Here is a 57,230-nt window from a genome sequence, read left to right as displayed (position 1 = left end):
CCCCCGGCCGCGTTGTTGCCGTGCGCCGACAGCACGCCATCAGCCGTGACGGCCAGGTTGCCCGCCTGCGCGAGCGAGCCGTCGGCGTCGACACCTGCGCCGAGCGTGCCGGCCGATGCGATGCTGGCCGCGTGGGCCGTCAGGTCCTGCTGCGCGGCAAGCGTGCCGCTGTTCGTCAGGTTGCCCGCCGTATTGACCGTGACCGACTGCTGCGCGTAGGTCGTGCCGCTATTGTCGATGCCGTCGTGCGCCGACAGCGCCATGCTGCCGCTCGCGTTGGTCTGTCCCGCGAGTACGAGCTTGCCCTGCGTCGTCAGTGTCAGGTCACCCGACTGCGCGGCAAGTACGCCTCTGGTGGACACGCCGACGCCGTTCTCTGTCCCGACGAGGACGATGCGATTCGCGTACATGCCGCCCAGGTTGCTCACGTCGATCGACACACCCGGCGCGGGACCATTGCCCGCGATCGGCGTCGCGTTGAGCGTGTCGTGGTCGATGCTGTTCGCACCGGTCACGACGTTCAGGTTCTTCGCATGAATCGCGGCGTTCGCCTGGACCGCGCGCGCGAGCAGGTCGACCTGGTCGACATCCGATGCGTTCAGCCCCGCGCCCTGAATCGTGATGTTTCCGCCCGTCACGTTGAAGCCCGCGAGCGAGCCGTCCGGCGCGAAGTTCGGCGCACCCGTCGTCAGGATCGCGCGCGACATATTGATGAACCCTCCGCCGTTCACGCTGATGCCCGAACCGTTCGCGATGACGACCTCGGCCCGCTGGCCGGCGACTTCGAGATGGCCGTTGATCTGGCTGGCCGCGCTGCTGTTGACCTGGTTGACGATCACGCGTGCAGACTGGCCGGGGCCGAAGTTCGGATTGCCGTTAATCAGGCCCGCCTGCTGCGTCTGCACGATGGTCGGCGAATTGTTCAGAATCGCGCCGGGCTGCTGTACGTCGAACTGGCCGTATGTGTTCATCGAGACGCCGGCGCCGGACGGCCGGTTGATGTTCACCTGCGGCAAACCATTCTGCGTCGTGATAACGCCCGGCGCATGCGCGCCACCCGGAACGATCTGTGCGCCTGACCATGAGGGCCACACACCGAGTAACGCAAGCGCGGCGAACGCGATCTGCCGGAGCGTAAATAGTGCTGTGTGACCTGCTGTCTTGCCCCGACTGCAAACCGTGGTCTGTCCGGTTTCCTTTCCCGTTGCCGTGGCAGTTTCCTCGACGGCGACGAGCATGCTTCTCAGTCGGCTGAATACGAGCCGGTAGTTGTTCTTGTTCATCTGGTCTTATTCGGCATGCCAATTTATGGTGACCCGTAAACTAGCGCCAGATGAAACGGTTGGGCTCGAACTGACCGTTAACCTTGAGCTATATACAACGCTTCAGGTCAAATCAGACTCGTCCTATCGAGCATTGCCGGAATATGAAGTAGTCAATGTGGGCGGAAAAAAGCCCGCACGAGGCGGGCAAACACCCCAACCAGCCGCTATGCGCAAAAAACCCTCGCTTCTAGCCTACAATTACCGCTGCAGCGAGCCCAATCGCGGCTACCTAAAGTACCGAGAACCACCATGCCTGCCGAACCCGAAAAAGTCCCATCTGCCAGCACTGCGGACAACCTGTCAAAACGCAAGCCACTGCCCATAGCGATACGCAACCTTCTAATGGTCGCCGTCGGCTTAATCGTGTTCGCAATCGTCTCAGGCCTCGTGCTATACGAGCCGATCGCTTACGGCGACCCCGTTCCCAATTTCGGCATCATCCTGATGATGACTGTGCCGGTTATCGCCGGTGTGGCGTTCCGGGTCGGCCTGGATGCGTGGCTGGATAGAAGCTGATCGGGTTGGGACAGGCGGACTGACGAACCGGGAGCCGAACGACCGGTGAAATATTCCTAGGTGGGCAACGCAACTTCACCCGTCTCAAGCAATGACTTGAGGTTGGAAAGAATGCGCGGCCAACCGCCGGACACAGCATCGATGAACCTCGAATCCGCTCTGTCCATCGAGTGCATGATGGTGAGCTTGGCTGCGTTGCCCACCGGTTCTATGTCGATCACGCACTGCGAATAGCCCTCGGCCTTCAACTCCGGCATGAACTCGTTGCGCCATCTAAGAACCATACGCCTCGGCGGATCGATCTCCACGATCTCGCCGGTATCGGTAACCCGGCCGTCGGGGTAAACCAGTTTCCATGACGAACCGGCCTTCCAGTCAGTCTCGTGATGCACGCCGTACCAATATTGCTTCGTGAATTCGGGACTCGTCAGCGCCGACCAAAGCTGCTCGGGCGTCGTGCGGATGAAGGTGACATAGACAAACGTAGAAGCGGACTTGCTAGTCATGATCGTTTCCTTCAAGGGTCCTCTTGAGATCGGACAGCGCGCTTAACTGCGGTCGCTCGAACTTGCCGATCCAGCGCTCCGCGATCTCATTGATCGGAACAGGATTGATGAAATGCAGCTTCTCCCGGCCTTGACGCTTGCACGAGACAAGGTTCGCCTCTTCAAGGATCGAGAGATGCTTCGCAACGGCCTGACGCGTCATATCCAGGCCCTGGCACAGTTCGCCTAGCGTCTGGCCATTTTCTTCATGCAAGCTGTCCAGCAAGCGTCGGCGGCTTGCGTCCGCCAAAGCCCGAAACACCGCGTCGTCGTTCATTTTTTCATTATGCAACCAATTGGTTGCGTGTCAAGGAAAAATGCGGGTTTGGCCTTGGCGTCGGGTCATCGCGCCGTACTCGCACAATAACTGGGGCGAGCCGCCAGTCGAGACAAGGCACCTATAGAAGTGCAAGCAAGCCGGCTTCGTGCGGGGCTTGCGCGCCCTCTGCCCTACGCGCCTCACCCCGCAACCGGCAACACCACCCAAACCTCCAACCCGCCGCCCTCGCGCGCATGAAACTGCAAACCGCCGCCGTGCAGCCGCGCGATCCGTTCGACAATCGCCAGCCCGAGGCCCGTGCCGCCGCTGTGCGCGCGCGCATTGCGGCCACGCTGAAACGGCGCCTTCAACTGCGCCAACTCTTCTGACGAAAGACCCTTGCCGCGATCGCCGACGGCCACATACACCGCATCGCCTGTCGCCCAACTGCGCACCGCGAGCCCCGTGCCGCCGTACACGACCGCGTTCTGCATCAGGTTCATCAAAAGCCGCATCATGCTGATCGGCCGATACGCAACAGCAGGCAAGCTCGCTAGCGACAACGCAAAGGTATGGCCGAGTCCCGCGAAATCGCCCGCGAGCCGTTCGATCAACGCGTTCAGATCGCCGGGCTCGGCGGTTTCGCGCTCGCCGCTGCCGGCGTAGTCCATGAACTGCTGCAGGATCGTCTCGATCTGGTCCAGATACGATTCGGCGGCGACCACAAAGCTGCTGTCGCTGTCGTCCGGCATCGCCATTGCCATCGAGAGGCGCAGTTTGGTGAGCGGCGTGCGGATGTCGTGCGAGATGCCCGCGAGCATCAGCGCGCGAGTCACGTCGGCTTGCTGCAACGCCTGCGTCATCTGATTGAACGCGCTACTCACCGCGGCAATCTCGGTCGGGCCGTCGGTGGGCAGCGGCGCGGGCGTTTCGCCGGCACTCACGCGGCGCGCGGCCTGTGTCAGTTCCTGAAGCGGCCGGTTGAGATGGCGCTGGATCAGGTAGCCGGTCAGCGCCGCGAGCGCAGTCAAGCCGAGCGACAGCAGGATCGCCGCATCCAGTCCGTTGCCCTGCGCGTCCTCGGGAATCGGCAAGGCGATCCAGTACGGCGTGTGCGGCGCATCGGCGGGCGCATGCATGCGAATCCACAACCGTTGACCGCCTTCGGACTGCCAGCGCGCGGGCATGTCGGCGGGCAAGTGCTCGCGCAAGCTGTCGAGAAACACATTGCGCTGGTAGGTGCGATACGCGCGCAGCAGATTGGGTGGCGGTTCGTCAGCGGCCTCGCCAGGTAGCCGCGCGCGGGCGTCGAGGCGTGTGGTCAATGCGGAACGCGCGCCCGGCGGCGTGGCTTCGAGCAACTGGTCGAGCGTCGTCACATAGGTGGCGAACACGGCGGCCGCCCGTTCGACCCGAGGCCGTTGCACATAGTGCAGCAGCACGCCGAGCACACATACCTGGCTCACCATCACGAGCGCGATCAGCAATGCAATGTTGCGCGCCAACAGCGTTTTCGGAAGCACCTTTTGCAGTACCGAGGGTTTCACGAGTCGACGTCCGCGATCAGCATATAGCCGACGCCCCACACGGTCTTGATGAAGCGCGGCTTCGACGGATCGTCCTCGACGATCTGTCTGAGCCGCAGCACCTGCACGTCGATGCTGCGATCGAGCGCGTCATGCTCACGGCCGCGGGCGCGCGCGAGCAGATTGTCGCGGCTCACCGGCCGGTTCGGCGACGAAGCCAGCGCGATCAGCAGCAGCATCTGCGCGGAATGAATCTCCAGCAACTCGCCCGCGCGCGACAGTTGCTGCTTGCCGACATCGAGGCTGAACTCGCCGAAGCGCACGCTCTGCGCGGTCACGGTGACGTCGCCCGAGGCGATCTTCTGGCGGCGCAGCAACGCATTGATCCGCGCCACGAGCTCACGCGGCAGGAACGGTTTGGCGAGGTAGTCGTCAGCGCCGGTTTCGAGGCCGACTACTTTGTCGAGCGGATCGCCCTTCGCCGTCAGCATCAGGATGGGCAGCGTCTGCCCTTGCGCGCGCAAGCGGGCGCAAATGGCGAGGCCGTCCTCTTCGCCGATCATCAGATCGAGCACCAGCAAATCGAACGGTTCGCGCTCCAGATAGCGGTCGAGCCGCTTGTCGTCTTCCGCGACCCGCACGTCGAAACCGTGACCGCGCAAGAAACGCTGCAGCATGTTGCGTAGTTCGGCTTCGTCGTCGAGCACGATGATTTTCGCGGGACGATCCATGCGAAAGCTCCTGGGTAGTTATGCGTCGGGCGGCGCATGCCGCGCGGCGTGCCGTTCGGCGAGCCGCTGCAACAGCACGTAGAACGACGGAATGAACAGCACGGCGATGCTTATGCGGCTCAGTGCGCGGCCCCGCGTTCCTGCATGAATGCTTCGATCTGCGGCAGGATCACGTAGCCTGCTTTCTGTGTGTCGATCTCGTCGAAATGTTTGGCGACCATCGGCATCCCGGCGGCGGCCTGCTCTTTGGTGAGTTTGCCGTCGTGCGTGGTGTTCGCATTAGAAAAGCGCAATTGCAGTTGCTGCACGATGCGTTCCATGCGTTGCGGATTGGCGTTCTGAGCCGCGGCGGTTTGCGCGAACGTCACGGTGGAGGCGCAGCACAGCAGCGCGATGGCCAAGATCTTCTTCATCACTGACTCCTTCGATTGAGCCATCGTGCATCGCCGGCATGTTGCCGCGATCCGCTCGATGACAGGCCGCATTCTTATAGAAGCACCGCGAGAAGGCAATTTCTGAACTGCTACGAATCATGTCGCCCTATGTCATGGCTTTTCGCGTCACCGGCATAGGCAGACCCGCGTGCTGCCGACGCAATACAGCATGCGCTCCATACACCCGAACTCGGGTGTCATAGGCGCCTTTAGCGCGACATCGAATGAAATAAGTTTGCGCTGCCGTTTCGAGGCCGGCTTGCGTATCTTTCGTCTGCCGGCGCCACAAGCGCCCCAACGGTTCGGCAAGGCCCTCAAGCAATGCGAACCATCCGGCCCGCGTCTTTATCAGCGAAGACACCCCGCGCCGCTCATCGCCTCAGGAGTTTTCAAGTGAATATTCGTCTGGCCTGCGCCTCGACTTTCGTCGCCCTCGGTCTTGCCTGTTCGTCCACCGCGTTCGCGCGGGTCGTCGTTTATATGCCCGCCGCCGTGGTCTACGCACCGCCGCCGCGCCCTGTCTATTACTACGTGCCGGTCCAGCCGAGCTACGTGGTGGCGCCCCCACCGGTTCCTGTTCCGGTTGTTGCGGCGCCCGTGCCGATGCCGAAGCTCGCCACGACGTACACGACAGTAGTGGTTCCGGCACCGGGCAGCTACGCGGTAGTGCCCGCGCCGACTATGATCTACGCCCAGCCCGTGATAATGCCGCCGCATTAGGCACAGCGGCACAGCGGCATGCGGCCGTCGAGTCGACGGAGGAATTGCAGCCGACCAGCAGCAGCAAAGACGCCGACGCGAACACAGCGACGCTGCGCAGCCCCGCGACGAAGGGTTTCATGCGTGGCGCTCCGTTCTTTCTCGTTTGAAAGCGAGGCAGTTTGGTGTTGCATGGCGCCGATCGGTAGCTTGTGTTTTACGACATGATTCTTACAGGCATGGGCGTGGAACCGATTTTTCGTGCCTGATCAGCACGCCAGCTCCGCTGAGGCAGTGCATATTTTCAACGACGTCCAGGCAAAAAAGGCAATCGGCATCCGCTGGGGCAGTTTCGAATCCGGCGACGAACCGCTCGACAAACCATCGGATTTGCTCGAAGAAGCCGCCTGCGAGGTGGGGTTCGTGCCCGGCGCACTCACGATCCTGCGCGATGGGCACACGCCCGAACTGAACGGCAGCGATACATCGGACAAGTAACGACACACCGAAAGCAAACCGTTAGCTCGCCGCTAGCGGGGGCGCGGAACGCGCCTTGCTATGTGCTTATTGCACCGGGCGCGTCCGGCCGCTGGACGCATCGGCCGAACTGCCGGGCATCCCGCCCGCAGCACCCGCATCGGATCGGTCTGCGAAACACCCATCTGCCGAGCCGATACCCGAGGACGCGGGTTTACGAACGGGAATATAAGTGCGGCCCGCTGCGTTTAATTGCCGACAGCCGAATGACGCGGCGGCACCCGCATGGCGCACCGCCTTGTTGCCGATCCACTTACGGAACGTTAGATGAGCTATCAAGACATTGACAAAGAGATTGTCCACCTCGAACTCGTGTTCGGGCTGATTTCCACCAACGATCGCATTCCGCTTTCGTACTGGCGCAATCGCCTCAGCAAGTTTCCGAAGCCGTGGCTGATGCCGACGCAGCGCGAGCGTCTTGCGCGGCTCGAAGCGGCGCTGCATGCGCTCGAACAGTCTGCTGAAATGGAGGACACCGCACTACCGCTGCGTTCGACCGGCACGTGGCCATGACCGGCGCCTTAAAGTAGAAACACGACGACATGCCTGACGAAACCGCCGTCGACGACCCCGCCGCGCGCTTGCAAGATGCCGGCAGCGGCTGGCCGCATCTGGACGAGGGCGAGCAGGAGCCGGCTCCTGTCAACCGGTCAAAATCCGCGCGGCGAGCGCGAGTGCGAGGGCCGGCAGCATCACCACGACGCCGACTTTCAGGAACTTCATAAAGCTCACGTCTTCGCCCTCGCGGCGAATCGCGTTGAGCCAGAGGATTGTCGCGAGCGAGCCGGTAATCGACAGATTCGGGCCCAGATCGACGCCGATCAGCAACGCATCGATCACACGTTCGGGACTGTGCGCCTGCATCGCGGTCGAGCTTGCGATCAAACCGGCCGGCAAGTTGTTCATCAGATTGCTGGCGATCGCGATGATGCCGCCGGCCAATGCCGCCGTCGCCAGTTCGCTGTGTTGGGTCGCGCGTTGCACGACGCCTGCCAGCGCCGTGACGACGCCTGTGTGATCGAGCATCTCGACCAGCACGAACAATGCCGCCACCAGCGGCAGCACGCTCCACGAGATTTCCTTGACCATTGGCAGCGGCGACTTGCGCTCCTGAATCAGCACGACCGTGGCGGTCAGCGCGCCGAGTATCGCGGTGGGCAGGCCGAGCGGGATATCGTACGCGGAGACCGTCAGCAAGACGACGGCGGTGACCGCGATGCCCGCGAGCGCGACGCGTCCGCTCGACGACAACTCGAGCGGTTCGAGATCCACCTCGCAAACGCCCGCGAGTGCCTCGCGCTGGGTCCAGCGCAATAGGACGTAGGTGGCGGCGATCGACAGCAGCGAAGGCAGCGTGAAGCGCATCAGCCAGGGGCCGAGTGCGGGCGTGTGGTTGCCGTATAGCACCAGGTTAGCCGGATTCGAGATTGGCAGCACGAAACTGGCGGCATTCGCGATGAACGCGCACACGAACAGCAGCGGCAGAGGATGCGTTTTTGCTTTCCTGGCGGCGGCGAATACCGCGGGTGTGAGGACTACTGCGGCGGCATCATTGGAGAGGAATGCGGTGATGATCACGCCGACCAGATAGACCAGCAGGAACAGCTTTCTTGGCGAGCCCTTCGCGTGGTTGACCGCCAGCACGGCGACCCAGTCGAACAGGCCTTCGCGGCGGCCGACTTCGGACAGCACCATCATGCCGAACAGGAACAGATAGACGTCTGTGCCTTTTTCTATGGCCTGGATGGCCAGGTCCACTGGCAATAGTCTGAGTGAGACGAGCAGTAGCGCGCCGGCTACGGCCCAGATGGCTTCAGGCCATTTGAATGGCCGGGAGATGACGCCGGCCGTGGCGGCTGCGGCGATGCCCCAGGAGAGGAATAGGGTGCTCATTGACGCGTGGCGATAGGGGTGGATGCGGCAGCATACCTGATGTTGTCTGTATGCCTACGGTGTTGGGATTGTTCTTTTTGCCTGCGCGGCGCTTCTGGTTGTACGCCTGCGGCGTTGGCCTTTCCTTGATTTCTTAGTGGTCTATTAGCTTCGCCCCTGTGCGGGGCAGGCACTTACTTTCTTTGCCGCCGCAAAGAAAGTAAGCAAAGAAAGCGGCTCAAACCGCCAATTCTTAAGCGGATCCCCTGGCTTGGAGGAGGCAGTGGAACATCTGGAATCGGTGTCCTCGCACATTTTGCGTGAGTGACAAGGCCGTCACTCTTCCGGCGGCGCTGCGCGCGCCGACGCGGTACTTCATCAAACCGTCGGCCGTTTTCGCGCCAACGTTTCGCTCGGCTTAGTGGCTCACACCTGCAAGGATCCGTAACGCTCTGCTGGCGCTTCGCCGAGGCGAAGCCGACGGCCCCCACCGAACAAGGAATCACCCACCGGTTTCCCTGGCAGACCGTTCCGGCGAGCATGCAGTGCGAAGCGGGAAGAATGATGCCGGAGGCGCCTATCTGCGATCGGTGTTAGGAAGTACCGCTGCGGCGCGCGAAGCGCCGCCGGAAGTATGACTGCCTTGTCACCAGCGCGGAATGCGCGAGGGCACCGATTCCAGATGCTCCACTACCTCCTCCAAGCCAGGGGACCCGCTTCAAAGCTGGCGGTGTAAAGCCGCTTTCTTTTGCCTACTTTTCTTTGCGGCAGGCAAAGAAAAGTAGGTGCCCCCCCGCACAGGGGGAACGCTAATAAACCAATAACAAGGCAAGGAAAGGCCAACACTGCAGGCACAACAACCAAAGCGCCGCGCAGGCAAAAAAACCAATTACCTTCACTACAACAACAATCTGTTCCCCCCACCCGCCTATTCAATTTTCATTGTCTTACCTACTATCCGCATTCGCACGCGGCACGCACAATAGCGCCCCACCCTAGGTAAGCATGAAAAACCCGAACCCCGGTCCTTCGGACATAACCCACTACAGCACGCCAGCGATCACCCTCCACTGGCTAATCGCGCTGCTGATCGTGAGCGCGTTCTATATCGGCTGGATCATGACCGACATCCCCGGCTTCACGCCCACCAAGCTGAAGTACTTCTCCTGGCACAAGTGGATCGGCGTCACAGTATTCGCACTGGCCATAGCACGCGTCCTATGGCGCGCCACCCACCGCGCGCCGGCGTTGCACAGCGCCACGCCCACGTGGCAGAAGGCCGCGGCCCATCTCGTGCACGGCGTGCTCTACCTGCTGATGCTGGCGATTCCGTTGTCCGGCTACCTCTACAGCTCCGCCGCCGGCATTCAGGTCGTCTATCTCGGCATCGTGCCGCTACCCACCCTCATCGGCCCGGATCAGGCGCTCAAAGCCACGCTGCGCACCGTCCACGTGCTGCTCGATTACACGCTGCTGGCACTGGTCGTCATGCACGTGCTGGCGGCGCTCAAGCATCAATTAGTCGATCGCGACGGATTGCTCGCGCGCATGATTCCGTTCCTCAAGTAAGGAGCGATTCGCTCCAGCATGTTGGCAATCTAATTCCCAGCGGTGTTCAATCAACGCGCGCGGGTTCGATAGGATGCGTACCACTATGAAATCAAACCTTTATCACTCGATTCTCGCCGGCGTCGCCGCGCTGTCCTTGCTCGGCGCCAGCCTCGCGCACGCCGATGTCGACACGGGCAAAAGCAGCGTCATCGCAACGACCAGACAGATGAATGTGCCGGTGGACGGCAAGTTCAAGAAATTCTCGGCGCAGCTGAATTTCGATCCGGCCAAGCCCACCGCCGGCAGCGCCAACGTGTCGATCGATACCGGCAGCTACGACCTCGGCGCCGACGACTACAACAAGCAGGCTCAAGGCAAGGAATGGTTCGATAGCGCGACCTATCCGGCCGCGACCTTTGTGTCGAGTGCGATCGCGCCGGCCGGCGGCAATCAGTACAAGATCACCGGCAAGCTCACGATCAAGGGCAAATCGCAAACGGTCGTGGTGCCGGTCACGATCGCCAGCCAAGGCACGACGCAAACCTTCGACGGCTCATTGCCGATCAAGCGCTCGCAGTTCGATGTCGGCACCGGCGAATGGAAAGACACGTCGGTCGTCGCCGACGAAGTCGTCATCAAATTCCATATCGTCGCTGCGAAGAAGTAACTGAAGCAAACAAGCGACCCTGTACTTTTTAGCGCACCCAAAGAGACCTCTTTAAACGCTTTTTTTTTGAATCACCTGGAGAAGAACTTGAAGAAACAACTTTTGCTCGCCGCCGGCGCGCTCGCCGCGGCCCTGTCGTTCAACGCAATGGCCGCCGATACGTATCAGCTCGACCCGACGCACACGTACCCGAGCTTCGAAACCGACCACTTCGGCGGCCTATCGATCTGGCGCGGCAAGTTCAAGAAGAGCACCGGCACCGTGGTGCTGGATCGCGCGGCCAAGACCGGTACGGTCGACGTGACGATCGATATGAGCTCGATGGATATCGGTAACGACAAGCTGGACACGGAACTGGTCACGGACAAGTTCTTCGACGCCGCGAAGTTCCCGACCGCGACCTACAAGGGCACGCAGATTCGCTTCGACGGCGACAAGCCGGTGGAAGTGATCGGCACGCTGACAATGCATGGCGTAACCAAGCCGGTCAACCTGAAAATCGAATCGTTCAAGTGTTTCGTGAACCCGATGCTCAAGCGCGAAGTGTGCGGCACGGAATCGACCGCGACGTTCAATCGCGACGACTTCGGCGTCGACTTCGGCAAGACCTACGGCTTCAAGATGCTGACCACGCTGAATATCCAGGCTGAAGGCATCAAGCAGTAATAGCTGGAACCGAGGATCAACAACCGGATGCAGCGCAACAAGCTCCATCCGGTAGTTGCAACCCGGTGTGAGCTACCGGCTCTGGTCGTAGCCCCAACCGGCAGCGGCAGCACCGTGCCTTGCCCAGGCGGAGCAAGGTACTATTATGGTTTGGCATCCGGCGCGCGGCGAATCATTCCAAACGCGTCCGGACGCCCGACGCAGCGAGCCATACGCGGGGCAGCACCGGCGCGGCGCTGACGTTCCTGCCCCGCTGCTGTTACCCGTTTCCGCCATCCATGAGTTCTGCAAGCCGCCGCATCGCGCACCTGGACATGGACGCGTTCTACGCGTCGGTCGAGCTTTTACGCTATCCGGAACTGCGCGGCAAGGCGGTGGTGATCGGCGGCGGCCGCAACGGCGTGCCGCAAACGCTGGAAGACGGCACGCGCCGCTTCGCGCGCTTGCGCGATTACGCGGGTCGCGGGGTGGTCACCACCTCAACCTATGAAGCTCGCGCACTCGGCGTGTTCTCGGCAATGGGCATGATGAAAGCCGCGATGCTCGCGCCGGACGCGATTCTGCTGCCAACCGACTTCGAATCGTATCGCCACTACTCGCGCCTGTTCAAAGTGGCGGTCGCCACGTTTACCGACCGGATCGAAGACCGCGGCATCGACGAAATCTATATCGATCTCACCGAGGTGCCCGGCGAACCGCGCGAGATTGCCGCGCAGATCAAGCAGGCGGTCAATCAGGCGACCGGCCTCACCTGCTCCATCTGCGTGGCGCCGAACAAGCTGCTGGCGAAGATCGGCTCCGAACTCGACAAACCCGACGGCCTCACGATTCTGACGCCCGCCGACGTGCCGTTGCGGGTTTGGCCGCTGCCGGTGCGCAAGGTCAACGGGATCGGGCCGAAGGCGGCGGAAAAGCTGACCGCGCTCGGTCTCGCCACGGTCGGCGATCTGGCGGCGGCGGACCCGGGGCTGTTGCAGGACAACTTCGGCCGCAGCTATTCGGCGTGGCTCGCGCAAGTCGCGCAAGGCTACGACGAGCGGCCGGTGGTCGTCGAATCGGAGCCCAAGTCGATGAGCCGCGAGACGACCTTCGAGCGCGATCTGCATCCGCGTCACGACCGGCCGGCGCTGTCTACTTCGTTTACCGGCTTGTGCGTGCGGGTCGCGGAAGACCTCGTGCGCAAGGGTTATGTGGGCCGGACCGTGGGCATCAAGCTGCGCTATGACGATTTCCGCACGGTCACCCGCGATCTGACCTTGGACGAGCCGACCGCGGACGCGACCGAGATACGGCGCGCGGCGACCGAATGTCTGAGACGGGTGGAATTGAACCGCAAGCTGCGTCTGCTAGGTGTGCGCGTGAGCGCCTTGACGCCGGCCAGCGCGCAACCCGTGAAACAGCGTGTGCCGGTTCAGGCCGATTTGCCCTTTACCAGCGACGAGTAACTGGTGGCTTCAGCGGGCGCAGGCACGCCGGCATTCGAGCGCGCCGCCGGCAGGTCGCTCTCCGTGCGCGACGCCGCAATCGAAAACGCGAACGTGTTGATACCGTGCGCGCTTTCCACCGACACCGTGCCGCGATGCATCTCCGCGATCGCCTTCACGATTGCCAGACCTAGCCCGTGATTTTCGCGGCTATTGGTGCGCGACACTTCCGCGCGATAGAAGCGGTCGAACAGATGTTCAAGCACTGCGGGCTCGATCGGCTCGCCAGGATTGGCCACCGCGACCCGCAATTGATCCGCTTCACGCGCGATCGTCACCGTGATCGCCGCGCCGGGCGCGCAGTGCTGGATCGCATTCATCAGCAGATTCGTGCACGCGCGGCCGAACAGCGAGCGGTTCACGCGCGCCATCGCGTCGCCGCGTAACTGCGCATGCACGCGCGCCTCTTCAAGCGGAATCTCGAGAAACTCCAGCGTATGCGCGACTTCCGCGGCCAGCGACACCTCGACCAGACCCGTCGCCCGCTCACCCTGATCGGCGCGGGCGAGGAACAGCATGTCGTTGATGATCGTGCGCATGCGTTCGAACTCTTCGAGATTCGATTGCAGCGTGTGGCGCAGATCGTCGACCGAGCGGTTGCGCGTCAACGCCACTTCGGTTTGTCCGATCAGAATCGTCACCGGCGTGCGCAATTCGTGCGCGACGTCCGCGTTGAACGATTCGAGGCGGCCATACGCGCCGTCCAACCGTTCAAGCGCGCCGTTGAAGGAGTTGGCGAGGTCGTTCAGTTCAAGCGGTAGCGAGGCGGTATTCAGACGCTGCGAACGGTTGTTCGGGCTCACCGCGGAGGCGTCTCTCGTCAGGCGCGTCAACGGCGCGAGGCCCAATCGCGTCACCGAGTAACTGAGCAACAGCACGGCCAGACTGCCTAACGCCGACAGCGCGGCGAGCGCAAGACCGAACACACGCATCGTGATCACGTTGGGCGAGCAACTGGCGGCGACTTGCAATTGCACCGGCGGACGCGCGCCGTAAGCCGGTATCGGCATCGTAATGGTGAGCATGTCCGCGCCGCCGCCCGCTGGCGAAACGCGCGCGTAGCCGCCCTGCCAGCTCTTCACCGCCGGCCCCTCGACGGGCTTGCCGTAATGGAAATTCGGATCGGCGCTCGACACCGAATACGTGGTGCTGCCGTCGCGCGGCGTCATATCGGTGAGTTTTTCGCGCGCCATGCGCCACTTTTCCGGCGTCCCCGCGTGATAAACGATGATGCGCGCGACCTCCGTGCGACCGTCGAGCGACTCGCGCAGGTGGCGTTCGAGTTGCGTGCGCAACACCAGAAAAAGCCCTGTTCCGACCAGCGTGAACACGAGCAGCGCGACGAGTGCGAACATCAACGCGAGGCGGCGGGCAATCGAACGGTTCATGGCAGCTCGGCCTCTTCACGCACTTCGAGCACATAGCCCATGCCGCGCACGGTGTGCAGCAGCTTCGACGGAAATGGGCCGTCGAGCTTGGCGCGCAATCGTTTGATCGCGGTTTCGACCACGTTCGTATGGCTGTCGAAATTCACGTCCCACACCAGTTCGGTAATCGCGGTTTTCGACAGAATGTCGCCTTGCCGGCGCGCCAGCACGCTAAGCAACTGGAATTCCTTGGCGGTCAGGTCGAGGCGCACGCCGTCGCGGGTCGCCCGCCGGCCGATCAGATCGACGAACAGATCGCCGACGGAAATCAGTGTCGATTCCTGCACGCGCGTGCGGCGCGCCAATGCATGCAGCCGCTCGACCAGTTCGAGGAACGAAAAGGGTTTGGTAAGGTAGTCGTCCGCGCCTTCGCGCAGGCCGCGCACGCGGTCGTTCACATGATCGCGCGCCGTCAGCATGATGACCGGCGTCGACTTGCGCATCCGCAGCGCCTTCAGCACGCTAAAGCCGTCGCGTTTGGGCAGCATCACGTCGAGGACGATCACGTCGTAATCGAATTCGGTAGCCAGATGCATGCCTTCCTCGCCGTCGAGCGCGACGTCGACGACCCAGCCCTGCTCTGTCAAACCGGAGCGCAGGTAGTCCACCACCTTATGCTCGTCTTCAACGATCAGCAATTTCATGCGCGTCCCCTTGGGTCTGCATTATACGAAACGCCTCGCCGCGATCTTTCCTGCCTGGCCTTGTCATCTTCTATCCGGCTCACTTTGCGGGAGCCATCGCCTCCTTCGTATCCCTGGCCGCCTGATTGTCGGCCGCGCTACCTGAAACATCCCAGCCGCCGCCGAGCGCCTTCACCAGCGCGACCGACAAGGTCATCTGCTGACCGTGGATCTGCACGTCCTGACGCTCGCTCGTCAGCAGCGACTGCTGCGCGGTGATGACGTCGAGGTAAGCGACAAGGCCGCCCGAATAGCGGTCGTTGGCGAGCGACAGCAGATGCTGCGCATCGGTCACCGCTTCGTGCGATTGCTTCGCCGCGCCGTCGAGCACCGAGAGGCCGGTGATGCCGTCCTGCACCTGCTGGAATGCGTTGAGCACGGTCTGCCGGTAGTTCGCCTCGGTAGCTTTGTAGCCTTCACTCGCGAACTCGACGTTCGCCGCGCGGCGGCCGCCGTCGAACAGCACCTGGCCGACCGCCGCGCCGAGCGTCCACATCAAGGTGGGCGCGCTCAGCAAACTGGCGAACTGCGTGCTCTCCCAACCGATGCCCGGCGTCAATGTCAGGCTCGGAAAGAACGCCGCTTTGGCGACGCCGATCTGCGCATTCGCGGCGGCCATCGCGCGTTCTGCCGATGCGATATCGGGGCGGCGCTGCAATACGTCGCTCGGCACACCGAGCGGGATCGACGGCACCTGCACGTCGAGAACCTTGGGCTCGATCGCGAACTGCGGAGCGGGTACGCCGACCAGAGCGGCGATCGCGTGTTCGAATTGCGCGCGCTGGTTCAACAGCAATTGCGCCTGCACGCGTGTCGAATCGAGTTGCGACTTTTGCTGCAACACGTCCAGCCCGGAAACCGCGCCGAGGTCATGCTGGGAGGTGACATAGTCGAGCGCCTGCTGCTGCAGCTTCACCGATCGATTCAGCACGTCGATCTCGGCGTCGAGCTCGCGCAGCGAGAAATAATCGGTGGCGAGGTCAGCGCTCAGCACGAGCCGCGCGTTGGCGAGGTCATCGGCCGATTGCTCAGCCGAGGCCGTCGCGCCTTCCACCTCGCGACGTATCCGGCCGAATAGATCGGTGTCGTAGTTGATCGTGGGGCCGAGTTGAAGATTGTTCTGTACCGTCGACTGCGTCGGCGTCGCGTAGTTGGTGAGCGGACGGTTCTTCGAAATCCTGAAACGCGACGCCGACGCAGTCAGATCGACCTCGGGAATCCGTTGCGCGCTGGTATTGGCGAGCGTCGCTTTGGCCTGCGCATAGTGGGCGCTGGCCGCGGCCAGCGTCTGATTCTGGGCGAGCGCCTGCGTTTCCAGCGCGGCAAGCGTCGCATCGCCGAAGCCGCTCCACCAGTCAGGCGAGATCGGCGCGTGCGAAGGAACGGCCACGCGCCAGTGAGAATCGGTTTGCCACGCTGGCGGCACCTCGGCCTGCGGCCGCCGATACTCCGGCCCGACCGTGCACGCGGCCAGCAACGCGGCGCTCGCGGCGGCCGTTATCATGGCTACTGCCCGGCAAGTGGGCGCCCGTTTCACGGCGCCCCCTTGCCGCTTTGCGGCGGCTGCGCGATCTGCACATGATCGCCGTCCGAGATCGAATCGCTCGGGTTGATGACGATCCTGTCGTTCGCCTCGACACCGCTTTCAATTTCCAGCGACTGCCCCAGATCCTGCGCGATCACGACCTTGCGCAACTGCACGTTCCCGTTCTGATCGACCACCGCGACCCGCGGACCTTCGGCGCGAAACAGCAACGCATTGCCCGGCACCATCAAGCGCGCGTGAGCGGCCGCCGGCAAAGCGACCTGCACATACGCGCCGGGCCGCAGCTTGCTATCGGGGTTCGGCAGCGTCACTTCGACTTGCAGCGAGCGGGTCGGCACGTCGATCGCCCCGGAAATGTGCGTGATCGCGCCGTGAAACTGCTGCCCCGGCAGTTCCGCCTGGGTCACGACCACCTTCTGTCCGTCGGTGACATTCTGCGCATACGCCTGCGGCAGTTGCACGTACACCCGCAGCGGGTCCGACTGCGCGAGCGCGAACAACGCGCGGCTCGTGCCGCTGCCCGCGTCGATCAGATCGCCGACATCGACATTGCGCTGCGTGATGACGCCCGCGAACGGCGCGACGATGCGCTTGAACGATTCGAGCTGCCGCAAGCGCTGCACGTTGGCGTCGGCGGCGGCGAGATTGGCGAGGTCCTGCGAATAGGTGCTTTGCCGTTCGTCGAGTTCCTGCTGCGAGACCGCATCGCGCTGACGCAATTGCTGCCAGCGCTCCAGCGAACTCTTCGCGAGACCGAGACTCGAGCTGGTTTGCTGGCGCTGTGCCAAAGCCTGCGCGAGTTCCTGATCGACTTCAGGCGTATCGAGATCGGCCAGCAATTGCCCCTGCTTCACACGCGTGCCGATGTCGGCGTACCAGTGCAGCAGATAGCCGGTCGAGCGCGCATAGATCGGCGATTCGACGTTGCCGCGCAAGGTGCCCGGCAGCAAGGTGTTGCCGCCGCCTTCAGTTTGCGTCGGGCTCACCACGCTGACGTACTGGACAGCGTTTTGCCGGGTCGTTTCGGCCACTGTCCGGCTTTGCAGAACATCCACGACCACGGTGCGCAGCGCGCCCACCGCGAGCAGCGCCAGGACGATCCAGACGGCGATTTTTGCGCGTTTCCATTCACGATTGCGCGGCGGCAATGCGTGGCCGCCTTCGGTTTCTCGCGAAGGGATCGCTAGCGATGCATGAGTTTTTTCGGTCATCTCAGTCAGCCGTCATTTAACTTTACGCGTGCTTGCCATCGCCGCCGTGGTCCGGCGCGGGGCCGCCGTTATGTGCGCCGCTGTCAGCGCCGCCATTGCCGCCGTTACTGTCATTACCGCGACGGCGCGCAAGGCGGCCATGAATACCCGCGAACACGAGCGGCACAAAAAACAGCGTGGACACCGTGGCGAACAGCAAACCGCCGATCACCGCGCGGCCGAGCGGCGCGTTCTGCTCGGCGCCTTCACCGAGACCGAGCGCCATCGGAATCATGCCGATGATCATCGCGAACGCGGTCATCAGCACCGGCCGGATCCGGCTCGCTCCGGCTTCGAGCGCGGCGGTGAGCGGCGGCGCACCGGCCCCGAGCCGCTGGCGCGCGAACGACACCATCAGGATACTGTTGGCGGTCGCCACGCCCATCGTCATGATCGCGCCGGTCAATGCCGGGACGCTCAGATGCGTGCCCGTCAGGAACAATATCCACACGATACCCGCGAGAGCCGCGGGCAACGCGCTGACGATGATGAGCGGATCGACCCACGACTGAAAGTTTACGACGATCAACAAGTACACCAGCACGATCGCCATCGCCACACCGAGCCCCAAACCGAAGAACGAGCTGCGCATCGTCTGCACCTGGCCGCGCAGGGTGATCTGACTGCCGCGCGGCAGCGACGCCCGCGCGTTATTGACAAGCTTGTCGACCTCGTTCGCCACGCCGCCGAGATCGCGTTTTTCGACGCTCACGTACAGATCGATCACCGGCCTGATGTTGTAATGCGTGACCATCGCGAACTGGTTCTGCGGCGCGACGCGCACCAGATTGCCGAGCAGTTGCGTCGGTCCGGTGGCCGAACCCGACACCGGCGTGCGCAACAGTTCGTCGATCGAAGAGATCTGGTATTGCGGGGTTTGCACCGCGACGTTGTATTCGACGCCGTTGCGGTTGTTGAACCAGAAACCCGGCGACGTTTGCGAGCTGCCCGACAACGAAATGAGCAGGTTTTGCGCCACATTGCTCGCGCTCAGATTGAGTTGCTGCAGGCGGGTGCGATCCATCTGAAGATTGATCGCCGGTTCGTCGAGCTTCTGCTGGATGTGCGTATCGACGGTGCCCGGAATCATCCGCACCTGTTTCAGCAGCTTGCGGGCGATGTCGAAGTTGCCTTGCTGATCCGTGCCGGAAATTTGCACGTCGACCGCGGCGGGCAAGCCGAAGTTGAGAATCTGCGTGACGATGTCGGCGGGCTGAAAGAAGAACTCGACGCCCGGAAAGCGCTGCGGCAGCAGCGCGCGCAACCTGTCCATATAGGTTTGCGAGGGTTTGTGGTCCGGCTTGAGCGCCACCTGAATCTCGCCGTCCAGCGTGCCGATCGTGCCCGCGTTGCTGTACGAGAGATTGATGCCGCTGTACGGCAAGCCGAGGTTGTCGAGGATCGTGCCGAGTTCGTTGCCCGGCACCACCTCGCGAATCACCTTTTCGACCTGGTCGGCCAGACGCGCGGTTTCTTCGATACGCGTGCCGGTCGGCGCGCGCATGTGCAGACGAATATCGCCCGCATCGACACTCGGAAAGAAGTCCTCGCCGAGCACGAGCGCGAGACCCATCGACGCGACACAAAAACCGAGGAACGCGCCTGCGAACAGACGCCGGCGCACCAGCAGGCTGCTGAGAATCACGATGTACGCGCCGCGCATGCGCTCGAAGCCGGCGTCGAAGCGATGATAGAGCCGCATGAACAGATTCGGTCCGGCACCGGCCTTGGGCTTGTGCGCGTGACCCATCAGCAGCATGGCCAATGTCGGCACCAGCGTGCGCGACAGCACGTACGACGCGAGCATCGCGAACACCACCGCTTCGGCGAGCGGCACGAACAGGTAACGCGCGACGCCGGTCAGGAAGAACATCGGCACGAACACGATACAGATACACAGCGTCGACACGAGGGCGGGAACCGCGATTTCACCGGCGCCTTCGAGAATCGCATCGTGCAGATTCGTGCCCATATGCAGATGCCGTTCGATGTTCTCGATCGTCACGGTCGCATCGTCGACCAGAATCCCGACCGCCAGCGCGAGGCCGCCAAGCGTCATGATATTGATGGTCTGTCCCAACGCATGCAAGGCGATCAGTGACGACAGTATCGAGAGCGGAATCGATACCGCGATGATGCAGGTGCTGCGCCAATTGCCGAGAAACAGCAGAATCATCGCGGCCGTCAGCGCGGCGGCGACCAGCGCCTCGCGCACCACCCCCTGCACGGCCGCTTTCACGAACACGGACTGATCGAACAACGCGGTGATGCTCAGGTCCGGCGGCAACGCCGCGCGTGCGGTCGGCAGCAAGCCACGCAGCGTATTGACGATCGACAGCGTCGACGCGCTGCCGTTTTTCAGCACCGAAATCAGCACGCCGCGATGGCCGTCCTGGCGCACGATATTGGCCTGCGGCGAAAAACCGTCGCGCACGTGGGCCACTTCACGCAGATAGGTCGTCGCGCCGTTGAGCGTGCGCACCGGAATGTCGTTGAGCCCTTCCACCGTGGCGGGCGAGCCGTTCATGTTGATCGTGTATTCCTTCGGCCCGATCTTGGCCGTGCCGGTCGGCAGAATCAGGTTTTGCGCGTTGAACGCGCTGACCACGTCGGACGGCGTCAACCCCTTTGCCAGCAGCGCGCGCGTGTCGAGATCGACCGAGATCAACCGCGATTTGCCGCCGTACGGATACGGTACGGCGGCGCCCGGAATCGTCACGAGTTGCGGGCGCAGGAAATTCAAAGCGGTGTCGTTGAGCGCCTGCTCGGACAGCTTGGGGCTCGACAAGCCGAGCTGGATCACGGGAATGCTGGACGCCGAATAGCTGATCACCAACGGCGGCGTGGCGCCCGGCGGCATCTGCTTGAGCTGCGCCTGTTCGACGGCCACCGTCTGCGCGATCGCGGTCTGGATGTTCGCGTTCGGCTGCAGGAACACCTTGATAATCGCGATGCCGGCGAGCGACTGCGATTCGATGTGCTCGATGTCGTTGACCGTGGTGGTCAAGCTGCGCTCGTTGACCGACGTCATCCGGTTGGCCATGTCTTCGGCCGACAAGCCCGTGTACGTCCAGATGATGCTGACCACCGGGATATTGATTTCCGGCAGCACGTCGACCGGCGTGGTCAACAGCACGAATGGGGTCGCCAGCAGAATCAGAATGGCCATCACGATGAACGTGTATGGCCGCTTTAGCGCTACGTTGACGATCCACATTGAAACGCGCCCGAGAGAATGCAGGTAAGGAACTGAATCGCCGTGAACGGATGGTCGCGCGGCTTCCGCCTATAACATGCCGAAGCCGGCAGACCTGAGCACAGGTTGCCGGGGCCTATGCCGCGCGCCTCTCCCGGTGAATCAGTGCTTATGCTAGATCGGTAGCACCAACGCCTGCATGGCGCCAAAATGGCGAAATTGTCAGGAAGGTTAATGTAAGCGTATGCGGCTGATCTCGTGATGCGCTGCTTTGCGATTAGCAAACGTTTGATTGCCGGAGACCGGTGTTTTTTAAGCGCTGAAACAAAAGGCCGGTCAACCCTTTCGGTTGACCGGCCTTTTAGTTCAGGCTGCTGGATTTACTTCGCGAACAACGACGACATATCGGCAAACGCCTTGAATTCCAGCGCGTTGCCTGACGGATCGAGAAAGAACATTGTCGCCTGTTCACCGACTTCGCCCTTGAAACGCACATGCGGCTCGATGATGAAGTCGATGCCGGCCTGTTGCAGCTTGTCCGCCGCAGCCTGCCATTGCGCCATCGACAGCACCGCGCCGAAGTGGCGCACCGGCACCGCATCGCCGTCGACCTTGCTGGTCTGCCGATGCCCGGTCTCTTCCGGCGCGAGATGCGCGACGATCTGGTGGCCGTAGAAGTTGAAATCCACCCACTCCGCCGAACTGCGCCCTTCCGGACAGCCCAGCAGGTCGCCGTAAAACTCGCGCGCAGCTGCGATGCTATGAACAGGAAACGCCAGATGGAACGGCGGCAAAACGGTTTCGGCAACGCTCATGGTGGGAAAGCTCGCAGATAGAAAAATGGGGTCGCGCATCGAGACGCGCGACGTCAAGTTTAACCATGACCAAAAGTGCTGAAAAACGATATATTTTTGACCTGACCAATACCAAAATCGATCAATAGACGATGCCCGGCGAACTCGGGATTTTTATCGCCGTCAGCCGGTGCCACGCGTTTTCCGGCCGACTGCATCGGCGCTGCGGCGTGGGCGTGCATGGCCCCGTGAACGGTTAAGCGCGCACCCGATTGTCCTGCCGCGCAGGCCGTCAACTGTATCTGTGACAATCGCGCGCCGCCCGGCAGAATGTCTGTTCGCGCCTCGTTTTGCGCGGCCTCTCGCGCTTCCGGCCGCGCCCTCCGACGCGGCCACTGCCCAGGTATCGCCCATGACCGCCTGCACCTTCCTGACCGCCGATGTCCTGATCGCCTATAGCGCCTACTTCGTCGGCACGGCGAGCCCGGGGCCAAGCAACCTCGCGATCATGTCGCTGGCGATGAGCGCCGGCAGAAAGTCCGCGCTGACCTTCGCGCTCGGCGTGGTATCCGGTTCGTTCTTCTGGGCGTTGCTGGCGTCGCTGGGTTTGTCGGCGGTGCTCGCGACCTACTCTGAATGCCTGGTGGCGATCAAGATTGCCGGCGGCCTCTATCTGCTGTGGCTCGGCTGCAAATCCGCGCGCTCCGCCTTCAGTGCCGAAAAACTGCCCGCAAGCGCGGCACGCGAAGGCGAGCCGCTCAAACGGCTTTATCTGCGCGGTTTGCTGCTGCATCTCACCAATCCGAAAGCGATCCTGGTGTGGCTGTCGATCGTGTCGCTCGCCGTAACGCCTGCGGCCGGCACGTCGCATACCGCGCCGGTGGTGCTCGGCTGCATGTGCATCGGTGTATGCGTGTTCAGCAGCTATGCCGTGCTGTTTTCAACCGCGTCCGCACGGCGCATCTATGGCGCGATCCGCCGCTGGCTCGACGGCTCGCTTGCGGTCATGTTCGGCATTGCCGGCGTCAAGTTGCTGACTTCGAAAATCTAGAGGCTGCCACGCCTATCCGCGCTGCAATACCGTCCATGCCGCTATAAAGCGTCTTTCACGTGCTCACCCTGCTATGCACCCCGGCGGTACGCAGCGCCTCGTGCAGCGTGGTGAAAATGCAGCTCGCGTCCACGATCGGCGTAATGCCGTGCCGATCCATATCCGCACGCAAATAACGATTCACGCGCGCGAAGATCACTTCGATGCCGCTCTGCTTCAACGTCTGGCATAGCTCGCCCACCGAGCGCGCCGCCGAGTAATCGAGGTCGGTGATCGCGCTCGCGTCGATCACGAACCAGCGCACTGGACTCGGCGCCTGCGCGATCAACTGGCGTGCGTCTTCGATGAAAAAATGGTCATTGGCATAGAACAGGTCGGCGCCGAAACGATAGACAATCAGTCCTGGCGCAGTCTGCTCGCCGGGCAAGGCCGGCACCGGCACCCAAAGGCCGTCGTCGCCGGGTGCGAGGATCATGGTGTGCGGCCGATAGCTGTGCCGCACATGCCGCAACAGCGACAACGCAACCGCCACCAGAATGCCGTGCTCGACGCCGATCAGCACCACTGCCGCGGCGGTGAACACGGCCAGCGTGAATTCGCCCGGACTCTCGCGGCGAATCGAAAACAGCGTCTTCAGATTGATCAGGCCGATGGCGATCGTAAACACGATGCTGGCCAGAATGCAGTGCGGCAAATACTGCAAAAACCGGCTAAAAAACAGCAGCACCACGACCACCACCACGGCGAACACGAGTTGCGCGAACTGGCTGCGCGTGCCGACGCGATCGGCCATGGCCGTTTGCGTCGCACTGCCGTTGACGACGAACGCGCCGGTGAACGCGGCAGCGGTATTGGCTGCGGCGAGGCCCAGCAGATCGGCATTGATATCGACAGGTTCGTGATGCCGCTCGGCGAACACGCGGCTCGCCGCGGCGCTTTGCGCGACGATCATCACGAAGCATGAGGCCGCGACCGGCAGCAGGTCGAGCGCCTGCTGCCAGGTCACCGACGGCATGCGCAGCGGCGGCAGTCCGCCCGCCACCGGTCCGAGCACGGAGATGCCGTGCGCCGCGAAGCCATAGAAGTCGCTGGCGGCGATGCCCGCGACCACGGCGATCAACGGCACCGGCACGCGTGGCAAGAAACGCTTGCACGCCAGAATGGAGACGACCACCAGCACGGAAATACCGAGCGTCGGCAGATTAGCCTGCGCCGCTTCACGCGCCACCAGCGCAAGCTGATCGATGCTGCGCTCGGCGTGTCCAGCCAGGCCGAGCATGTCGCCCAGCATCGCAATGCCGACCTGCACGCCGACACCGGCCAGAAAACCGACCAGCACGGTGCGCGACAGGAAGTCAGCGAGAAAGCCGAGTTTGAAAATCCGCGCGATGAGCAGCAACGCGGCGGTGAACAAGGCGACCATCGCGGCGAGCGCCGCATACTCCGCGCTTGCGGCCGATGCCATGGTCGACAGCCGGCTCGCGAAAATCGTCGCCGTCGCCGAGTCGGCGGCAACCACGAGGTGCCGCGATGCGCCGAAAAACGCAAACGCGATCAGTGGCAAAAAGACGGTGTAAAGGCCGGTCACCGCATGCATGCCGGCAATGCGCGCATAGCCGAGCACTTGCGGAATATCCATCGACGCGAGCTCCACGCCGGCCAGCGCATCGCGCGCCGCCGCAGCTCGGTTCAAAGGAAAGACGCCTTTCAGTACGCCAAGGCGCGTGGCCATGTTTGCCAGAAAATCTCGCATGCGCGATGCAGCCCCCATTCAGGTTTATCGCGCATCGTGCCGCGAGTCGGCACACAAAAGCAAGACTCAGGAGATGAATCGGCTAAATAAGCCAGCGAAAACCGGGGGCGTCCGGACTCCGCTTGTGAATCGCCTGAAGTTCGAATTTAACGCTTGAACTGCCCTGTCAACGGATCCACGCGCCGCGCGAAACCGAACAGCGCGGCGATGCAAATAGGACAGGCGATCATGAACACGGCCAACATCTCGCACCCCGGTAACAAAATGTTACGCGTAGTCTAAGCGATAGCCGCATGAAAAGAATGAGGGAAAACCGCAAAACAGTGTTGCAGCGTATTACGCCGTCATTATCGGCACTGGAATTTTCGCTCGAGAAAATGCGGCGAAAACCATTGGAAATGAGGGGATAAACGTGTTCACTGCAGTGCGCTATGATGCGCAAACCTTTGCCAGTCTATAAACCGGTTACGCCATGTACACGTCCACTTTCATTTTCGCCACGAAGCAATTCGACGAACGCTTCTACCGCCTGGACGAGGCAATCGCCCTGGCTGCCAAAGCCATTCCCGGTTATCTCGGCGAAGAAGCGTGGGAAAACGCGGCGACCGGCCTGACCTCGAACGTGTACTACTGGGAGTCGCTCGACGCGTTGCAGGCGTTAATGCAGCATCCCGCTCATCTGGAAGCGAAAGCCGCGCAGGCGAACTGGCTCAGCGGCTATCAGGTGATCATCGCCGAAGTGCTGCGTACTTACGGCGACGCGGGCTTCGCTCATCCGGCGGCGGCGCATGCGGCGCCGCCGGCTCAAGCCTTGCCGCCTTCTCTACCCGCACCATAATCGAGCACGCGATTGGGCCGTTGTTGAAGAAGGCTGTGAGCAATGCGGTGGCCGGATAAGCCACACCCCTTATAATCCGGCATGACCCGAACCCCGCACCACACCTCCTCGCCAACGGCCACGCGTGGCCGCTTCGCCGCCCACCGCTTCCCGGCGGCCGCATGAAAACCCCGAAACGTCTGCTCCCGCTGGTCGAAGAAGGCCTGATCGACGAAGTCATCTCCCAGTTGATGAGCGGCAAGGAAGCCACCGTCTACGTGGTGCGCAGCGGCGACGCCACGCGCTGCGCGAAGGTCTATAAAGACGCCAGACAGCGTAGTTTCCGCCAGGCGGCGTCGTATCGCGAAGGCCGCAAGGTCAAGAACAGCCGCCAGCAGCGCGCGATGGAAAAAGGCAGCCGCTATGGCCGCGAAGTGCAGGAGCAGGCGTGGCAGAACGCCGAAGTCGATGCGCTGTTCCAGCTTGCCAATGCAGGCGTGCGCGTGCCGCAGCCGTTTATCTGCACCGACGGCGTGTTGCTGATGGAATTGGTCACCGACGCCGACGGCAACGTCGCGCCGCGTCTGAACGACGTGGACCTGACCGAAGCGCGCGCGCTCGAATTGCACGCGCTGCTGCTCAACCAGGTGGTGCGCATGCTGTGCGCCGGCGTGATTCACGGCGACCTGTCCGAATACAACATCCTGCTCGCCGCCGATGGTCCGGTGATCATCGATCTGCCGCAAGCCGTGGATGCCGCGGGCAATCTCGAAGCGCCGGCGATGCTGGAACGCGACGTGAGTAACCTCGCCACGTATTTCGGCCGTTTCGCACCGGCCTTGCTCGACGCGAGCTATGGCAAGGAAATCTGGGCGCTGTTCGAAGCCGGCGCGTTGCATGTCGACGCAAAGCTGACCGGCCGGGTCGAACTGGACACCACGCCGATCGATCTCGACGCCGTGCTGCAGGAACTCGAAGATACACGGCTCGACGAAGAAGCGCGCCTGCGCTACGAACAGTCGCTGCGCAGCGGCACTTGAGCTGCAATCAAACGGCACTCGAGCAGTAATCAAGCGCCGCTACGTAGACGCTACAACGCGGTGCCACACCCGGCAGGCTCGCTCGAAGACCTCGCCGTAACCGGCGCCGGCCCCACCGACTCCCGCATCGTCACGCTTACCGGAAACTCGCGGACGATCTCCCACGAGGTCCGGTAGCACTGATTCACCAGCCAGCGCACCGCATTCTGCGTCAGTTCCGCGGTCGGAATATGCACCGACGTGAGCCCCGGCGCGGCATAGGCGGCCGAATAATCGTCGTCGTAGCCGATTACCGAGACTTCGTCCGGCACGGCAATGCCCGCCTGGTGAAAGCGCGCCAGCACGCTCACCGCCATCGTATCGTTCGCGCAGAAAAGGCCGGTGAAACGCCGCTTCGCATCGAGCAGCTTCTGCGCGGCGGCATAGCCGCCTTCCGGCGAGAAGTCCGATTCGATCAGCGTGACGTCGTCGCGCGCGATGCCGTCACGCGCCAGTTCGGCAAAGAAGCCTTCCAGCCGGGTTTGATTGTCCGAAGCGCTAAACGGCCCGGAAATCACGGCAATCTCGCGATGCCCATGGTCGAGCAGCGTGCGCGCCGCCAGTTCGCCGCCGCGCCGGTGATCGGCGCAAAACGACGCCTCCGGAAGTTGAGCGAACGCGCGATTCAGGAACACCATCTTCGGATGCATCCGATGCAGCATGTCCAGGTCGCCGTCGTGCAGATCGTGGCTGATCACCACCACGCCGTCGCAATCGCGGCCGATCAGAAAGCGCACCGCCTCGATCGCCTGCTCGCGCGGCGACACTTCCCCGCAGCCGGTTGCAACCACCACGTGACGGCGCACCGCGCGCAGTTCGGCATCAGTCTGTTTGAGAATCGTGCCGTAGTACGAGCCGAAGAAGGTCGGCACGAAAATGCCGATCATGCCGAGCGATTGCGTCGCCATCGCCCGGCCGATCGACGACGGGCGAAAATTCAGCGCTTCGACGGCTGCCTTTACGCGCGCGGCGGCATCGGCCGAAATGGGTCCTTTACCGGAAATGGCCCGCGACGCGGTCGACATGCCGACGCCAGCCAGTGCCGCGACATCTTTGAGTGTTGCCACGCGGTTCTCCGTTAAGCCATGTTGTTTAACCGACGTTGCATGCCGTCGCCGTCACTATAGACGCGCCCCGCCCGGTTCGCCGAACAACGAAATATGTGCGCAGTCGACTGAAAATGCCGATACGTCGCCTACCGCCACCGGCGTCTTTGTCTGGTCAATCGACGCGATCTGTTCTCCATGATAGTCGAGCCAGATGACACGGTGGTTGCCCATCGGTTCAACCAGGGAAACCTTGCCGGATTCGCTCACGCCCACGTTCGAGCCCGCGCCCCCGCGAACGTCGCCTACGCGCACGTCGCCTACTCGCACGTCCTCCGCCCGTACGCCGAGCACGCACGGCAGCTGATCCGCGGGCACGCTTTTGAATGGATACTGCGACACGTCGAGCCGCAAATGCGCTGTGCAAAAGTATCGCGAGCCATCGCGCCGCTCCATCCTGCCCTTGAGCAAATTCATCGCGGGCGAGCCGAGAAACGTCGCGACGAACAGGTTGTCGGGACGCGCGTAGACTTCGGCCGGCGTGCCGAACTGCTGGATCACGCCGCCGCGCATCACCGCCATGCGCGTGGCGAGCGTCATCGCTTCAACCTGATCGTGGGTCACGTAGATCATCGTCGCACCGAGACGCTGGTGCAGTTGCTTGAGTTCGCGGCGCAGTTCGGTGCGTAACTTGGCGTCGAGATTCGATAGCGGCTCGTCGAACAGAAACACGTCGGCTTCGCGCACGATCGCGCGGCCGATCGCCACGCGTTGCCGCTGGCCACCCGACAGTTGCGCCGGTTTGCGCTCGAGCAGCGGCCCGAGTTGCAACATGTCGGACGCACGCGCCACGCGCCGCTCGATTTCCGCCTTCGGCGTGCCGTTGATGCGCAACGCGAACGACAGATTGCGCTCGACGTTCATGGTCGGATACAACGCGTACGACTGAAACACCAGCGCGATACGGCGGTCTTTTGGATCGGCCCACGTCATGTCCTCGCCGGCGATCTCGATGCTGCCATCGGTGACGTCGATCAAGCCCGCGATGCTGTGCAGCAAGGTAGATTTGCCGCAACCGGACGGGCCGAGCAACACGACGAACTCGCCGGCCCGCACGTCGAGATCGAGATTCTCGATTACGGTGTTGGCGCCCAGCTGGATCTTCAGATTGCGCACCGACACATTGGCCGCGTTGGCCGGGTTCGCCACATTTTCCGCGTCAGCAGTATCAGTTGCAGCGGCCATGTTCGCCACGCTTGCCAGATTGGTCATGCCCTATCCCTTGACGGCGCCGGATGCAATGCCGCGCACAAACCAGCGGCCCGAAATGAAGTAGATCGCAAGCGGCACCAGCGAGGTCAGAATGGTCGCCGCCATATTGACGTTATAGAGCCGCTCGCCGGTTGTAGTGTTGATGATGTTGTTCAATTGCACGGTCATCGGCAGGTTTTTTGTGCCGGCGAACACGAGGCCGAGAATGAAGTCGTTCCAGATCCCCGTCACCTGCATGATGATCGCCACGACGACGATCGGCGTCGACATCGGCAGCATCAGTTGCACGAAGATACGCCAGAAACCGCCACCGTCGATACGCGCCGCCTTGAACAGCTCCTGCGGAATCGACGCGTAGTAGTTGCGAAACAGCAGCGTCATCACCGGCATGCCGAAGATCGTGTGAATCACCACGATGCCCGGCAGCGAACTGAACAGATGCACGCTCGCCAGCACACGCACCAGCGGATAGACCATCACCTGCACCGGAATGAAGGCGCCCATCAGCAGCACGCCGAATAGCAGACCGGCGCCGCGCGGGCGCCAGAACGACAGCGCATAACCGTTCACCGCGCCGATCAGGATCGACAGCACCGTGCTCGGCACGACAATCCGCACTGAATTCCAGAAGCCGACCTGGATGCCGTTGCAATCGAGCCCCGTGCATGCGGATCGCCACGCGGCACTCCATGCATCGAGCGTGAAATGCGCGGGAAACGCGAGCAGATTGCCGAGGCGAATCTCGCTCATCGGCTTCACCGATGTGACGAGCATCACATACAGCGGCAGCAGGAAGAACAGTGCGGCGCTCAGCAGAAACGCGTAGACGCCCAGGCGTGCCGGCGTGAATGTCGTGCGGCGGCGCGGACGTGCTGGACGTGCCGGAGGTGCTTTTAGCGGAGAAGCGCTCGCGTTCATCAGACGTCCTTGCGCAACGCGGCGCGGCTGCGGGCATAGAAGAACGGCGTAAGAATCGCCAACACCGTCACCAGCAACACGATCGACGCGGCAGACGCGAGACCGATGTTGGCGCGGCCGAACAGATAGTCCATGATGAATTTCGCCGGCACCTCGCTGGCCGTGCCGGGTCCGCCTTGCGTCATTGCGACCACGGCGTCGTAGAGCTTCACGACCATCACGAACAGCAGTACGAAAGCGGTGGACATCGAGGGCCCCAGCATCGGCACGACAATGCTTGCATACACGCGCCAACGTGGAATGCCGTCGATGCGCGCGGCTTTCCACAGTTCGTCGTCGATACCGCGCAAGCCCGCCAGCAGCAACGCCATCACAAGACCCGACGCCTGCCAGACCGTCGCGATGACGACGGTGTAGATCACCCAGTCCTGGTCGACGATCCAGTCGAAGCGCGCGTGCACGAAGCCGAGCTTGTGCAGCACGGTCTGCGCGCCGAGTTCCGGATTGAGAATCCACTGCCAGACCAGGCCTGTCGCGACGAACGACATGGCATACGGATAGAGAAACACCGTGCGCAATGCGCCCTCCGCCACCACGCGCTGATCGATGAAAATCGCCAGCAGCAAACCGATCACCATGCACGCCACGATAAAGCACGCGCCGCAAATCATGATGTTTTGCAGCGACAGCAGCCATCGGTCGTTATGAAAGAGCCGCGCATATTGCGTGAACCCCGCGAAATCGCCGGAAGGAAAAGTGCGGGAATTGCTGAGCGACACGCGCGCGGTCCAGACCATCGTGCCGAGATACGCGAACACGACGGTTAGGACCATCGGCAGCAACGCCACCCATGCCGCCAGCGGTAATCGTTTTTTCAGCGGCTTCTTCAGCGGTTTGGTCTGGGCGCGTTGCAGCTTGAGCGCGTGCATTGCCGTGCTCAGCTCTTCAGCGCGCTGGCAAACGCCTTCTGCGCATCGTCGACCGACTGGTTCTTGTTCCAGAAGTTCGTGATGACGTCGATCAACGCGCCCTGCGTGTCAGGCGAGAGCAACATTTCCGGATTCGGCAACTGACGCGACTTGTCCTTCATGATCGCAATGCCCTCCTTCGCGCAGATGTCGAGACTGCTGGCATCCACATCGGGACGAATCGGAATCGAGCCTTTTTTCGCGCTGAATGCGACCTGCGCGGACGGCGAGGTCATCACCGTGGCAAGCAGATTTTGCGCCTTGATCGCGGTGGCGTTGTCGGTTTTCGGGAACACGAACACGTCGCCCGCTACCAGATACGGCGAATGCGGACCGAAACCCGGGAAGCAGCCGAAGTCTTTACCGGCACTCTGATTGGCTGCCGAAAACTCGCCCTTGGCCCAGTCGCCCATGATCTGCACGCCGGCCTTGCCGGAAATCACCAACGCAGTAGCGTCATTCCAGTTGCGGCCGGGCGAACCCGCATCGACGAAATCGTGCAAGCGCTTGAACGACGCGAGCACCTTCCTGAACGCATCCGACTTGACCGCGTTCATATCGCGATCGCGATACACCTTCAGATAAAGATCGGGACCGCCGACATCGGCGAACACCGCGTCGAAGGTGATTTTTTCCTGCCACGGCTGGCCGCCGAACGCGAGCGGTGTCACACCTGCGACTTTCAGTTTGGTGAGGTCGGCGATGAATTCATCGAAACTCTTCGGTTCGGCGGCAATGCCGGCCTTCTGGAACACCGGCTTCGAGTAGAAGAACCATGCCGGCATGTGGATATCGACCGGCGCGGCATAGTAATGCCCCTTCACCTTGACGCTGTCGATGATCGATTGTGGAAACACGCCGTTCCAGTTCTCTTTCGCGGCGACATCGTCGACATTGTTCAGCAGGCCCTGGTCGATCAGGTCGTGAAACTGCCTGGACGTATTGAATTGCGCCGCCGTGGGTGGATCGCCGCCCACGATACGGTTGATCGCCGTGGAACGCGCCTGATCGGCGCCGGCCACCGCGTTATCGACCCACTGGCCGCCGGCTTTGTTATACGCATCGGCGAACTGGCGGATCGCTGCCGATTCGCCGCCGGACGTCCACCAGTGAATCACGTTAGCCTTCAGGGGCTCCGCATGCGCGACGACGCCATACAACGCCAGTGCCGCAACGACACTCGCCACGGCCATTTTTTTGCTGTTCATTCCGTCTCCTCCAGGCTTGGCGCCCGTGTTTCAGGTCGACATACAAACCAGCTCACACCGTATTAAACCCTTGCCGCATTACATCCTTGCCGCATCACATCCTTGCTTTACGCTCCTTCAGAAATTTGGCCACCAGCTCCGCACTGCGTTTGACCGTGCGCTGTTGCGTGCCGTAATCGACGTGCACCACGCCGAAACGCCGCTCATAGCCGAACGCCCACTCGAAGTTGTCCATCAGCGACCAGAGGAAATAGCCGCGAATATCGACACCCGCCTTGATCGCGCCATCCACGGCGGCGAGATGGCGCTTCAGGAACGAGATCCGCTGCGTATCGTCGACGCGGCCGTCGATCACCTTATCATCCGACGCCATGCCGTTTTCGGTAATGTAGATCGGCGGCAAGTTCTTATACGTGCCATTGAAACCGGTCAACAGATCGCGCAAGCCGTCGGGATAAACCTCCCAGCCCATCTGCGTGCGTTCGACGCCTTCGAGCGGCACGTCCCTGAAACCGTGCGCGCCGTCGCTCGCGACATTGGTGCGGAAGTAATAGTTGATACCGAGGAAATCCATCGGCGCTGAAATCGTCTGCATGTCGCCGTCCAGCACCAGCGGCTCGGTGCCCGGCCATAGTTCGAACAGGTCTTGCGGGTAGGCGCCCTTGAGCAGCGGATCGAGAATCCACGCATTGTGCTGGACCTCGAACAGCTGCGCCGCGCGGCGATCCGCCGCGCTGTCCGTATTCGCCGTACCGCGGCCAATATTCGCGACGATACCCTTTTGCGAAGCCGGATCGTTGCCACGCAACACTGGAAGCGCGAGACCATGCGCGAGCAGCAGATGATGCATCGCCTGGGTCGCGAAGCGTTCGTTGGCGAGGCCCGGCGCGTGATGCCCGTTGCCGTAGCCGAGATACGCCGAGCACCACGGCTCGTTGAGCGTGGCCCATGCGTCGACCGTGCCGGCCAGTTCGCGGCTCATCAGATCGGCGTAGTCGGCGAAACGATACGCGGTATCGCGGTTGAGCCAGCCGCCGCGATCTTCCAGATGCTGTGGCAAGTCCCAGTGATACAGCGTCGCGAAGATCGTGATGCCTTTCTCTTTCAGCCGGTTCAACAGGCGCTTGTAAAAGTCGAGCCCTTTGCGATTCGGCGCGCCTGCTGCGTCCATCACGCGCGGCCAGGCGATCGAGAGCCGATAGCCTTCGAGGCCGAGCCCCGCCAGCAGGTCGACGTCCGCCTCCCAACGATGGTAGTGATCGCATGCAACCGCGCCGGTGTCGCCGGCCAGCACCTTGCCGGGAATCGCCGAGAAGGTGTCCCAGATCGACGGCAGGCGGCCATCTTCATGCACCGCGCCTTCGATCTGGTAAGAAGCCGTGGCCGCGCCAAGCAGGAATTTCTTGCGCCACAGCGACGAGTCGGCAGGCGGTGTAAAGGGATCGGAGAGCGAATGGCGGGATGCAGCGTTGGAAACAGCGGATGTGTCGTTTGCCACGGATTCTCCTGCGCTAAGGTCGTTGAACCGGGTGCGGCGGAAGCTCGGGTGGAAGCGCTTCCACAAGACCAGCGAACGATAGCAGTGGCGAATTCAACGCAGCAATCAGGGTTTGTCTGGATGGGTCGCTGGCATGCGCGGCGCACGATGCACCGCGCATCAAGAGAAAGTTAGAACAACGAGCCAATGGCGCTCGGTCAAGCGCCAGGCTTGGTGAATCTCACGGCTTGGCCAACACATTGAACGCGCCGCGATCGTAGGCATCGCAATACGCTTTCCAGTCGGCGGCCACCTGTGCCTCGCATTGCACCGCGCTTTCGATCAACGGCAACTGCCAGTCGCGGCGAGCGCCGAACGCGATCAGTTCGTCGGCGATCGAAGACCCTTGCCGCCCGCCGCTACGCAGATGCGCCCACGCGCTCAACTCCGCCATGCTGTTGACCACCTCTTCGAGGCGCGGCAGCTTGCCGTCCCAGTCGTTCAACGCCACACGGTCTTCCGACGGCTGCAAACTGCGCAGCACATACGAGCGCTGATTGAATTCCACGGCACGCAAAAACGCCTGCGGGACCGCCTGATTGCGCCGTTGAATCTCGACCACGCGCTGCGCTTCGGTCTGCCACTTCGGCTGCGGCGTGCGCACGTGCGGCAGCACCGACGAAGGCAGCGCCTCTTTCAGATCGATCAGATAGTTGCCGTCCGGCGAGCCTTTACCTTCGACAAGAATCACATACCGGTCGACGCCGAGACTACCGGTGCCGGCGATGCGCCGTGCCACGTCGATGATGCGGTAAAAGTCCGGATTGGGCTCGCTAGCGGCGAACGTGTTCATGAACGCTGTGACGGCGGCGCGCGCCTTGTCGCTGACCGGCAGCGCTTTCTTGCCGTCCACTTTCAGCGCGCGGGTCTTGCCTTTGAGCGTGGTGCGCCGGTCCAGATGCGCGGCGCGCGAGCGGCTTGCCAGCGCGTCGAACAGGTCGCGCACCATGCCGACCGAGGTTTCCGTTTCGATCCAGCGCGCTTTGCCGAAGACCAACGCCTCGCTGTATGCGTCTAGCGCGGTGTGGCAGAGCGCGAGCGCCTCCGCGCGGCTGAGCTTGAGATCGGCCGCGCCGACCAGCACGCTCGTCAGGAGGCGGGCCAGTTCGTACAGACTGGGCGCGAGGCACGCTTCGTCGAAGTCGTTGTTATCGAAGTAGATGAGGCGGTTGTCGCCCTTGTAGCTGCCGAAGTTTTCCAGATGCATGTCGCCGCAGATCCAGACCGGCGGCGCAGCGTCGAGCATCTTGTCGCGCGGCAGGCGCTGATAAAACAGATGACAGGTACCGCGCAGAAACACGAACGGCGAACTGCGCATGAGCTTGTATTTCATCGCGAGCCGTTCGGGGTCGCGACCGGCGTTGAAGCTGGCGATAGTCTGTGCGATATCGAGCATGGGGGTTCCCTTTCAGTGCGAGCTTAGTGCCGGTTCTGCACGAGCCCTTGGTGCTAGCGCTCAGTGCGCCCGAATCGAATCCGCGAGCGCGTGGAGATTTTGCGGCTTCACGCGAATCGCGCCGCCGCGTGACATGCGGCAACGCTGCATCATAAGCGACGCGGCGCGGGTGGGCTCAGGAGCCGGTCATCAAATAGTAACGGCCGTCGGCACTCACGTTGAAGCCGAAACCGCATTCCATTACGGAGCCATGCGTGCGCACGTCGAGCGTCTCCGGCTCGCTGAGCTTGAACCCGATCAGGCATTTGTCCTCGTGCTTGTCGTAGGGCGCGAGATTGGTGATCTTCGCGGTGGCGTCGAGCGGCGCGTCACTGCCGCCATCGATCACCGGCACGCGCGCCACACCGTCATAGAAACGCACATAGGCCGACAGGCTGCCCATGTTCGCGCCCGGCTGGCCGTCGGCGCCGACAGTCGGATACAGGCAGTCGCCGTCGATCCGGTAAACGCCGCGCCGGCCGGCGGCAGGCCGTCCATCACCTGCTTGCCGGCGATCGATTCGAGACGCTGGCGCGCCGCCGCCACTGCGCGGCCGAGCAGCGCATCGTTCGGATAGTCGTTGCCGCGGCTCGCCGCCGTCTTGTAGTACGCGCGGGCGTCGGGCAGCGCGCCCAGCTTCAGTTGCACGTCGCCCTGATGGACGCTGGCCGTGATCCTGACAGAAAATCGGCAAATGCGCGAACCCGCCAGGGTGGGCCACACCGCGGGCATCAAACCGCTCCAAACTTCTTCCGGTATGCACCCGGGCTCGTCAACGCGATGCGCCGGAAATGCCGACGCAACGATTCTTCCGAGCCGAATCCCGCCAGCTCCGCGACCCGCGCCATCGGCAGCGGCGTGCGCGCTTCGAGCAGTTCGCGGGCGATCGCCACACGTTCGCGCACCAGCCATTCGTATGGCGCCATGCCGGTGGCGTCGTGAAATTGCCGTTGCAGCGTGCGCGGACTCATCGCCGCCCGCTCGGCGAGCGAGCGCAACGTGTGCGGCAACGCAGGATGCCGGCGCACCCAATCCATCAGCTTCGCCAGACGCCCGCTTTCGTCCTGCGGCATCGGACGCGGCACGAACTGCGCCTGGCCGCCCTCGCGATGCGGCGGCACCACGAGCCGCTGCGCGACGCGGTTGGCCACGGTGCTGCCATGATCGCGCCGCACCAGATGCAGCAGCATGTCGAGTCCCGCCGCCGATCCCGCCGAGGTGATGATCCGCCCTTCGTCGACATACAGCGCGTCCGGCTGCACGCGAAGCTGCGGGTAGCGCTGCTGCAATTTCCCGGCATAACGCCAGTGCGTGGTGACCGTCTTGCCGTCGAGCACGCCTGCTGCCGCCAGTACGAACACGCCGGAGCAGATCGAACAGAGCCGCGCGCCGCGCTCGTAGGCGGCGCGAATTTTCTTCAGCAGCGCTTCAGGCGGCAGCTCGTCCGCGTCACGCCAGCCGGGCACCACGATTGTGTCCGCGCGCTCCAGCAGCTTCAGCGTATATGGCGCGGCGACCGTGATACCGCCTGCCGCGCGAATCGGGCCGGGCTCGCTCGCGCACACCGCAAAGCGATACCAGTCCACGCCGAGCTCCGGACGTTCGAGCGCGAACAGCTCGGTCACGCAGCCGAATTCGAAAGTGCAAAGCCGGTCGTAAACCAGCGCGACGACGAGATGATTATGCATGGCGTGATGTTACCGAAGATTGACGATCACGCCACTTATCCGGCGCGCGGTTCATCGCGACAATGAAGGCTCACTACACGTCATTGCACCTACCGGGACCCACACCATGTCGACCAGCAAGCCCGTCATCGCCATCCCCGCCGCCGACAGCGCCGCCGCGCTCGCCCACTTCCAGGCGTCGCTGCAATTCGAAACCGACTGCTCGGATGTCGCCGCGGCGCTCGCCAGCGGTTCGCCCGGCTTCGTGCTGCTCGACGTGCGCAGCCCGGCGCTGTTCGCGCAAGGCCATGTGCCCGGCGCGCTCAACCTGCCGCACGGCAAGATCGTCGCGTCGAAGCTCGCGGAGTATGCACAAGACACATTGTTCGTCACCTACTGCGCCGGTCCGCACTGCAACGGCGCCGCGCGCGGCGCGCTGCGTCTCGCGCAACTGGGGCGCCCGGTCAAGCTGATGATCGGCGGCATCACGGGCTGGCTGGATGAAGGGCTTGAACTCGCGTAAGTCACGGCCACGCGATAAACAGCCGATTCAAACAACTGACTATGACGAACATGATGGAAATCAACTAAATAAACGCCGCCAACGGTCGATAACCAGTTCAGCCGCTTCCCTTTCGCGGTTGGACTTAACATGCAGAGCTCATACAATTTTTGGCTGGTGGCGATATCGTTCGTGGTCGCCACCCTGGCGTCCTACACGGCGCTCGACCTGACTGGACGCATCTTCCTGCTGGCCTCGCCGCGTCGGCGCGATGCATGGCGGCTGGGCGGCGCCGTGGCGCTCGGCGTCGGAATCTGGTCGATGCACTTCGTCGCAATGCTCGCCTTCTCGCTGCCGATTCCCCTCGGCTACGACCTGGCGACAACCAGTTATTCGCTGGGCCTCGCGATCGGCGTGTCGTATCTGGCGCTGTTCGTGATGACCCACGCGCGCTTGACGCCGGCACGGCTCGTAAGCGGCGGCGTGCTGATGGGACTCGGCATTGCCGGCATGCACTACACCGGCATGGCCGCGATGCAGATGGAACCCGGCATCCACTACCGCCCGGCGTGGCTGGCGGGCTCGATTGCGATTGCGATCGGTGCGTCGAGCGCCGCGCTATGGATCGCGCGCGCGCTCAGCGACGACGACAAACGCCACGTGTTGCGCAAGCGTTTCGGCGCGGCGCTGGTGATGGGCGTCGCGATCAGCGGCATGCATTACGCCGGCATGGCCGCCGCCGAGTTTCCGCTCGGCGCCGTGTGCGGCGCGGCCAACGGAGTGAACGCCGCGTGGCTCGCCACCTCGGTGATCCTGTTCACCTTTGCGATTCTGATCGTCACGCTGATACTGTCGCGTTTCGATGCGCGCACCACCTTTCTGGCCGGCGCGGTATCGAACCTGAACGGCCAGATCGTGCGCCTCGCCACGCTCGACACGCTGACCGGCTTGCCGAACCGCAGCGCGCTGATTGAGCGCATCGAACGCGCGATTCCTGGCGCGCGCCGTCAGCGCTCGCTGTTCGCGATCCTGTTTATGGATCTCGACGGCTTCAAGACCATCAACGATTCGCTCGGCCACTCGGTCGGCGATGAAGTGCTGTCCGCGTTCGCGCAGCGCCTCCTGCTGTGCATGCGCGAAAACGACACGGTGGCGCGGCTGGGCGGCGACGAATTCGTCGTGCTGTCCGAGAACCTCGCTTCACGCGAAGAAGCCGGCGCGATGGCCGAAGGCGTACTCGAGCGGATGCGCCAGGGCGTGTGGACCGACGCGCAGCCGTTGCAGGTGATGCCGAGTATCGGCATCGCGCTCTATCCGGACGACGGCAACACCGTCGACACATTGCTGAAACACGCCGATGCCGCCATGTACGAAGCGAAGCGCGCAGGCCGCAGCACGTATCGCTTCTTCGAACCAAGCATGAACGAGGCCGCGACGCGCACGCTGCAAATCCAGCATGCGCTGCACGAAGCGTTCGCCGCCGGACATTTCTCGCTGCACTTCCAGCCGAAATTCGCCGGCAACGGCGACACGCTGGCGGGCGCCGAAGCGCTGATCCGTCTACATCACCCTGAGCTCGGCGCACTCACTCCGCTGGAGTTCATTCCGATTGCCGAGCGTTCCGGCCAGATCTTGCAGATCGGCTACTGGGTCTTGCGCGAAACCTGCCGGCAGATTCGCCGCTGGATCGCGGAAGGCTTGCCGTCGATAAAAGTCGCGATCAATCTGTCGCCGCGTCAGCTGTCGCAACCGAACCTCGTCGCGACGATGCTGGAGATCGTGAAGGCCGAAGGCGTGCAATGCGAACAGATCATGTTCGAAATCACTGAAACCGTCGCGATGCAGGACGCGCCGAAAACCATCGAAATGATTCGCGCGTTCCAGGCAAGCGGTTTTGAAATCGCCATCGACGATTTCGGCACCGGTTATTCCAGCCTCGCTTATCTGCAACGCTTTCGCGTCAAGCAACTGAAAATCGACCGCTTCTTCACCAACGGTCTCGACGAACACGGCCCGGAAGGCAGCGCGATCGTTTCGGCGATCATCGCGCTCGCGCACTCGCTGGAAATGGACGTGGTGGCCGAAGGCGTCGAGACCGAATCGCAACTCGATATGCTCAAGGCGATGATGTGCGACGAAATGCAAGGCTTCCTGCTCGGCAAGCCGCTCGCCGCCGACGCCTTCGGCGACCTGCTCAGGGAAAGAATGGTCGCCGCATGAGCAGTCGGCTTCAGATCCGCTTGAAAAAGCCGTAACGCACGTAGCCGCCCTTCATGCCGCCGCAGTCCGCCGCATGACCTCGTTTTATCGTTAAGCAGGAACAAGCAGGCTGGTTGCTGGAGATTTCATGAAACTTGACGTAGCAACGTTCAACTCGTTGTGCCTGGTAACGTTTCTATGCAGCGCCCTCATTACGACGGCGCTGTCGAACATGTTCGCGCAGGTGGCCGCGTTCCGCTTCTGGGCGATCGGCTTCTATCTGCTCGCCGCGGCCGGAGCATGCTTCGCGTTGCATTCGATCTGGCGCAACGAACTGCTGTTGCTGGCCACCGCGACGCTCGCGTTGCAAAGCCGCATTCTGATCTGGTCGGGCACGCGCAAGCTGTTCGGCGCATCGGCGTCGTGGCGCAGGGGCCTCGTCGTGACTGCCGCGTTCTGCCTTTTGTATGGAAGCGCGCTGACGTTCAAAGTGCCGATCGTGATTCGCGCGGTGTTGCTGGCGCTGTTTTTTGCGCCGTGCCGCGCGGCGACGCTGTATGAGGTGTGCCGCCGCCGCCGTCCGCATCTCGGGGCGGCGCGCTTGCTGGTGGCGGTGGGCAGCGGCATCGCCATGCTCAATGCGACGGTGCCGCTCACGCTCGTGTTGCTAAACCGCGCCAACCTGTCGCTGCTGCTCGGCAACCCGCGCACCACTTCATCGCTTTACGAGGTGGTGTTCGCGGGCGACCTGCTGCTGACCGTCGGCCTGATCGTGCTGGCCTTGCAGCATCTGATCGTCGAGCGGAACATGCTCGCCACGCTCGACCAGAGCGCGTTGCAACACCTCGCCGGATTGCGTGAAGCGCGCGGACTGCGCGAGCCGCGGCCGCCGCGGTTCGACGCAATCGGCAATGACAAGCCCGTGCAATGTCAGTCGCTGCCGGGGCCGGTTTGATACATGCCGTCGGGCGTAGCGACGGGCACCGATTGCAAACCCAGGCGTCGCTTGCTGTGTGGTTCGCCGGACCGACTGCGGGCGGCTAGCCGGCCTTGAGGTCCTGACGCCCGGCATCGGCGACCGACGCGAGAATCGGCGCCGCCTGCGCACCTTCACGCTTGGTCAGCTTGCCGTCCACCGACGCGCCGCAATCCATCCGCAATTGCTGGTAGTAGATGTTGCCGGTCACATGGGCATTGCTCTGCAACTCGACAAAGTGATCGGCGATCACGTCGCCGACGATCCTGCCGTTGACCACCACGTCATAGCCGTGCACGTTGCCTTCGATCGAGCCGCGGTCGCTCAGCACCAGCAGCGTCTGGCTGTCCGGCTCGCCGCTGACATTGCCCTTCACGTGGCCGTCCATGCGCAGACCGTCGCTGAACTGGAGGTCGCCGGTCACGCGCACGTCGTGCGCGATCAGGGTGGCGAGCTTGGTCTGCTGGATGCCAGCGGTTTTTTTCTTGCTGAACATAAAGATCTCTTGGAAATAAAGATGCTCGTCGCGTGATGCTGTCCGGGCGACAAGCCGGGGGTCGTTTGCTGCCTGCTGCCTGCTGCCTGCTGCCTGCTGCCTGCTGCTTGCTGCCTTCTGCCTGCTGCTGGGTGTCGGTGCCGATGGTCAGCGGCGGGGCGGCGCTGTTTGCGCTGGTTGTGCCGTTTGCGCCGGCGGCCTGGTCTTGCTCTGGCCGCGCAGGAACTGTAATTCGGCGGTTAGCCGGGCGACCTCGGCGGCGGCGCTGTCGGCGGTTTTCTGCACCGCGCCGCGCGCCGCCGATTCCTGCGCGAGCGCAAGCCGCGTGCGCGCGAGTTCAGCCTGCTTGCTGTCTTCCGAGACTGGCACTACCGTCCATTGCTCCGCCGGCGCGGCGCCGCACTGCGTGTGCCAGGCCACCGTGGCCGCCACGCCCGCCGCAGCGCTGAGCACGCAAACAACGCCCCACACAGCCACGCGAAGACCAGCCGACCGCGCCGGTTGCAACGTATACGAGCGGCGCGTCAGACTGCCCGCAGTGCGGGAGAAACGTGGTTCAGCCATGAGGATCGGGCGCGAAAAGCGCGAGATAGCCCGCCGGATCGACAGGCGAGCCGTTCACCAGTACCTCGAAATGCAGATGCGGACCGGTTGAGCGGCCGGTCGAACCGACATCGGCGACATGCTGTCGCGGCAGCACCAGATCGCCGACATGCACGACGATGCGCGACGCGTGGCCGTAGCGAGTCACGAGTCCGTTGCCGTGATCGATTTCGACCGCATTGCCGTAGCCCGATTTTTCGCCCGCGAAGATCACCCGGCCGCCCGCCGCCGCGAGAATCGGCGTGCCGGTTTGGGCGATCAGATCGATGCCGGGATGAAAACTCAAACGCTGCGTGAACGGATCGGTGCGGTTGCCGAACGGCGAGCCGAAGCGCGCGCCGTCGGCGGGCATGCGGCCGGGGAACGCGGCGTAAGCGATCGCGTGGTCGGCGGTCCGCTGTTCGAGCGCGGACAGCGTCGAAGAAATGCAATCCAGCTGTTGCTGCGTGTTCTGCGCATTGGCTTGACCGGCGCGTTGCGGCGCCGGCTCGGCGCAGCGCCGCGGCGGCAACGAGGGGCCGCCCTCGCCGTCGCTGTCGGTGGCGGAAGTGTCGGGGTCGGCGGGACCACCGGGCGCGGCAGGTGCGCGTGGCGCCGGCTTTGGCGTTTTCAGACGCGCTTCGAAATCGCGCAATGCGCCGACCTGCATGGTCAAACGCGCGATGCGCGGTTCGATTTGCGCCACCGATGCGTTCAGCTTGCCGAGTTGGTCGATCGCATATTCGCGCTCCACCCGGTTCGCCGCCTGTTCGCCGGACGCATCCTGCGCCGGCCAGTGCATGCCGATCGCGATGCCCGCGGCGAGCGCCAGCGCTGCCGTGCCGAACGCGGAGGCGACCGCGATTGTCAGCGCGGTACGGCGCGTGACGAAGCTGACCGAGCCGCTGCTGAGCTGACTGCCGGCGCGAAACAGGAACGCCATCAGCGGCTCCCGGCGCGTACTGCGCCAGGTCGCGGGCGGGCGGCGCGGCACACCATCGAACGGGACAGGACATCGGCGAACGGAACTAACTGCATTCGGCGTGCACCGGCTACATACCGGCGGCGATCGTGGACAAGGGCGCCGATTATCGCCCGGCACCACGAAGCATCATCTCAAATACAGAGCGTCTCGCGGGATGCGCGGCGCGGCGCGCTTGCCAGTACGAGTCTCGCCGCGACGCGCCGGCCTTGGCCTTGGCGTCTGCGTGCAAAACCGCGCTTAGGCCGATAAGGCGTTCGGACGCGGCTCAAGCCCACCGTGCCCGTCAAACCTTTCCAGCCCCTCAAGCCCTTCCAGCGCCTTGAGCCGCTCGACCAGCGCATCGCTCGCCCGCATCATCGGCATGCGCAGTTCATCGCGAATCAGGCCCTGCGCGGCCAGAAGCGCCTTCACCGGCCCGGGATTCGGTTCGGCAAACAACGCCTGGATCAGCGGCGCGAGCGTGAGAAAAATGCGCCGTCCTTCTTCGAGCCGGCCCGCAGCGAGCGCGCGATACAACGCGACAAACCGTTCGGGCCGCAGATGCGCCGACGCCGCGATCGCGCCACTGCCACCGAGACACAAGGTGTTGAAGATATTGATGTCTTCGCCGGTGAGCACCTGCAAGCGGCCGTCGCGAATCAGCGCAAGCGTGGTGTCGAGCGAACCGGCGCAATCCTTCACCGCCTGAATCCGCGGATGCGCGGCGAGCGTCAGCAGCGTATCGAGTTCGAGTCGCACGCCGGTTCGATAGGGAATGTCGTACAGCACGACCGGCTTTTCGCTGGCATCGGCAAGCGTCGTGAAATGGCCGACGATACCTGCTTGCGAAGGCCGGATATAGTACGGCGCGGCCATCAGGACGCCGGCTATCGGCAGCCGGTTCAGTTGCACGATGCGCTCGCGCATGCTCGCCGTGTGATTGCCGGATACACCGACCAGCACCGGCAGCGGTTCTGCATCCGCTGCGCTGTTGGCGACGGTTCGCGCTTCATCGAGAATCGTCGCCAGCACGGCGTCCTGCTCGGTGGCATCGAGCGCGGCCGGTTCGCCAGTCGTGCCGAGCGCGACCAGCCCAGCAACGCCTGCCTCGGCGTAACGGCGCACCAGCGCGCGCAGCGCGGCGTGATCGACCTCGCCGTCGGCGAACGGTGTGATGAGCGGAACCCAGATACCGGAAAAAATAGACATGTCTTTACCTCGAATGCGACCGTATCGATTCCGTACAGCGTGCGAGGGAGGAAAGACAGGAAATGCCGAAGGCGGGCGTTGACCGGCTGTTCCGTCGCACATCTGACGGAACAGCGTGCTCCGGTCAGATGAGCGGCTGTTTTTTGGCTTTGGCGCTAACGTTCACGCAACCCGCGTGCGCAACCACGACGACGTTCGCAAGAACGGGACGTGCGGTGCGTGACGAGCGGAGTCGGAGCGTTCGGCCGGTATGCATGAAGCGCAGTGTAACCGGTTCGGGCGCAACTTGACAAAGCCCATCGCAAAATTGCTTGACTTCTGCGTCGGGCAAACTAATATACGCACAGCGTACATAAACCAGTACGAAATCTACTCTCGACAGGTGAGCGCATGAGCGTCCCGCAACAAGCCTTCCTACGCGATGCGATGCGTCGCCTGAACATGACCCGCGATACCTTCGCCAGCCGCATCGGCGTCTCGCGCCGGGCACTCGACACGTGGCTGCTGCCGGACGATTCGCAGGAATCGCGGGCGATGCCGGAGATCGTCGAGCGTTTCGTGTCGGAAATCGTCGTGCACGGCGAGCCGGGAGAGAAGTATACGCAAAGCGTAGACTCGCAGTCGCTGGCGAGCCAGATGCTGTTCGAGGGCAAGCCGCAACTGCTATCGGTCGACCAGTTCTCGCGCGATTCGGTCGAGGCGCTGTTTCGCGTCGCCGACATCATGCAGCCGATCGCGCGGCGCCGGAAAATCTCCCGCGTGCTCGAAGGCGCGGTGCTCGGCAATCTGTTTTTCGAAGCCAGTACGCGGACGCGCGTCAGCTTCGGCGCGGCGTTCTGCCGGCTCGGCGGTTCGGTGTGCGACACCACCGGCTTCACGTTTTCGTCGATGGCCAAGGGCGAGTCGATCTACGACACCAGCCGCGTGATGAGCGGCTATGTGGATGCGCTGGTGATCCGCCATCCGGAGCAAGGCTCGGTGGCTGAATTCGCGCGCGCGACCAACGTGCCAGTGATCAACGGCGGCGACGGTCCCGGCGAACATCCGAGCCAGGCGCTGCTCGACCTGTACACGATCCAGCGCGAGTTCTCGCGGCTGGGCAAAATCGTCGACGGCGCGCACATCGCGCTGGTCGGCGACCTGAAGTACGGACGCACCGTGCATTCGCTGGTCAAGCTGCTGGCGCTGTATCGCGGCATCAAATTCACGCTGGTCTCGCCGCCGATGCTCGAAATGCCGGGCTACATCATCGAGCAGATCTCACGCAACGGCCACGTGATCGAGCAGACCCACGATCTCACCGCCGGCCTGCGCGGCGCGGACGTGGTGTACGCCACACGCATCCAGAAAGAGCGCTTCACCGACGAATCGTTCGAAGGTTATACGCCGGACTTCCAGATCAATCAGGCGCTGGTGGATAGCGTGTGCGGCAGCGACACCTTGATCATGCATCCGCTGCCGCGCGACAGCCGGCCCGGCGCGAACGATCTGAGCGTCGATCTGAATCACGATTCGCGGCTGGCGATTTTCCGGCAAACCGATAACGGCATTCCGGTGCGAATGGCGATTTTCGCGGTGCTGCTGGGCGTGGAAAAGCTGGTCCAGCATTCGATGCGCGACGCCGCGTGGCGCCCGCCCGCCTATCTCGGCCCGGACGACGCGGTGTTTCACGGCATCGATTGATCGATCGGGATTCAGCCGATGCAAAACGGCCTTGCGGTTGATCAGCAAGGCCGTTTTTTATGCTGCCGCAATTGAACCGCTGCGCGATCAGCCCCAGGCTTGCGGCGACTTGCCCTCCACCACCGTGCACTGCAAGCCCGACATGCGGCCGGCGGCGTCGATTGCCGCTTCCAGTTCGGCAAACGGATACGACTTCAACTCGACTGCATCGAGCGCGATCTGCCCCGACGCCACCAGCGAAACCAGCGCGAGGTAGTCGGCGCGGGTGTACATGAAGTGGCCGATCAATTCCCAGTTGTTCAGCAGCATCTCGCTGTACGGAATCGGCAAATCCACCCGCATGCTGCCCATCAGCACCAGCCGACCGCCGCGGCGCAGGCTGCGTAATGCCGCGAGGGTCGCGTTCGCGTCGGTGGCCTGGCCGACCATGTCGAACGCCAGATCCGCGCCGCCACCGCTTGCGTCGCGGATCGCCTTCACGTCTTGCGCGGCGTCGCCCGTCAAGACGACTGGCACCACGCGCCCCTGCCCGGCCAGCGCTTGCAGCGGTTCCGGACGCCGGCCGAGCGCGACGACTTTGCTAGCGCCGAGCGCCAGTGCCGCGAGCACCGCCGCCGAGCCGAAGTAACCGCCGGCGCCATTGACCACCACCGTTTCGCCAGCCGCCAGACGGCCGCGCCGCAAACCGCCGAACGGCACCGCGAATTTGGCGAGGACAGCGAGGCGAGCGGCTTCGATATCGTCGAGACCGTCGAGCGCGATCAGCGTCGATGCCGGGAATTCCGCCGCCTCGCGCAAGGTGCCATGCGGAAACGCCGCCAGCACGGCGCCGCTGTCGGCGCTGATGGCGGTCAACCCAAGCAGCGCTTGCGCCGGCTCGCGCACCGTTTCGTCGGCGACCCAGTACGGATTCACGGCGACCCGTTGACCGACGCGAAACGCCACCACGCCCTCGCCGAGCGCGACGATCCGGCCCACGCCGTTGGTGCCGGGTGAAAACGGTCCCGGCGGATACGCATACGGCAACTTCCCTTCGACATAGTCGCGCGTGTAACTCAGCAACGGCACCGCCTCCATCCGCACCAGCACGGCACTGCGGCGCGGCTGCGGTTGCGCGACGTCGCGCAGTGCCAGCGGCTTGCCGGGTTCATCGAGCATCCAGGCTTTCATCTTGCTGCTCCCTCAGTTCGTTTGGGTGGTTGAACTGTAGACGCGTGGTACGTATTCTAGAAATCAATTACCCGTATGCGACCCATCAACATGATTGATCTCCGAGGCATCGACCTGAACCTGCTGGTGTCGCTCGACGCGTTGCTCGCCGAATCAAACGTCACGCGCGCGGCCGAGCGGCTGCATCTGACGCAACCGGCCGTCTCGACGCAACTCGCGCGTTTGCGGCAGATTTTCGGCGATCCACTGCTGCTTCCCGCCGAAACCGGCCGCGGCATGACGCGCAGCGCACGGGCGCTGGCGTTGATGGAGCCGCTGCACGCGGCGCTGAAGAATCTCGAAGCGGTGGTGCGCCATCAACCGGTCTTCGATCCGTGGATCGATACGCGGCGCTTCGTGATTTCCGCACACGACAACGCCACCGCCGTGCTGGGCATGCGGCTCATGGAGCGCTTGCCGGCGTTAGCCGGGCCCGGTGTGCGGGTTGCGTTTGTGATCGGCGAGCAGCCGGTGGCCGCGGCGCGGCTCGAAAGCGGCGAAGTCGACCTGCTGCTCGGTTCCGAGCGGATGATTCCACCGTCGATGAAAGCCCGCAAGCTGTTCGACGAGCACTTCCTGTTCGTGCAGCGCAAGGGGCACCCGCGCGGCACCGCGCCGCTCGATCTCGACACTTACTGCGCGCTCGATCATGTGCTGGTGTCGACCAGCGGCGGCAGCTTCCACGGCTTCATGGACGAGCATCTCGATGCGCTCGGCCGCGAACGGCGCGTCGCGCTGTCGGTCCAGCATTTCACGCTGGTGCCCGAGTTGCTGTCGAAAACCGATTACGTTTCGACGTTGCCGTCGCGCTTCGCCGCGCGTTATCTCGATCGGCTCGACGCTTTCGCGCTGCCGTTCGAAGCGCGCGGCTTCACGTTGTATGCGGGTTGGCATCCGCGCAATCAGGCTGATCCGGCGCTCGTGTGGTTGCGCGACACGCTGGCGGAGCTGGCCGAACTGTAATAAATCAAAGTCTTTTTGTTGAGAACGCTTCTCAATTACAAACATATTGCATAGAATGCATACCGCAAACACTTTGTAATGAATATGAAATATCCGGGTAAGGATTTCGATGCCTGCCCGGTCATCAGACTCACGACGGGAATAAAGATGAAGTTGCGGTCCGACGAGCCGAAGCTCGGCAAAATCAGCACGACGCTGTGCAGCATGTTGGCTGCCGGCCCCGCTCTCGCGCAGGGCACCGCCGGCACACCGCCGCCCGACAAGGAAGGCCAGCTCGCGCCGATCGCCGTGCAGGGCCAGGCGGACGACGGCTTCAGGACCGACCATTCGGCGTCGGTCAAATTCACCGCGCCGCTGGTCGATACGCCGAAATCGGTGACCGTCATTCCGCAGGAGTTGATCCAGAGCACCGGCGCCGCGACGCTGACCGAAGCGCTGCGCACGGTGCCGGGCATCACCTTCGGCGCCGGCGAAGGCGGTAATCCGCTCGGCGACCGGCCGTTCATTCGCGGCTACGACGCGCAGGGCAGCACGTTCGTCGACGGCTTGCGCGACATCGGCGCGACCACCCGTGAAGTGTTCAACATCGAAAGCGTCGAAGTGACCAAGGGCTCCGACGGCGCGTACGGCGGCCGGGGCGGCGCGGGCGGCAGCATCAATCTGATCACCAGGACCCCGCATCTGGGCAACGCCGCCGCCGGCAGCGCGGGGCTTGGCACTGACCGCTACCGCCGCTTCACCGCCGACGGCAACTGGCAGATGGCCGACCACGCCGCATTCCGCCTGAACGTGATGAGCCACAACAACGACGTCGCCGGCCGCGACGCGGTCAACAACGCGCGCTGGGGCATCGCGCCGTCGTTCACGTACGGCCTCGGGACGCCGACCCGCGTGACCGCCAGCTACCACCACCTGTCAACCGACGATTTACCCGACAGCGGCATTCCGTACTTTTACACGACCACCAACAAACCGGCCAACGTCGACACGATCTATCCGGCCAACGTGGACCGCCACAACTTTTACGGCCTGATCGACCGTGACTTCCGCAAGACGACCTCGGACGTCGGCACGGTGCGCATCGAGCACGACATCAACAGCAACCTGACGATCCGCAACACCACGCGTTATACGAAGTCCACCCAGGACTACATCTGGACCCAGCCGGACGACAGCCAGGGCAACGTCGTCAACGGCATGGTGTGGCGCCGCGCGAATACGCGTGCGAGCGACGTCTACAGCCTCGCGAACCAGACCGAACTGTTCGGCGAATTCAACACGGGCTTCATGAAGCACAGCTTCACCACCGGCCTCGAACTGTCGCGCGAGACCAGCGTGAACGATTCGTACAACGTGGCGGCGGCGAGCGGCGCGATTTGCAAGACCAAGGGTATCGGCGCGGCGTCGGGCTATAACTGCACGAGCCTGTGGTCGCCGAATCCGAACGATCCGTGGGCCGGATCGGTTAGCAAGGCGAACGATCCGAGCGAGCAGCGCACGGTCACCAAATCGCTGTACGCGTTCGATACGATCGAATTCACCAGGCGCTGGCAAGCCAACGTCGGTTTGCGCGTCGACGATTATTCGACGGATTTCCGCAATACGGTCGCCAACGGCGGCAAGCGCACCTCGCGCGACGACACGCTGTTCAACTACCAGTTCGGCCTCGTCTTCAAACCGGCGTCGAACGGCAGCATCTATGCGTCGATTGCGACCTCGTCGACGCCGGCCGGCGCGCTGCTCGGCCAGGGCAGCGAAACGCAATCGCTGACGCCGGGCCGCGGCGGCGTCGGTGCGAACGCCGATCAACTCGCGCCGGAAAAGAACCGCAGCTATGAAATCGGCACCAAGTGGAATGTGCTGAACAACCACCTGTCGCTGACGGGCGCGCTGTTCCAGATCGACACGACGAACGCGCGCGTCACGCTGCCGAACAACGAATACGCGATGGTCGGCAACAAGCGGGTGCAGGGTTTCGAATTCGGCGTGGCCGGCCAGCTGACCAGCAAGTGGCAGGTGTTCGGCGGCTACACGTACATGAAAAGCGAGTTGCGCGACAACGGCAAGACCACCTCGGATAACGGCCACCAGTTCCCGAACACGCCGAAGAACAGCATCAGCCTGTGGACCAACTACGACGTGCTGCCGAAGTTCACGATCGGCGGCGGCGCGTTCTACATGTCGCAGGTGTACGGCGACACGGCGAATCTGCGCGCGGTGCCGTCGTACTGGCGCTTCGACGGCATGGCGACGTACCGGATCAACAAGAAGGTCGATCTGCAACTGAACGTGCAGAACATCTTCAACCGGACGTATTACGACCAGGCGTATCCGGCGCACTATGCGTCGATCGCTCCGGGACGTTCCGCGTTCCTGACGCTCAACGCGCGCTATTAAGTCACGGCCAGATGGAACACGTGACGTTGCAGGCGCTGGCGAGCGTGTCGCATGACGAGCTCGCCACGATTCTCTCCGGACCGCCGGCCAAAGCGGCCGCATGGGTGGCGGCGGCCGCGCATAACGGCATCGTCGAAGCGCAGGCCGTGTATGGGCAATATCTGCTCGACGGCCACGGTGTCGAACGCAATGCGGAGGAAGCGCTGACGTGGTTCAGGCACGCGGCGCGACGGGATCATCCGATGGCGATGAACATGCTGGGCCGCTGCTACGAACACGGCTGGGGAACCACAGCATGCGCGCCGGTGGCCGTCTACTGGTACCGGCTCGCGGCACAGGCGGGGCTCGACTGGGGCATCTACAACTACGCGTCGTCGCTCGCGCTCGGCAACGGTATCGAGTGCGATCGCGCGCAGGCGTTGCAGTGGTTCCGGCGCGCCGCCGAACTGGGTCACGTGAAGTCGATCAATTTTATCGGCAGTTTTTACGAGGACGGCTGGGAAGTCGATGCGGACACCAGCATCGCGTTCGACTATTACCGGCGTGCGGCACAAGGCGGCGACTTTCGCGGTCAATTCAACTATGCGCGGCTCCTCGCCGAGCGCGGCGAGATCGATGCCGCGCTCGGGTGGTTGCGGCGCGTGCCGCATACGGCGACCACGGCGTTCGTCGCGAAGATGCAGGCGTGGCTCGCCGCTTCGCCGGTGACTGCGTTTCGCGCGTTAGCCGACGAAGTACGCACTGCGATGAACCTGACGCAGGAGTCGCGCGCATGATGCTGCATCTTCAGGCTGTGCTCAGCAAACATCAGGTCGCGCAATGCCGTGAAGTGCTCGACGCGGCGCAATGGATCGACGGCAACGCGACCTCCGGCGAACAGTCGGCGCAGGCCAAGCGCAACCAGCAGTTACCCGAAGGATCGCCGGCCGCGCGCGCGGTGGGCGACGCGATTCAGGACGCGCTCGGCCGTCATCCGCGCTTCTTTTCCGCCGCGCTGCCGCTCAAGGTGTTTCCGCCGCTCTTTAACCGCTATGCGGGCGGCGACGGTTTCGGCACCCATGTCGACAACGCGATCCGTCAACTGCGCGGCACCGATTTTCGTATCCGCAGCGATCTGTCAGCCACGCTGTTTCTCGCCGAGCCCGACACCTACGACGGCGGCGAACTTTGCATCGAAGATACCTACGGCGTGCATCGCGCAAAGCTGCCCGCCGGCGACATGGTGCTCTACCCCGCTTCGAGCCTGCATCACGTGAGTCCGGTGACGCGCGGCGTGCGGATCGCGTCGTTCTTCTGGATTCAGAGCATGGTGCGCGACGACGGCGAGCGCGCGCTGCTGTTTCAACTCGACCACGATGTGCAGCGCCTTGCCGCCGAGAAAGGTTCAAACGATGCGACGGTGGTCAGTCTCACCGGCATTTATCACAATCTGCTGCGCCGCTGGGCCGACGCCTGAATCGGCGGACTACTCATCTCGCGCAAAACAGTCTTTCTTTTTGCACCCAGAAAGACGGCCCTCAAGCATATTTACTTTCCAGTTCGTTAAGCGCAACGTCCGTTGTTGACGCGCCGCTACGGTATGGGTTGCTATGGGTTGCTCTTCCCCGCTTTAACCTGACTCATCGCTGACTCGCTGCTGACTCCCTGTCGAGCCATGCGCGCCGCGTTCACATGCCGTTGCGCCCGCAACGGTATCGAAATTGCTGAGACTGATTGGCTACACCGCGACGCGTCGGATACCCGCACGTCGGATACCCGCACGTCGCCGCCTGCATTGACCTTTCACGGAGCAAGCAGAACGTCATGTCCACGAACAACGATCGTCAGGGTTCAGGCGACGAGTCCCCCGCCACTCCACGCCAACCATCGCGCCGCCGCTTTCTGCAATCGGCTGCCGCCGCTGCCACCGTCGGCGCCGCGCCGCATCTGCGGGCGCAGACTCAAACCCCTTCTGCGGCGCCGCCCGCCGAAATTCATGCACCGGTGCCGCCGCGTCCGGTCACATTGAACGTCAACGGTCGTGCTTATACGCTGCAACTCGAGCCGCGCGTGACCTTGCTCGATGCGCTGCGTGAATACGCCGGCCTGATGGGCACGAAGAAAGGCTGTGACCGCGGGCAATGCGGCGCGTGCACGGTGCTGATCGATGGCCGGCGCATCAACTCGTGTCTGACGCTTGCCGTCATGCATGAAGGCAAGACGATCACGACGGTCGAAGGACTCGCCGCCAACAGCGCGTTGAGTCCGATGCAGCGCGCATTCATCGAACACGATGCGTTCCAGTGCGGCTACTGTACGCCCGGGCAGTTGTGTTCCGCGACTGCCCTCCTGAGCGAGTTTCGCAATGGCACGGCCAGCACCGCGACCGCCGATGTCCGCAGCCGCCCGCCACAACTTTCCGACGCCGAAATCCGCGAGCGCATGAGCGGGAATATTTGCCGCTGCGGCGCGTACGCGAACATCGTCGCAGCGGTGCGTGCCGTTCATGAAGGCGGCGGACAGAACAACGGCAACGCCTGACGGAGCGACCAGCATGGATGCGATCTCTTACGAACGCGCCGGCGATGTTGCCGGCGCGCTGCGCGCCGCGCAGCAACCCGGCGCCGTGTTCATCGGCGGCGGCACCAATCTGCTCGATCTAATGAAGGGCGGCGTAGCGCGGCCGATGCGGCTGATCGATATCACGCACATCGACGGGCTCGATACGGTGACCACGCTGCCCGGCGGCGGCGTGCGCATCGGCGCGCTGGTGCGCAATAGCGATGCGGCCAATCACGCGCTGGTGCGCGAGCAATACCCGTTGTTGTCGCAAGCATTTTTGTCAGGCGCGTCGTCGCAACTGCGCAATATGGCGACCGTGGGCGGCAATCTGTTGCAGCGCACCCGTTGCGGTTACTTTTACGACACGGCTTTCACGCAATGCAACAAGCGCCTGCCCGGCAGCGGCTGCGCGGCGCTCGAGGGCCACAATCGCACTCACGCGATTCTCGGCGCGAGTGGGCAGTGCATCGCCGTCAACCCGTCGGACATGAGCGTGGCGCTGGCCGCGCTCGATGCCGTCGTGCGCGTGAGCAGCCCCAGCGGCGAGCGGACGATTCCGTTCGCGGAATTTCATCGCTTGCCGGGCAATCGGCCGGACGTCGATACCACGTTGCAGCCCGGTGAACTGATTACCGCCGTCGATCTGCCGCCCCCGCTGTTCAGCGCGCATTCCCACTATCTGAAAGTGCGTGACCGCGCCAGTTACGCATTCGCGTTGGTGTCGGTCGCCGCCGCCTTGCAACTCGACGGCGAGCGCGTGAAGACCGCGCGCATCGCGTTAGGCGGCGTCGCCCATAAACCGTGGCGCGCGAGCGTCGCGGAGCAGATGCTCGAGGGCCGGCCGCTCACGCAGGCAACGTTGCAAAACGCCGCCGCCGCCGCGTTACGCGATGCAAGGCCGCAGCACGACAACCGCTTCAAGGCGCAGCTCGCGCAACGCGCGATCGTACGCGCCGTCAATCAGGCCGCGGGCCGCGCAGGAGGTGTCGGATGAATCTGATCGGTCAACCGCTGGACCGCACCGACGGTCTGCTGAAAGTCACCGGCCAGGCGCGCTATGCCGCCGAGTTTCCCGAAGCGCGGCTTGCGCATGCGGTACTCGTCACCAGCACGATCGCGCGCGGCACCATCACGTCGATCGATGCGAACCGCGCGCAAGCGCTGCCCGGCGTGCTGCTGGTGATGACGTATCAGAACGCGCCGCGCCTGCCGAACGGCGGCCCGGCCGCGTTGACGCCGCCGGGCGGCCGCCGGTTGTCGCTGTTGCAGGACAACCAGGTTCACTACAACAACGAACCGGTCGCGGTGGTGGTCGCCGATACGCTGGAACATGCAACCGACGCGGCCCGCCAACTGCGCATCACCTATCAAGGCACGGCCGCGACGCTCGATTTCGCGCAGGCCAAGCCGAACGGACACGCACCGGATAGACCGCAAGGCCGGCAAACCGACACGCAACGCGGCAGCTTCGAGGACGGCATGCGCAGCAGCGCGGTGCACATCGACGCCACCTACACGACGCCCATGGAGCACCACAATCCGATGGAGCCGCACGCGACGATGGCGCGCTGGGACGGCCCGCAACTGACGCTCTACGACTCGACACAAGCCGTCAGCGGCACCGCGACGGTGGTCGCCAGGACGCTCGGCATGTCACCCGGCGACGTGCGCGTGATTTCGCCGTTCGTAGGCGGCGGTTTTGGTTGCAAGGGCTCGTCGTGGTCGCACGTGTCGTTGTGCGCGATGGCGGCGAAACAGACCGGACGTCCGGTGCGGCTCGTATTGGAGCGGCCGCAGATGTTCGGCCCGGTCGGCGGACGTCCGTGTACCGAGCAGCATTTAGTGCTCGCGGCACGCCGCGACGGCACCTTGACCGCGATACGCCACGACAGCATCTCGAACACGTCGACGATCGAAGACTGGACCGAGACCTGCTGTATGGTCACGCGCATGCTGTACGCGGTGCCGAATCAGGTGACCACGCACCGGCTCGTGCCGCTCAATGTGGGCACGCCGACCTACATGCGCGCGCCCGGCGAAACGACCGGTTCGTTCGCGCTCGAATCGGCGATGGACGAACTCGCGGTCGCGTTGAAGATGGACCCGCTCGCGCTGCGTATGAAGAACTACGCCGATGCCGATCCGCAGGAAAACAAGCCGTGGTCGAGCAAGGCCTTGCGCGAGTGCTATCGGCTCGGCGCCGAGAAATTCGGCTGGTCGCGGCGTACGCCCGCACCGCGTTCGATGCGCTCCGGCAATACGCTGATCGGCATGGGCATGGCGAGCGCGACCTATCCGGCCAATCGCGGCGAAGCCTCGGCCATCGCGCGGATTCTGCCGGACGGCACCGCGATGGTCGCTTCCGGCACGCAGGACCTCGGCACCGGCACGTACACGGTGCTGACCCAGGTCGCCGCCGATGCGCTCGGCTTCGCGCCGGAAAACATCCACTTCGCGCTCGGCGATTCGTCGCTGCCTAGAGCACCGGGGTCGGGCGGCTCGCAATCGGCCGCGAGCGTCTCGCCAGCGGTACACGATGCCGCGACCCAGGCGCGCAATCAGCTGATCGCGCTGGCGCTCGCCGATACCGCGTCGCCTGTGCACGGCATCGCGCCCGACGACATCATGGTAGAAAACGGCTGGGTCATGAGCCGCGCGCAACCGGCGCGGCGCGATCCGGCGGCAGCGATCATCGCGCGCGCCGGAGGCAAGCCGATCGAAGCCACCGCGACTGTCAAACCGGGCGACGAGAAGCAGAAGTACTCGCTCCACTCGTTCGGCGCGGTGTTCGTCGAAGTGCATGTCGATGCGGACCTCGGCACGATCCGCGTGCCGCGCGTGGTCGGCGTATATGACGTGGGGCGCGTGCTGAATCAGAAGACCGCGCGCAGTCAGCTGATGGGCGGCATCGTGTGGGGCGTGGGCGCGGCGTTGCAGGAAGAGACCTCGCTCGATGTGCGCTATGGGCGCTTCACCAACGCGAATCTCGCTGAGTATCACGTGCCGGTGAATGCCGATATCGGCTCGCTCGATATCACCTTCCTCGATCAGCCCGATCCGCATATCAACTCGCTCGGCGTACGCGGGATCGGCGAGATCGGCATCACCGGCGTGCCGGCGGCGATCGCAAATGCGGTCTATCACGCGACCGGTGTGCGCGTGCGCGATCTGCCGCTGACGCTCGATAAGGTGATGGGCACGGTGCGGGTGTGAGGCGGCGGACGTATGCACGGGTGCATGCATTGGCGCTTGCCTGCAACTGCGTTGCATCGCACAATCGTCCTCATCCCTTCTACCGGTGCCCGCCCATGGCCTATGCCTCGCTCGCCACCGGCGTGCTGCTCGCCGCCGGCTTCGGGTCGCGCTTCGATCCGGACGGCCTGCACAACAAACTGCTTGCGCGCATGCCCGACGGCACGCCGGTCGCCCACGAAGCCGCACATCGGCTGCTGCGGGTCGTCACGCGGGTGCTGGCCGTGGTACGGCCGGGCTCGGACGCACTCGCGCGCTTACTGAACGACGCCGGTTGCGACGTGGTGTTTACCGCCGACGCGGCGCGCGGCATGGGCGCGAGCCTCGCCGCCGGCATCGAGGCCAGCGAGGATGCCGAGGGCTGGATCGTCGCGCTCGCCGACATGCCGCGTATCGCCGTCACGACGATCGAAGCCGTGGCGCACGCGCTCGATGGCGGCGCTTCGCTGGTCGCGCCGTTTTACCAGGGACAGCGCGGCCATCCGGTCGGCTTCGGCATCAAGCACCGCGACGCACTGTTGACGCTCGACGGCGACACCGGCGCACGCTCGCTGCTGACTTCGCAGCATCTGATGCGGCTGAATGTCGACGACGCCGGGATTCTGCGCGATGTGGATACGCCAGAAGATTTGCGCAATGTCTAGCGCTGGCGCGATCGGAGCGGATTCCAGGCCGGCACGCTTGATCCGGGTCCGTGTTTAGGCACATACTGTACATCCATACAGTATTTTAGCCACATGGATTGGCGCGTCCGCATGCAACGCATTCCGATCGAACCGTCTTTTGCCGCATGGCGGCGCGCCGCGCGAGCGCTGCTGCGGCAAGGTGTCGAACCAGGACAGATCGAGTGGATCGAGTCCGACGGTGCGGCGGCCCACGGCGAAAACGGCAATAGTGGCAGTGGCGCGGCCCGGCAAGATATGCGCTCTTCGGCGGCGGGCGGCACTGAGGCCGCTTCCGGTACTTCAGGCACATCAAACGCTTCGGGCACCGCCACCACTGCCACCGCCTTTGCCGTCCCCACGATTCCCCGCGAACTGCTCGCCCGGCTGAAAACGGCTGGCTGCTTTCGGGCGCCGGACCGCTGGGCGCTGTTGTATCGCGTCCTGTGGCGTTGGACGCACGGCGAGCGCAATGTCCTCGATCCCGATGACGCCGACGGCGCGCTGCTCGATCAACGCATCCAGGCCATCGAGCGCGAAACGGACGATCTGCTCGCCCTTACGCTATTCAGACGGCGCGATCCCTCGATGGGCCCGCCTGAATTCGTCGGCTGGTACGAACCGCATCATGACCTGCTGGAGCGCGCCGCCGCGCGATTCGCACCCCGCACGGGCGATTCCACGTGGACGCTGACCACCCCGCGCGGCGCGGCATTCTGGAACGGGATGCTGCTGCGCATCGACCAACCGCTTCCTGACGAAGCCGCTTATGCCACTGAGGCCACTGAGGCCGCTCAGGCGTCAGGCGCGAGCGCCATGACCGGCGAAGCCATCACCAGCGAGCCCACTGAAGCGCTCTGGCTCGCGTATTACGCCTGCGCCTTCAATGCGGCGCCATCTTCCGTGCCGCTGCGCTACTGGAGAACGCCGCCCGCCGGCCCGCCATTGCCTGCGCACCTCGCGCGCGCGCGCAGCCGGCTTGGCGCACAAAGCGCCCCTGTCACCGTGCCGGATGCGCCGCCGGTCGAGTATTCGGCGCTGACGCCACCGTTTCGCGAGCCTACCGGGCCGCTTGCCACCTGCAGACGGTGCGCGTTATGGCGCAACGCGACGCACGCGGTCGCGGGCGCCGGGCC

52 protein-coding genes and 2 pseudogenes (2 of these 54 running past the window's edge) are annotated in these 57,230 nt (G+C 63.5%); 24 read left to right on the top strand and 30 right to left on the bottom strand.

Annotated elements, in window-relative coordinates:
- Positions 1–1,283, bottom strand: a pseudogene (locus AC3WOG_RS27030) (two-partner secretion domain-containing protein); its annotated part reaches 712 nt to the left of the window's first position; the annotation flags it as partial.
- Between the two features lie 291 nt (positions 1,284–1,574).
- Here AC3WOG_RS27030 and AC3WOG_RS27025 point away from each other — a divergent pair.
- Positions 1,575–1,841, top strand: a complete 267-nt coding sequence (locus AC3WOG_RS27025) for a hypothetical protein (RefSeq protein ID WP_492580927.1) — start codon at positions 1,575–1,577, stop codon at positions 1,839–1,841.
- A 56-nt stretch (positions 1,842–1,897) separates the two neighbouring features.
- On the opposite strand, the gene AC3WOG_RS27020 is transcribed toward AC3WOG_RS27025, so the two are convergent.
- The 5 genes from AC3WOG_RS27020 to AC3WOG_RS27000 form a co-directional block, all read right to left on the bottom strand.
- The gene (locus AC3WOG_RS27020) at positions 1,898–2,347 is read right to left on the bottom strand and encodes an SRPBCC family protein (RefSeq protein WP_492580926.1); all 450 of its coding nucleotides are present in this window, start codon (positions 2,345–2,347) and stop codon (positions 1,898–1,900) included.
- Positions 2,340–2,663 (bottom strand): ArsR/SmtB family transcription factor, encoded by a 324-nt coding sequence (locus tag AC3WOG_RS27015; RefSeq protein WP_492580925.1) that lies wholly within the window; start codon positions 2,661–2,663, stop codon positions 2,340–2,342. Before AC3WOG_RS27015 ends, AC3WOG_RS27020 begins: the two co-directional genes overlap by 8 nt.
- Positions 2,664–2,845: 182 nt before the next feature.
- Entirely contained in the window at positions 2,846–4,192 is a 1,347-nt protein-coding gene (locus AC3WOG_RS27010; protein ID WP_492580924.1) for an ATP-binding protein, read from the bottom strand.
- Complete coding sequence (locus AC3WOG_RS27005; RefSeq protein WP_492580923.1) at positions 4,189–4,902, bottom strand: response regulator; 714 nt, start codon at positions 4,900–4,902, stop codon at positions 4,189–4,191. Before AC3WOG_RS27005 ends, AC3WOG_RS27010 begins: the two co-directional genes overlap by 4 nt.
- 119 nt (positions 4,903–5,021) lie before the next feature.
- Positions 5,022–5,315 (bottom strand): EF-hand domain-containing protein, encoded by a 294-nt coding sequence (locus tag AC3WOG_RS27000; protein ID WP_492580922.1) that lies wholly within the window; start codon positions 5,313–5,315, stop codon positions 5,022–5,024.
- A gap of 414 nt (positions 5,316–5,729) precedes the next feature.
- Between AC3WOG_RS27000 and AC3WOG_RS26995 the strand changes: the two genes are divergently transcribed.
- The 3 genes from AC3WOG_RS26995 (at position 5,730) to AC3WOG_RS26985 (ending at position 7,085) form a co-directional block, all read left to right on the top strand.
- The gene (locus tag AC3WOG_RS26995; RefSeq protein ID WP_492580921.1) at positions 5,730–6,056 is read left to right on the top strand and encodes a hypothetical protein; all 327 of its coding nucleotides are present in this window, start codon (positions 5,730–5,732) and stop codon (positions 6,054–6,056) included.
- A 240-nt stretch (positions 6,057–6,296) separates the two neighbouring features.
- Positions 6,297–6,533, top strand: a complete 237-nt coding sequence (locus AC3WOG_RS26990) for a hypothetical protein (protein WP_492580920.1) — start codon at positions 6,297–6,299, stop codon at positions 6,531–6,533.
- Positions 6,534–6,839: 306 nt separating this feature from the next.
- On the top strand, positions 6,840–7,085 hold the full coding sequence (locus AC3WOG_RS26985) for a hypothetical protein (protein WP_492580919.1): 246 nt from the start codon (positions 6,840–6,842) through the stop codon (positions 7,083–7,085).
- Between the two features lie 129 nt (positions 7,086–7,214).
- On the opposite strand, the gene AC3WOG_RS26980 is transcribed toward AC3WOG_RS26985, so the two are convergent.
- A complete protein-coding gene (locus AC3WOG_RS26980) occupies positions 7,215–8,465 on the bottom strand; it encodes an arsenic transporter (protein WP_492580918.1) in 1,251 nt (416 codons plus the stop codon).
- Positions 8,466–9,449: 984 nt separating this feature from the next.
- Between AC3WOG_RS26980 and AC3WOG_RS26975 the strand changes: the two genes are divergently transcribed.
- From AC3WOG_RS26975 to dinB, 4 genes are all read left to right on the top strand, one after another.
- Complete coding sequence (locus AC3WOG_RS26975) at positions 9,450–10,013, top strand: cytochrome b (protein ID WP_492580917.1); 564 nt, start codon at positions 9,450–9,452, stop codon at positions 10,011–10,013.
- 85 nt (positions 10,014–10,098) lie between these two features.
- Positions 10,099–10,662, top strand: a complete 564-nt coding sequence (locus AC3WOG_RS26970; RefSeq protein ID WP_492580916.1) for a YceI family protein — start codon at positions 10,099–10,101, stop codon at positions 10,660–10,662.
- An 87-nt stretch (positions 10,663–10,749) separates the two neighbouring features.
- On the top strand, positions 10,750–11,328 hold the full coding sequence (locus AC3WOG_RS26965; protein WP_492580915.1) for a YceI family protein: 579 nt from the start codon (positions 10,750–10,752) through the stop codon (positions 11,326–11,328).
- 278 nt (positions 11,329–11,606) lie between these two features.
- On the top strand, positions 11,607–12,773 hold the full coding sequence (gene dinB, locus AC3WOG_RS26960; RefSeq protein WP_492580914.1) for a DNA polymerase IV: 1,167 nt from the start codon (positions 11,607–11,609) through the stop codon (positions 12,771–12,773).
- On the opposite strand, the gene AC3WOG_RS26955 is transcribed toward dinB, so the two are convergent.
- The 7 genes from AC3WOG_RS26955 to AC3WOG_RS26925 all read right to left on the bottom strand — a co-directional run bounded on the left by AC3WOG_RS26955 (position 12,740) and on the right by AC3WOG_RS26925 (position 22,019).
- Positions 12,740–14,200: a heavy metal sensor histidine kinase gene (locus AC3WOG_RS26955; protein ID WP_492580913.1), complete on the bottom strand. Its 1,461-nt coding sequence runs from the start codon at positions 14,198–14,200 to the stop codon at positions 12,740–12,742. The genes dinB and AC3WOG_RS26955 overlap by 34 nt on opposite strands.
- A complete protein-coding gene (locus tag AC3WOG_RS26950; RefSeq protein WP_492580912.1) occupies positions 14,197–14,883 on the bottom strand; it encodes a heavy metal response regulator transcription factor in 687 nt (228 codons plus the stop codon). The genes AC3WOG_RS26955 and AC3WOG_RS26950 overlap by 4 nt, the downstream gene beginning before the upstream one ends.
- A 79-nt stretch (positions 14,884–14,962) precedes the next feature.
- Complete coding sequence (locus AC3WOG_RS26945) at positions 14,963–16,426, bottom strand: efflux transporter outer membrane subunit (protein WP_492580911.1); 1,464 nt, start codon at positions 16,424–16,426, stop codon at positions 14,963–14,965.
- A 29-nt stretch (positions 16,427–16,455) separates the two neighbouring features.
- Entirely contained in the window at positions 16,456–17,679 is a 1,224-nt protein-coding gene (locus tag AC3WOG_RS26940) for an efflux RND transporter periplasmic adaptor subunit (protein ID WP_492580910.1), read from the bottom strand.
- Between the two features lie 22 nt (positions 17,680–17,701).
- Positions 17,702–20,935, bottom strand: coding sequence for an efflux RND transporter permease subunit (locus tag AC3WOG_RS26935; protein ID WP_492580909.1), 3,234 nt, complete (start codon positions 20,933–20,935; stop codon positions 17,702–17,704).
- A 359-nt stretch (positions 20,936–21,294) separates the two neighbouring features.
- Entirely contained in the window at positions 21,295–21,729 is a 435-nt protein-coding gene (locus AC3WOG_RS26930; protein ID WP_492580908.1) for a VOC family protein, read from the bottom strand.
- 59 nt (positions 21,730–21,788) lie between these two features.
- Positions 21,789–22,019, bottom strand: a complete 231-nt coding sequence (locus AC3WOG_RS26925; RefSeq protein WP_492580907.1) for a hypothetical protein — start codon at positions 22,017–22,019, stop codon at positions 21,789–21,791.
- A gap of 101 nt (positions 22,020–22,120) precedes the next feature.
- Between AC3WOG_RS26925 and AC3WOG_RS26920 the strand changes: the two genes are divergently transcribed.
- Positions 22,121–22,759: a LysE family translocator gene (locus AC3WOG_RS26920; RefSeq protein WP_492580906.1), complete on the top strand. Its 639-nt coding sequence runs from the start codon at positions 22,121–22,123 to the stop codon at positions 22,757–22,759.
- A gap of 55 nt (positions 22,760–22,814) precedes the next feature.
- Here the strand turns inward: AC3WOG_RS26920 and AC3WOG_RS26915 are convergent, their stop codons facing one another.
- Positions 22,815–24,512, bottom strand: coding sequence for a SulP family inorganic anion transporter (locus tag AC3WOG_RS26915; RefSeq protein WP_492580905.1), 1,698 nt, complete (start codon positions 24,510–24,512; stop codon positions 22,815–22,817).
- 472 nt (positions 24,513–24,984) lie between these two features.
- On the opposite strand from AC3WOG_RS26915, the gene AC3WOG_RS26910 reads away from it, so the two are divergent.
- On the top strand, positions 24,985–25,350 hold the full coding sequence (locus AC3WOG_RS26910; RefSeq protein ID WP_492580904.1) for an antibiotic biosynthesis monooxygenase family protein: 366 nt from the start codon (positions 24,985–24,987) through the stop codon (positions 25,348–25,350).
- A gap of 161 nt (positions 25,351–25,511) precedes the next feature.
- Entirely contained in the window at positions 25,512–26,369 is an 858-nt protein-coding gene (locus AC3WOG_RS26905; RefSeq protein ID WP_492580903.1) for a PA4780 family RIO1-like protein kinase, read from the top strand.
- Between the two features lie 50 nt (positions 26,370–26,419).
- Here AC3WOG_RS26905 and AC3WOG_RS26900 read toward each other — a convergent pair whose 3' ends face one another.
- The 10 genes from AC3WOG_RS26900 to ftrA form a co-directional block, all read right to left on the bottom strand.
- The gene (locus AC3WOG_RS26900) at positions 26,420–27,475 is read right to left on the bottom strand and encodes a LacI family DNA-binding transcriptional regulator (protein ID WP_492580902.1); all 1,056 of its coding nucleotides are present in this window, start codon (positions 27,473–27,475) and stop codon (positions 26,420–26,422) included.
- 54 nt (positions 27,476–27,529) lie between these two features.
- Entirely contained in the window at positions 27,530–28,699 is a 1,170-nt protein-coding gene (locus AC3WOG_RS26895; protein WP_492582461.1) for an ABC transporter ATP-binding protein, read from the bottom strand.
- Positions 28,700–28,729: 30 nt separating this feature from the next.
- Positions 28,730–29,644 (bottom strand): carbohydrate ABC transporter permease, encoded by a 915-nt coding sequence (locus tag AC3WOG_RS26890; RefSeq protein WP_492580901.1) that lies wholly within the window; start codon positions 29,642–29,644, stop codon positions 28,730–28,732.
- The gene (locus AC3WOG_RS26885; protein ID WP_492580900.1) at positions 29,644–30,573 is read right to left on the bottom strand and encodes a carbohydrate ABC transporter permease; all 930 of its coding nucleotides are present in this window, start codon (positions 30,571–30,573) and stop codon (positions 29,644–29,646) included. Before AC3WOG_RS26885 ends, AC3WOG_RS26890 begins: the two co-directional genes overlap by 1 nt.
- Before the next feature lie 8 nt (positions 30,574–30,581).
- A complete protein-coding gene (locus AC3WOG_RS26880; protein WP_492580899.1) occupies positions 30,582–31,820 on the bottom strand; it encodes an ABC transporter substrate-binding protein in 1,239 nt (412 codons plus the stop codon).
- Positions 31,821–31,914: 94 nt separating this feature from the next.
- On the bottom strand, positions 31,915–33,318 hold the full coding sequence (locus AC3WOG_RS26875) for a GH1 family beta-glucosidase (RefSeq protein WP_492580898.1): 1,404 nt from the start codon (positions 33,316–33,318) through the stop codon (positions 31,915–31,917).
- Between the two features lie 220 nt (positions 33,319–33,538).
- A complete protein-coding gene (locus tag AC3WOG_RS26870) occupies positions 33,539–34,753 on the bottom strand; it encodes a DUF2252 domain-containing protein (RefSeq protein ID WP_492580897.1) in 1,215 nt (404 codons plus the stop codon).
- 175 nt (positions 34,754–34,928) lie between these two features.
- The gene (locus AC3WOG_RS26865) at positions 34,929–35,195 is read right to left on the bottom strand and encodes a hypothetical protein (protein WP_492580896.1); all 267 of its coding nucleotides are present in this window, start codon (positions 35,193–35,195) and stop codon (positions 34,929–34,931) included.
- Positions 35,138–35,524: a hypothetical protein gene (locus tag AC3WOG_RS26860; RefSeq protein WP_492580895.1), complete on the bottom strand. Its 387-nt coding sequence runs from the start codon at positions 35,522–35,524 to the stop codon at positions 35,138–35,140. The genes AC3WOG_RS26865 and AC3WOG_RS26860 overlap by 58 nt, the downstream gene beginning before the upstream one ends.
- Entirely contained in the window at positions 35,524–36,480 is a 957-nt protein-coding gene (gene ftrA, locus AC3WOG_RS26855; protein ID WP_492580894.1) for a transcriptional regulator FtrA, read from the bottom strand. Before ftrA ends, AC3WOG_RS26860 begins: the two co-directional genes overlap by 1 nt.
- Positions 36,481–36,586: 106 nt before the next feature.
- Here ftrA and AC3WOG_RS26850 point away from each other — a divergent pair, with 106 nt between their 5' ends.
- From AC3WOG_RS26850 to AC3WOG_RS26840, 3 genes and pseudogenes are all read left to right on the top strand, one after another.
- Positions 36,587–36,982 carry a rhodanese-like domain-containing protein gene (locus AC3WOG_RS26850; protein ID WP_492580893.1) on the top strand — a complete coding sequence of 132 codons (396 nt, stop codon included), beginning with the start codon at positions 36,587–36,589 and terminating at the stop codon, positions 36,980–36,982.
- A 126-nt stretch (positions 36,983–37,108) separates the two neighbouring features.
- Positions 37,109–39,181 (top strand): annotated as a pseudogene (locus tag AC3WOG_RS26845) (putative bifunctional diguanylate cyclase/phosphodiesterase); the annotation flags it as partial.
- A 127-nt stretch (positions 39,182–39,308) separates the two neighbouring features.
- Complete coding sequence (locus AC3WOG_RS26840; RefSeq protein WP_492580892.1) at positions 39,309–40,115, top strand: hypothetical protein; 807 nt, start codon at positions 39,309–39,311, stop codon at positions 40,113–40,115.
- An 85-nt stretch (positions 40,116–40,200) separates the two neighbouring features.
- Here the strand turns inward: AC3WOG_RS26840 and AC3WOG_RS26835 are convergent, their stop codons facing one another.
- The 4 genes from AC3WOG_RS26835 to dapA form a co-directional block, all read right to left on the bottom strand.
- Entirely contained in the window at positions 40,201–40,632 is a 432-nt protein-coding gene (locus AC3WOG_RS26835; protein ID WP_492580891.1) for a bactofilin family protein, read from the bottom strand.
- Between the two features lie 147 nt (positions 40,633–40,779).
- On the bottom strand, positions 40,780–41,196 hold the full coding sequence (locus tag AC3WOG_RS26830) for a hypothetical protein (RefSeq protein ID WP_492580890.1): 417 nt from the start codon (positions 41,194–41,196) through the stop codon (positions 40,780–40,782).
- A complete protein-coding gene (locus AC3WOG_RS26825) occupies positions 41,189–42,157 on the bottom strand; it encodes a M23 family metallopeptidase (protein WP_492580889.1) in 969 nt (322 codons plus the stop codon). The genes AC3WOG_RS26830 and AC3WOG_RS26825 overlap by 8 nt, the downstream gene beginning before the upstream one ends.
- Before the next feature lie 279 nt (positions 42,158–42,436).
- Positions 42,437–43,387, bottom strand: a complete 951-nt coding sequence (dapA, locus tag AC3WOG_RS26820) for a 4-hydroxy-tetrahydrodipicolinate synthase (protein WP_492580888.1) — start codon at positions 43,385–43,387, stop codon at positions 42,437–42,439.
- A gap of 390 nt (positions 43,388–43,777) precedes the next feature.
- Between dapA and AC3WOG_RS26815 the strand changes: the two genes are divergently transcribed.
- Entirely contained in the window at positions 43,778–45,070 is a 1,293-nt protein-coding gene (locus tag AC3WOG_RS26815; protein ID WP_492580887.1) for an aspartate carbamoyltransferase, read from the top strand.
- An 87-nt stretch (positions 45,071–45,157) separates the two neighbouring features.
- Here the strand turns inward: AC3WOG_RS26815 and AC3WOG_RS26810 are convergent, their stop codons facing one another.
- On the bottom strand, positions 45,158–46,240 hold the full coding sequence (locus AC3WOG_RS26810) for a zinc-binding dehydrogenase (RefSeq protein WP_492580886.1): 1,083 nt from the start codon (positions 46,238–46,240) through the stop codon (positions 45,158–45,160).
- Positions 46,241–46,330: 90 nt separating this feature from the next.
- Between AC3WOG_RS26810 and AC3WOG_RS26805 the strand changes: the two genes are divergently transcribed.
- From AC3WOG_RS26805 to AC3WOG_RS26765, 9 genes are all read left to right on the top strand, one after another.
- Positions 46,331–47,242: a LysR family transcriptional regulator gene (locus tag AC3WOG_RS26805; protein WP_492580885.1), complete on the top strand. Its 912-nt coding sequence runs from the start codon at positions 46,331–46,333 to the stop codon at positions 47,240–47,242.
- A 147-nt stretch (positions 47,243–47,389) separates the two neighbouring features.
- Positions 47,390–49,639, top strand: a complete 2,250-nt coding sequence (locus tag AC3WOG_RS26800) for a TonB-dependent receptor (protein WP_492580884.1) — start codon at positions 47,390–47,392, stop codon at positions 49,637–49,639.
- Positions 49,640–49,650: 11 nt separating this feature from the next.
- Positions 49,651–50,415 carry a tetratricopeptide repeat protein gene (locus AC3WOG_RS26795; RefSeq protein ID WP_492580883.1) on the top strand — a complete coding sequence of 255 codons (765 nt, stop codon included), beginning with the start codon at positions 49,651–49,653 and terminating at the stop codon, positions 50,413–50,415.
- Positions 50,412–51,095 carry a Fe2+-dependent dioxygenase gene (locus AC3WOG_RS26790; protein ID WP_492580882.1) on the top strand — a complete coding sequence of 228 codons (684 nt, stop codon included), beginning with the start codon at positions 50,412–50,414 and terminating at the stop codon, positions 51,093–51,095. The genes AC3WOG_RS26795 and AC3WOG_RS26790 overlap by 4 nt, the downstream gene beginning before the upstream one ends.
- Positions 51,096–51,442: 347 nt before the next feature.
- Positions 51,443–52,159, top strand: coding sequence for a (2Fe-2S)-binding protein (locus AC3WOG_RS26785; protein ID WP_492580881.1), 717 nt, complete (start codon positions 51,443–51,445; stop codon positions 52,157–52,159).
- Positions 52,160–52,172: 13 nt separating this feature from the next.
- On the top strand, positions 52,173–53,174 hold the full coding sequence (locus AC3WOG_RS26780; RefSeq protein ID WP_492580880.1) for an FAD binding domain-containing protein: 1,002 nt from the start codon (positions 52,173–52,175) through the stop codon (positions 53,172–53,174).
- Positions 53,171–55,393 carry a xanthine dehydrogenase family protein molybdopterin-binding subunit gene (locus AC3WOG_RS26775; RefSeq protein ID WP_492580879.1) on the top strand — a complete coding sequence of 741 codons (2,223 nt, stop codon included), beginning with the start codon at positions 53,171–53,173 and terminating at the stop codon, positions 55,391–55,393. Before AC3WOG_RS26780 ends, AC3WOG_RS26775 begins: the two co-directional genes overlap by 4 nt.
- 95 nt (positions 55,394–55,488) lie before the next feature.
- On the top strand, positions 55,489–56,076 hold the full coding sequence (locus AC3WOG_RS26770; RefSeq protein ID WP_492580878.1) for a nucleotidyltransferase family protein: 588 nt from the start codon (positions 55,489–55,491) through the stop codon (positions 56,074–56,076).
- A gap of 111 nt (positions 56,077–56,187) precedes the next feature.
- Positions 56,188–57,230: the 5' portion of a UdgX family uracil-DNA binding protein gene (locus AC3WOG_RS26765; RefSeq protein ID WP_492580877.1), read on the top strand. The gene runs 493 nt beyond the window's last position; 1,043 of the gene's 1,536 nt are visible here — the first part of the coding sequence; the start codon lies at positions 56,188–56,190; its stop codon lies off the right edge, out of view.

It is taken from the genome of Paraburkholderia sp. FW306-02-B, from assembly GCF_058782725.1.
Note: the sequence above shows the minus strand (reverse complement) of the source record. Positions and strands in the feature narration are given on the sequence as shown.

Coding starts and splice junctions, on each gene's coding strand:
- AC3WOG_RS27025 (WP_492580927.1), top strand. CDS start 1,575: ATGCCTGCCGAACCCGAAAAAGTCCCATCTGCCAGCACTGCGGACAAC.
- AC3WOG_RS27020 (WP_492580926.1), bottom strand. CDS start 2,347: ATGACTAGCAAGTCCGCTTCTACGTTTGTCTATGTCACCTTCATCCGC.
- AC3WOG_RS27015 (WP_492580925.1), bottom strand. CDS start 2,663: ATGAACGACGACGCGGTGTTTCGGGCTTTGGCGGACGCAAGCCGCCGA.
- AC3WOG_RS27005 (WP_492580923.1), bottom strand. CDS start 4,902: ATGGATCGTCCCGCGAAAATCATCGTGCTCGACGACGAAGCCGAACTA.
- AC3WOG_RS27000 (WP_492580922.1), bottom strand. CDS start 5,315: ATGAAGAAGATCTTGGCCATCGCGCTGCTGTGCTGCGCCTCCACCGTG.
- AC3WOG_RS26985 (WP_492580919.1), top strand. CDS start 6,840: ATGAGCTATCAAGACATTGACAAAGAGATTGTCCACCTCGAACTCGTG.
- AC3WOG_RS26980 (WP_492580918.1), bottom strand. CDS start 8,465: ATGAGCACCCTATTCCTCTCCTGGGGCATCGCCGCAGCCGCCACGGCC.
- AC3WOG_RS26975 (WP_492580917.1), top strand. CDS start 9,450: ATGAAAAACCCGAACCCCGGTCCTTCGGACATAACCCACTACAGCACG.
- AC3WOG_RS26970 (WP_492580916.1), top strand. CDS start 10,099: ATGAAATCAAACCTTTATCACTCGATTCTCGCCGGCGTCGCCGCGCTG.
- dinB (WP_492580914.1), top strand. CDS start 11,607: ATGAGTTCTGCAAGCCGCCGCATCGCGCACCTGGACATGGACGCGTTC.
- AC3WOG_RS26955 (WP_492580913.1), bottom strand. CDS start 14,200: ATGAACCGTTCGATTGCCCGCCGCCTCGCGTTGATGTTCGCACTCGTC.
- AC3WOG_RS26950 (WP_492580912.1), bottom strand. CDS start 14,883: ATGAAATTGCTGATCGTTGAAGACGAGCATAAGGTGGTGGACTACCTG.
- AC3WOG_RS26945 (WP_492580911.1), bottom strand. CDS start 16,426: ATGATAACGGCCGCCGCGAGCGCCGCGTTGCTGGCCGCGTGCACGGTC.
- AC3WOG_RS26940 (WP_492580910.1), bottom strand. CDS start 17,679: ATGACCGAAAAAACTCATGCATCGCTAGCGATCCCTTCGCGAGAAACC.
- AC3WOG_RS26935 (WP_492580909.1), bottom strand. CDS start 20,935: ATGTGGATCGTCAACGTAGCGCTAAAGCGGCCATACACGTTCATCGTG.
- AC3WOG_RS26930 (WP_492580908.1), bottom strand. CDS start 21,729: ATGAGCGTTGCCGAAACCGTTTTGCCGCCGTTCCATCTGGCGTTTCCT.
- AC3WOG_RS26920 (WP_492580906.1), top strand. CDS start 22,121: ATGACCGCCTGCACCTTCCTGACCGCCGATGTCCTGATCGCCTATAGC.
- AC3WOG_RS26915 (WP_492580905.1), bottom strand. CDS start 24,512: ATGCGAGATTTTCTGGCAAACATGGCCACGCGCCTTGGCGTACTGAAA.
- AC3WOG_RS26910 (WP_492580904.1), top strand. CDS start 24,985: ATGTACACGTCCACTTTCATTTTCGCCACGAAGCAATTCGACGAACGC.
- AC3WOG_RS26905 (WP_492580903.1), top strand. CDS start 25,512: ATGAAAACCCCGAAACGTCTGCTCCCGCTGGTCGAAGAAGGCCTGATC.
- AC3WOG_RS26895 (WP_492582461.1), bottom strand. CDS start 28,699: ATGGCCGCTGCAACTGATACTGCTGACGCGGAAAATGTGGCGAACCCG.
- AC3WOG_RS26890 (WP_492580901.1), bottom strand. CDS start 29,644: ATGAACGCGAGCGCTTCTCCGCTAAAAGCACCTCCGGCACGTCCAGCA.
- AC3WOG_RS26885 (WP_492580900.1), bottom strand. CDS start 30,573: ATGCACGCGCTCAAGCTGCAACGCGCCCAGACCAAACCGCTGAAGAAG.
- AC3WOG_RS26880 (WP_492580899.1), bottom strand. CDS start 31,820: ATGAACAGCAAAAAAATGGCCGTGGCGAGTGTCGTTGCGGCACTGGCG.
- AC3WOG_RS26870 (WP_492580897.1), bottom strand. CDS start 34,753: ATGCTCGATATCGCACAGACTATCGCCAGCTTCAACGCCGGTCGCGAC.
- AC3WOG_RS26865 (WP_492580896.1), bottom strand. CDS start 35,195: ATGGGCAGCCTGTCGGCCTATGTGCGTTTCTATGACGGTGTGGCGCGC.
- AC3WOG_RS26860 (WP_492580895.1), bottom strand. CDS start 35,524: ATGCCCGCGGTGTGGCCCACCCTGGCGGGTTCGCGCATTTGCCGATTT.
- ftrA (WP_492580894.1), bottom strand. CDS start 36,480: ATGCATAATCATCTCGTCGTCGCGCTGGTTTACGACCGGCTTTGCACT.
- AC3WOG_RS26850 (WP_492580893.1), top strand. CDS start 36,587: ATGTCGACCAGCAAGCCCGTCATCGCCATCCCCGCCGCCGACAGCGCC.
- AC3WOG_RS26840 (WP_492580892.1), top strand. CDS start 39,309: ATGAAACTTGACGTAGCAACGTTCAACTCGTTGTGCCTGGTAACGTTT.
- AC3WOG_RS26835 (WP_492580891.1), bottom strand. CDS start 40,632: ATGTTCAGCAAGAAAAAAACCGCTGGCATCCAGCAGACCAAGCTCGCC.
- AC3WOG_RS26830 (WP_492580890.1), bottom strand. CDS start 41,196: ATGGCTGAACCACGTTTCTCCCGCACTGCGGGCAGTCTGACGCGCCGC.
- AC3WOG_RS26825 (WP_492580889.1), bottom strand. CDS start 42,157: ATGGCGTTCCTGTTTCGCGCCGGCAGTCAGCTCAGCAGCGGCTCGGTC.
- dapA (WP_492580888.1), bottom strand. CDS start 43,387: ATGTCTATTTTTTCCGGTATCTGGGTTCCGCTCATCACACCGTTCGCC.
- AC3WOG_RS26815 (WP_492580887.1), top strand. CDS start 43,778: ATGAGCGTCCCGCAACAAGCCTTCCTACGCGATGCGATGCGTCGCCTG.
- AC3WOG_RS26810 (WP_492580886.1), bottom strand. CDS start 46,240: ATGAAAGCCTGGATGCTCGATGAACCCGGCAAGCCGCTGGCACTGCGC.
- AC3WOG_RS26805 (WP_492580885.1), top strand. CDS start 46,331: ATGATTGATCTCCGAGGCATCGACCTGAACCTGCTGGTGTCGCTCGAC.
- AC3WOG_RS26800 (WP_492580884.1), top strand. CDS start 47,390: ATGAAGTTGCGGTCCGACGAGCCGAAGCTCGGCAAAATCAGCACGACG.
- AC3WOG_RS26795 (WP_492580883.1), top strand. CDS start 49,651: ATGGAACACGTGACGTTGCAGGCGCTGGCGAGCGTGTCGCATGACGAG.
- AC3WOG_RS26790 (WP_492580882.1), top strand. CDS start 50,412: ATGATGCTGCATCTTCAGGCTGTGCTCAGCAAACATCAGGTCGCGCAA.
- AC3WOG_RS26785 (WP_492580881.1), top strand. CDS start 51,443: ATGTCCACGAACAACGATCGTCAGGGTTCAGGCGACGAGTCCCCCGCC.
- AC3WOG_RS26780 (WP_492580880.1), top strand. CDS start 52,173: ATGGATGCGATCTCTTACGAACGCGCCGGCGATGTTGCCGGCGCGCTG.
- AC3WOG_RS26775 (WP_492580879.1), top strand. CDS start 53,171: ATGAATCTGATCGGTCAACCGCTGGACCGCACCGACGGTCTGCTGAAA.
- AC3WOG_RS26770 (WP_492580878.1), top strand. CDS start 55,489: ATGGCCTATGCCTCGCTCGCCACCGGCGTGCTGCTCGCCGCCGGCTTC.